Here is a 47,666-nt window from a genome sequence, read left to right on the forward strand (position 1 = left end):
AATAAACCTATGCCTTAGCCAGAAGTCAGGACATTTGTGTCTTGCAACAAAAAGGCCTTTTCTGCTTTGCGTTGACAAAGGGACTCATGACGTACGCCGGGCAATATCCGCACCAAAATGACCCATGCCGCCCCGATTCGGTGCATAAATGGCGGGCAAATCCCGCGAGCGATCACAATTCCAGCATTATATTTTACGGTTGCATAATATTTCTTGTTTTCCTCCGGTCAACCCGCCCCGCAGGTAAAACTATGCACTTATTATTCACTTTTAATGCATAAGTCAATTTTGTAACTCCTTGATTTTCCTTTCTGACCTCCTCGCTATGCACTTTTATCGCTGGCTGGCACGAAGCGTGCAATCTACATTCACAGTGCAAACACTCAATTATTTAACATTTAGGTTACTTATTATTTACCGGAAGAGGTCGCTATGCCGCAATCAATAACACGCCAGAACTTCGACGATTGGATGATGCCCGTTTACGCCCCTGCGGCTTTTATTCCGGTGCGCGGTGAAGGGTCCACCCTGTGGGATCAGCAGGGTAAGGATTACATCGATTTTGCGGGCGGGATTGCGGTTAACGCGCTGGGGCACGCCAACCCGGACCTGCGCGCGGCCCTCGTTGCCCAGGCCGAAAAGTTCTGGCATACCGGCAACGGCTATACCAACGAGCCGATTTTGCGTCTGGCAAAGCAGCTTATCGACGCGACTTTCGCCGACAAAGTATTCTTCTGTAACTCCGGGGCGGAGGCCAACGAAGCGGCCCTGAAGCTGGCCCGTAAATACGCTCATGATAATTTTGGTCCGCAAAAAAGCGGCATCGTCGCCTTCAAAAATGCCTTCCACGGGCGCACGCTGTTTACCGTCTCCGCAGGCGGGCAGCCCGCCTATTCAAAAGATTTTGCGCCGCTACCGGCGGATATCAGCCACGCCGTTTATAACGACCTGCAGTCCGCCAGCGAGCTTATCGACGAAAACACCTGCGCGGTGATCGTTGAGCCAATGCAGGGCGAGGGCGGCGTGGTGCCTGCGGACCCGACGTTCCTGCAGGGCCTGCGCGAACTTTGCGACCGCCATAACGCGGTGCTGATTTTCGATGAGGTGCAGACCGGCGTCGGGCGTACCGGCTCCCTGTACGCCTATATGCACTACGGCATTACGCCGGACGTGCTCTCTACCGCAAAAGCGCTGGGCGGCGGCTTCCCGATTGGCGCGATGCTGACTACCGATAAGTTCTCGCAGGTGATGGTTGTCGGCACCCATGGGACAACCTATGGCGGCAACCCGCTGGCTGGCGCGGTCGCCGGGCGCGTCATGGAACTGATTAATACGCCGGAGGTGCTGGACGGCGTGAAGCAGCGTCACGAGTGGTTTGTCGAGCGCCTTAACAAGATCAATCAGAAGCATCAGCTGTTCAGCGAAGTCCGCGGGCTGGGGCTGCTTATTGGCTGCGTGCTGCAACAGGAACACGCGGGCAAGGCTAAACTTATTCTGCAGGCCGCCGTTCAGGAAGGGCTGATGATCCTGATAGCGGGTGCTAACGTGGTGCGCTTCGCCCCGTCGCTGATTATCAGCGAGGCGGACGTGCGCAAAGGACTCGACCGCTTTGAGCGCGCCTGCGAACGCTTCACTGCGGGAGAAACATCATGATGATCATCCGTCCTGTTGAGCGCGGCGATCTGTCCGGGCTGATGGCGCTGGCGGGGAAAACGGGGGGCGGGCTGACCTCGCTGCCCGTCGATGAAAAAACGCTGTCGGAGCGCATTGAACGCTCCATTAATACCTGGCAGGGCGGCCTGTCGAAGGGCGACCAGGGCTACGTTTTTGTCCTTGAGGAGACGGCCAGCCGCAAAGTGGTAGGCATCTGCGCCATCGAAGTGGCGGTGGGATTGAACGACCCCTGGTACAACTATCGCTTCGGCACGCTGGTCCACGCCTCGAAAGAGCTGAATATCTATAACGCGCTGCCGACGCTGTTCCTGAGCAACGACCACACCGGCAGCAGCGAGCTGTGCACGCTGTTCCTCGATGCCGACTGGCGCAAAGAGGGCAACGGCTACCTGCTGTCAAAATCCCGCTTTTTGTTTATGGCGGCCTTCCGCGAACGCTTCAACGACAAGGTCGTGGCGGAGATGCGCGGCGTCATTGACGAACACGGCCATTCGCCGTTCTGGGAAAGCCTGGGCAACCGCTTTTTCTCGATGGAGTTCAGCCGCGCGGACTATCTGTGCGGCACCGGGCAAAAAGCATTTATTGCCGAGCTGATGCCAAAGCACCCTATCTATACGGATTTCCTCTCGCCGGAAGCGCAGGCGGTGATTGGCGAGGTGCATCCGCAGACCGCTCCCGCCCGCGCGGTGCTGGAGGCTGAAGGCTTCCGCTACCGTAATTACGTCGATATCTTCGACGGCGGCCCGACGCTTGAGTGCGACATCGACCGCGTGCGGGCCATCCGCAAGAGCCGCATGACGGAGGTGGTCATCGGCCAGCCCGCCACGGACGATCTGCCCGTCTGCCTGGTGGCCAACGAAAACTATCACAACTTCCGCGCGATGCTGATTAAAGCCAATCCGAAAGGCGACCGGCTGATCATCGACGCCACCACGGCGGAAGCCCTGAACTGCTCTACCGGCGACAAGGTTCGCCTGGTTCGCCTGTGCCCCGAGGAGAAAAAAGTATGACCCAGTGGATCAATGGACAGTGGACGGCCGGCCTCGGCGAGGCGATGCAGAAGCATAATCCGGTTAACGGCGAGCTGCTCTGGGAAGGCGTCTCCGCCAGCGGCGAACAGGTTGCGAAGGCCTGCGCAGCGGCGCGTGCGGCATTCCCGGCATGGGCTAAAAAACCTTTCGCCGAGCGACAGGCGATAGTTGAGCAATTCGCCCGCCTGCTGGAAGAAAGCAAAAACGAACTGACCACGACCATCGCCCAGGAAACGGGGAAACCGCGCTGGGAAGCGGCAACGGAAGCGACGGCGATGATCAATAAAATCGCCATCTCCATTAAGGCATACCACACGCGGACCGGCGAAACGCACACGCCAATGGCCGATGGGGCGGCAACGCTGCGTCATCGTCCGCACGGCGTGCTGGCGGTATTCGGGCCGTATAACCTGCCGGGGCATCTGCCTAACGGGCATATCGTGCCGGGGCTGCTGGCGGGCAACACGCTAATCTTCAAGCCCAGCGAACTGACGCCGCGCACTGGCGAGCTGGTCATGAAGCTGTGGGAACAGGCTGGCTTGCCGGAGGGCGTGCTGAACATGGTACAGGGCGGACGTGAAACCGGGCAGGCGCTGGCGCAGCAGCGCGACCTCGACGGGCTGCTGTTTACCGGCAGCGCTAATACCGGCTACCAGCTGCATCGTCAGTTTGCGGGGCAGCCCGAAAAAATTCTCGCCCTTGAGATGGGAGGCAACAACCCGCTGATCGTTGAAAACCCGGAAGATCTCGACGGTGCGGTGCACGTGGCAATTCAGTCTGCATTTATTACAGCCGGGCAGCGCTGCACCTGCGCCCGCCGCCTGCTGGTGAAGAAGGGCGAGCAGGGTGACAAATTTATAGCGCGGCTGGTTGAGGTGGCTTCCCGTATCCAGCCGGGCGAGTGGGATGCGACGCCGCAGCCGTTTATCGGCGGACTGATTTCGGCGCAGGCGGCCGAACGCGTGCTGAGCGCCTGGCAGGAACATCTGGCGCGCGGCGGCAAACCGCTGCTGGAGCCGAAGCTGGTGAAGGCGGGGAGCTCACTGCTGACGCCGGGCATCGTTGAATTATCCGACGTGCGGGACGTGCCGGACGAAGAGGTCTTCGGGCCGCTGCTGGCGGTTTACCGCTATGACAGCTTCGACGACGCTATCCGCATGGCGAATAACACCCGCTTCGGGCTGGCAAGCGGGCTGATTTCCCCAGACCGTGAGCAGTTCGATCGGCTGCTGCTGGAAGCGCGAGCCGGTATCGTGAACTGGAACAAACCGCTGACCGGGGCCGCAAGTACCGCACCGTTCGGCGGCGTGGGGGCTTCCGGTAACCATCGCGCCAGCGCCTGGTACGCGGCGGATTACTGCGCGTGGCCGATGGCGACGCTGGAAAGCCCGGCGTTCCCGCTGCCGGAAACATTAAGCCCCGGGCTGGATTTCAGCCGTAAGGAGCTGCCATGAAGGCCCGCGAAGCCAACTTTGACGGCCTGGTGGGGCTGACCCACCACTACGCCGGGCTGTCGTTCGGGAACGAGGCCTCGACGAAACACCAGTTCCGCGTATCCAACCCGAAGCTGGCGGCGAAGCAGGGTCTGCTGAAGATGAAGGCGCTGGCGGATGCCGGATTCCCGCAGGGCGTTATCCCACCGCAGGAACGGCCGAACGTTCCCGTATTGCGCCAGCTGGGCTTTACCGGAACCGACGCGCAGATTGTTGAGAAGGTGGCGAAACAGGCCCCGCAGCTGCTGTCTGCCGCCAGCTCGGCCTCGTCGATGTGGGTGGCAAACGCCGCCACCGTCTCGCCGTCCGCCGACAGCCTGGACGGTAAGGTGCATCTGACCGTCGCGAACCTTAACAACAAATTTCACCGGGCGAGCGAAGCGTCAACCACTGAAAGCCTGCTGCACGCCATTTTCCGCGATGAGCACCATTTTGCCGTCCACGGCGCGCTGCCGCAGGTAGGTATGTTCGGCGACGAGGGGGCGGCAAACCATAACCGCCTCGGCGGAGATTACGGCGATCCGTCCGTCCAGCTGTTTGTCTACGGGCGGGAAGAGGCGAAGGCCGGGCTGATACCGGCGCGCTATCCGGCAAGGCAAACGCTGGAGGCAAGCCAGGCCGTAGCCCGCCTGAACCAGGTGGATGCGAAGCTGGTGGTTTATGCCCAGCAAAACCCGGCGGTGATCGACCAGGGCGTATTTCATAATGACGTGATTGCGGTCTCGAACCGCCAGGTGCTGTTCTGCCACGAGCAGGCGTTCCTGCACCAGCAGGAGCTTTACGCCACGCTGCGTCAGAAAATACCCGGCTTTACGGCGCTGGAGGTCCCGGCCAGCCGGGTATCGGTGGCGGATGCCGTGTCGACCTATCTGTTTAACAGCCAGCTGCTGAGCCGGGACGACGGCAGCATGCTGCTGGTGCTGCCGGAAGAGGCGCGCCAGCATGAGGGCGTGTGGGGCTACCTGAATGAGCTGCTGGCCGGCGATAACCCCATCGGCGAGCTGAAGGTTTTCGACCTGCGTGAAAGCATGGCGAACGGCGGCGGCCCTGCCTGCCTGCGCCTGCGCGTCGTGCTTACCGCTGAAGAGCTGCGGGCGGTTAACCCGGCGGTGATGATGAACGACAGGCTGTTCGTCACGCTGAACGGCTGGGTGGACCGCTGGTATCGCGACCGTCTGACCCAGGCTGATTTGGCCGACCCGCTGCTGCTGCGCGAGGGCAGGGAAGCGCTGGACGAGCTGACGCGAATTCTGGATTTGGGATCGGTTTATCCTTTCCAGATCTGACAGTTAATATTGCCGGATAAGCGTTGGTCTTATCCGGCAGCGTTTTATTTCAGCAGCAGCTTCTCCACGTCGCTTCCGGCGCGGATAAACACCGGAATAGACTCCAGCGGCGCCTCAACGGCTATCAGCTGGCCACCCTGATAGTTCTCCCCACTCAGTGAAATCCAGCTTTCTCCTTCCGGGAGCCAGACATCGCGCTGGCGCTGGCCCGCCTGCATGACCGGCGCAACCAGCAGATCTTCGCCCAGCAGGTACTGATCCTCAATCTCCCAGCTGTTGCTCTGCTGCGGATAGTGGTAGAAGAGCGGCCGCATCACCGGATCGCCGTGTTCGCTTGCCTGCGCCATCACGCCGTCGATATACGGGCGAATGCTTTCGCGAACCTGAAGCCAGTGGGACATAATCTGACAGTTCTCTTCCCCGTAGCTCCAGACTTCGTTTGGCGAACCGCTGTTGCACTGCGGGATGCCGTTGCGGAAGGCTTCCGGCGGCTGAACCTGCGGATCACGGTAGCCGTGCAGGCGGAAGACAGGGCAGAATGCGCCCCACTGGAACCAGCGGATCAGCAGCTCGTGGAAGGCGGGATCGTGGATGTTGCCGCCCTGGAAGCCGCCGATATCCGTGGTCCACCACGGGATACCCGCCATCCCCATATTCAGCCCGGCGGCCAGCTGGTTGCGCAGCGCATGGAATGACGAATGGACGTCGCCGGACCAGGCCAGCACGCCGTAGCGCTGGCTGCCCGCCCAGGCGCAGCGCACCAGGTTAACGATCTCTTTTTCGCCCTGCGCCTGCAAACCTTCATAAAAGCCCTGGGCGAAATCGCGCGGGTAGCTGTTGCCGACCTCCAGCACCGGCCCGGTGTGATAGCGATAGTTATCGAAATCATAGGCGCGGTATTCCGGCTCCGCTTCGTCCAGCCAGAAAAGACGGATGCCCGCATCGTAGTAGTTCTCTTTAACCTTAGTCCAGACGTACTGGCGCGCGGCAGGGTTGGTGGCATCGAAAAACGTGCAGTTACCCATAAAGTCCAGATTGACCGATACGCCGCGCTCGGTGGTCACCAGATAGCCTTTGGACTTCATCTCTTTGTAGCTTTCGGTGCGGCTGTCTACCGTTGGCCACACGGAGACCATCGTTTCGATCCCCATTTCGCGCAGCTCGCTGACCATCGCCTGCGGATCGGGCCAGTCGATAGGGTCAAAGCACCAGGTGCCCTGATTTGGCCAGTGGAAAAAGTCGATAACGATAACCGACAGCGGCAGGCTGCGGCGCTGGTACTCGCGGGCGACGTCCAGCACCTCCTGCTGGGTGCGATAGCGCAGCTTGCACTGCCAGAAACCCGTCGCAAACTTCGGCATCGGCGGCGCTTTGCCCGTGGCCTCGGCGTACTGGCGGGTTATCTCGACCGGGCTATCCCCGGCGGTGATCCAGTAGTCCATCTCTTCGCAGACCAGCGCCTTCCACTGGGTGCCGTTCTTCGCAAAACTCGCTTCGCCAATCGCCGGGTTATTCCACAGCATGCCGTAGCCCAGGCTGGACTGCATGAAGGGCACGCTGGCCTGGGAGTTGCGCTGCGCCAGCTCCAGCGTGCAGCCTTTCAGATCCAGCCACGGCTGCTGGTACTGCCCCATGCCGTAGATTTTTTCATCTTTGGCCGCCTCGAAGCGGACGGTGAGCTGATATTTACCGCCCGGATTGGGCTTAAATTCGCGGCCGTCGAGCTTCAGCGCGCTGATGTATTTATCCTGGCTCTTTTCCGTCGCGCCGATGCCGACGGTGGAGCGCTGGCGCCACATCTCTTCGAGCAGCAGGTCGCCGCGCTGGTTGTGGAAAGCCAGCTGGCCCTTGCTGTTAACGGTGGCGGAGAGATTGCCGTTGCGGATGGTCAGCGACTCTTTTCCTTCGCTGATGCTCGCCTGCTGCGACGTTACAGGTAACAGCGCCCAGAGATTTTCAGAAAATGCGCCGCGCTGGGTTGCCCGCACGCGCAGGCTGTTTTTACCCCAGGGTTCGATTCGCAGCGTCTGCCGGTCAAAATGCCACTCGATAGCGTTGTCGCGTTTAAATAATTCACTCATGATCTACTCCTTAATTTCTTCAGGCATTTTGTTTGGCAAGATTAATTTCGTGCATCACGCTGTCGTCAAGTTTGTACCAGCGCAGCATGACAAACGCGGCGAGAGAAAGTATTCCCGGCACGACGGTAAATAATGAAATAATGCTCAGCAGGGCAGCGCCGTTTTGAATTTCGGCATGGGCGACGTAGCCGCTAAATCCTAATGTCCAGCCAACAATAGCCCCGCTTAACGCCATGCCTAATTTCAGCACGGCCAGTAAAGTAGAAAAGACAATGCCGTCCATTCTTTTACCCTGCTTCCATTCGCCGTAATCCGCCACGTCCGCCATCATTACCCACATTAATGTTGTGGTGCACTGGTAGAAGGTGGAAATAATAAAGGTCATGACCACCAGCACGATAACCAGTTTCGGCGCGAAGAACAGCGCGATGCTTAATACGCCCGCCAGCACCGAACAGGTGCCAAACATCTGCACTTTGTTATATCTGCGGGTAAGCTGTTTTGCCATTGCGCTGCCTGCGGCTTTACCGGCGATATGCGCGCCAAGCAGCCACATAAACCAGCTGGCGCTGCCCAGATAGTAGGTGACGTAGTACATCATGGCGCCCAGGCGAATGACGCCAAAACCGATGTTGGTCAGCACCAGCATGGCTACGACGCGCCACTGATCGTTAGCGAATAAGTCCTTTAAATCGCTGAGGTAATTGGAGTGAGAGGCGGGGGCTTTGATGCGCTCGCGGGTGTTGGCAAAGCAGATCCAGAACATCACCACCGCAAGGGCCGCCATAATCCCCATCGCCAGGCGGTAGCCGGAAAGCTTATCGTCGCCGCCAAGCCAGGTCGCCAGCGGCATCATCAGGAAGGTCGACATCGCCCCGCCCAGGGTCGCCAGGAAGAAGCGCCAGGACTGCAAAGAAATACGCTGTTCGTTGCTCGAGGTGATCACCGCCCCCATAGAGCAGTAGGGAATATTAATCGCCGTATACATCAGCATCATGAAAGAATAACTGACGCTGGCGAAGATCATTTTGCCGGTGAGCGATAAAGATTCCGGCACCGCGTAGGTCAGCAGGCAGCTGATGCCAAAGGGCAGGGCCAGCCATAATAAATAGGGCCGGAATTTACCCCACTTTGTCCGGGTATTATCCGCAAGATAACCCATTGCCGGATCGATTATGGCGTCTATCGACCTTGCCAGTAAAAACATGGTGCCGACGAATGCCGCCGGTAATCCTACAACGTCGGTATAATAGAAGGTCAGAAAAATAATGACGTTATCCAGGCCAATATGGCTGGCCATATCCCCGAGTCCGTAGCTTATTTTTTCCTTCAGGGTAATCTTTTCTTTCATTTTCTGCGCCTGTGGTGGTGGGGTGAAAATAAATGATGCTTTACCGGTATTCATCATTGACCAGGGCGCTCAGCAGTGGCAATTGCGAGATCTTGTACCGGCGTTGTGAGAATTACTTTTTGTGATACCGGTAACAGTGAGCGGGTATCCGCTGCCGGAAAGTTGCAGTTTTCCGGCAGCGTTTGCTTTCACTCGCAAATAACACTACTAAAATCAGGCATATCAGCTTACTGTTTTGAACCTATAATTTACTGAGTGGACAATTTACCCACCCACTCGGCCATTCAGGAGGCAAAATGCTGGATTTTCTGGCGCAGACCCTGGCGGGGAAAGCGCCAACGCAAACGGAAGGAAAGAATGACCACCTTAGCTGGCAGTGGTGCGATGAGGGCATTTTAACGCTCACGCCGCTGATGCCGGTGGAGAAAGCGCTGGTGCTCTCGGCTGGCGTGCACGGCAACGAAACCGCACCGGTCGAAATCCTTGCGGAGCTGGTGGACGATTTACTGGCGGGCAGGCTGGCCCTGCAGTGGCGCCTGCTGGTGATCCTCGGCAACCCGGCGGCGCTGCGCAGCAATAAGCGCTATATGCACAGCGACATGAACCGCATGTTCGGCGGGCGCTGGCAGCAGTTTCCGGAAAGCATTGAGACCCAGCGGGCGGGACGCCTGGAGCATGCCCTTGAGCTGTTCTGGTCGCAGGGGGATGAAACCATTCTCTGGCATCTGGATATGCATACTGCTATCCGCAGCTCCTACCATCCTCGTTTCGGCGTGCTGCCCGTGCGTCCGCTTCCTTATGATGAAGCCTTTCTTGCGTGGCTCGGCTGCGCCGGGCTACAGGCGCTGGTGTTCCATAAGGCGCCGGGAGGCACCTTTACCCATTTCAGCAGCGAGCACTTTACGGCGCTCAGCTGCACGCTGGAGCTAGGCAAGGCGCAGCCGTTCGGCGAAAACGATCTCAGCCAGTTTGCGGTCACCAAAGAGGCGCTGAGCGCGCTGCTGACCGGAGGAGAGGTGCCGGTAGCCGAAGCCGAGCCGCTGCGCTATGAGGTAGCCCAGCAAATTACCCGGCTTTCTGACTCCTTCGTACTGCATATGGGCGCGCAGACGCAAAACTTCACCGCCTTCCCGAAGGACACGCTGCTGGCAGAAGATGGCAATACGCGTTACGTGGTGAAAGAAGATAAGGAATTTGTTTTATTCCCTAACCCAGACGTTGCGCCGGGTCTGCGGGCAGGATTAATGCTTCGGGAAATATAAAAACAGGGCTCTCAGGGACGGGGGCCAGTAATTTTCCCCCGCTCGCTTAGAAATATACAGACAATTCCTAACTTGCTGCTTTCTTCAGCAGGGAAATTACTATACACTTTCTCCATTATTCGTTGAATATCAGTGCCTTGATATGTTTTGTAGCAATTATCCCCGCCTTAATCCTTATTTTCTCCATAATTGATGCATTATTGTTTTTTATCCTTGCAATGCTTTACTCCGGCAATCTACTCCTTGACGATTGACCCCGTAAACTCAATCTCGTCAACACGGCAAACCAGTCGTGAAAAGAACCAAATTAAATGAGAAGGATAAAAACATGCGTAAATTAACAGCTCTCTTTGTTGCTTCAACTCTGGCTCTGGGCGCAGCGAACCTGGCTCATGCGGCAGACACAACGACCACCACCGCGGCGAAAACCGACGCGCCGATGATGCATCATAAAGGCATGCGCGGCGGCCACCACGACATGATGTTTAAAGATCTGAACCTGACCGACGCGCAGAAACAGCAGGTGCGCGACATCATGAAAGCGCAGCGTGGCAAAATGGAGCGCCCTTCATTAGATGAGCGTCGTGCGGCACACAGCATTATCGCCAGCGACAGCTTCGACAAGGCGAAGGCTGAGGCGCAGATCGACAAAATGGCCGAGCAGAACAAGGCTCGCATGCTGGCCCACATGGAAACTCAGAATAAGATCTACAACATTCTGACCCCGGAGCAGAAAAAGCAGTTTAATGCCAATTTTGAGAAGCGTCTGACAGAACGTCACGCCCATGAAGGTAAAATGCCAACCGATCGGGAATAATCGATCGACTGACTTAAGACCGCCGGTCCTGTTCACAAAAGCGTTATCGCTGTGGACAGGACCGGCGGTTTTCTTTTTTATGCAATCTGCTGCGCGCTGCTCATCATGGCGCTGATAAGCTGTTCAAGCAGCGGCCGCAGCGCGTTTGCCCGCTCTTCGCGATAGCCAAAGGGCGGCTGCTCATCCATATAATTACGCTGCGCCAGCTCCAGCTGAACGGCGTGCACCCCCTGCGTCGGGTTGCCGTAGGCGCGGGTAATGTATCCCCCTTTGAACCGCCCGTTGACCACCCAGCTGTATTGCTGCTGGCTGGCCATACGGGCGGCCAGGTGCTCCTCAATCAGCGCATCGCAGCTGCGTCCGCCGTTGGTGCCGAGGTTTAAATCAGGCAGCGTTCCCTCGAACAGGCGCGGAATGCGGCTGGCGATAGAGTGCGCGTCAAACAGCAGCGCATAGCCGTGCTCCGCTTTTAGCCGTTCAAGCTCTTGCTGAAGCTGCTGATGATACGGCAGCCAGACGGCCTCCAGCGCGGCCTGACGCTGCCGCGCATCCGGAGCCCTGCCGGGCAGAAAAGTGGCTGAGCCATCAAACAGCGTATCGGGGAAAAGCCCCGTAGTGGCGGTGGTATAGAGCGGTTTGTCATCTGACGGACGGTTCAGATCGATGACCATGCGGGAGTAGTTGCCCACCAGCACGCTTGCGCCAAGGGAGCGAACAAAATTATACAGTGTGGGAATGTGCCAGTCGGTATCCGGCAGCGGGCGGGCTGCGTCGCTCAGGCCTGCCTCGACCTCCGGCGTTAATGCCGTACCCGCGTGGGGAATACTGACCAGAAGCGGCAGTTTCCCTTTGGTAAATTCAAAGGCTGCTTTCACGTCTCTCTCCCTGATAAATCACGGTGCAGGGCAATTGCCCCCCTAACCAATAGACCAGTTCGGCAGGACGCGCCACGGGCCAGTGCACAAAGTTGGCAATTTTGCCGGTCTCGAGGCTGCCGTGGCTGGCCTGAATGCCCAGCGCCCGCGCCGCGTGGATAGTCACGCCAGCCAGCGCTTCCTCCGGCGTCAGTCCAAACAGCGTACAGGCCATGTTGAGCATCAAACGCAACGACAGCGCGGTTGAGGTGCCCGGATTAGCATCGCTGGCGACTGCCATGGGGACGCCATGCTGGCGAAAAGCCGCCACCGGAGGATGCTGCTTTTCGCGCAGCAGATAAAAAGCGCCGGGCAGCAGGACGGCAACGGTGCCGCTTTCCGCCATCGCTCTGGCGTCCGCTTCGGTGGCGTATTCCAGGTGATCGGCTGAAAGGGCATCAAAACCTGCGGCCAGGCTGCTGCCCGCCAGCGGCGACAGCTGTTCGGCATGAAGTTTAACCGGCAGCCCAAGCTCGCGGGCAGCGGTAAACACGCGCTCGGTTTGAGCGGGGCTAAAGGCCAGATGCTCGCAAAAGGCGTCAACGGCATCGGCGAGCTTTTCCTGAGCGACGCGCGGCAGCAGCTGGTTGCAGACAACCTCAATCCACCCGTCGCCGTCGCCGCTAAACTCCGGCGGGATCGCATGGGCCGCCAGGCAGGTGGCATACACCTCGACCGGCTCCTGCTCGCCCAGCCTGCGGATGACGCGCAGCATCTTGATCTCATTGTCGATATCCAGCCCGTAGCCGGACTTTATCTCTAGGCTTGTCACCCCCTCCGCCAGCAGATGGTTCAGCCGCCGTCGGGCAGAGGCCAGCAGTTCATCTTCGCTCGCGGCCCTGGTCGCCTTCACCGTGGAGATAATACCGCCGCCTTCGGCTGCGATCTGCGCATAGCTGACGCCGTTAAGACGTTTTTCAAACTCCGCGCTGCGGTCGCCGCCAAAGACGAGGTGGGTGTGGCAGTCAATAAACCCCGGCAGCACAATGCCGCCCGCAAAGCGGTGATGTTCGGCGGCGTGGATCTCCGGCATTTCGGCTTTCGGGCCGATCCAGAGGATTTTACCGCGCAGCACGGCGAGCGCTCCGTCTTCAATGGCATGGTACTGACCTGCCCGCAGGGTGACAAAGGTGGCACCGCTCCACAGGCTGTCGCAGGTAAGGGGAGAGGACATGGCATGCTCCGGTCAGGTTGTATAGACAATTGCATTCAACCTGGCACAGCATGCTAAATTCATCAACAGTCGCCGGGCGTTTTGGTGACGCCGTTGCAGGATTTTGTCGGGTGCGATGCAAAAATTTCGAGCTGCCTTCCAGCAGACGATATATCTTTTGCGTCGGCGAAGATTTAGCGCTAAATCATTGTCATCGTTATCAGAAGGAACCAAATTTATGCCGGCATTTTTTGCTCCTATCGTGATGCTCCCGCAGGGCTGGGGACACAGCGTGCGTATTTCCGTCAACGACCAGGGCGTAATAACCCATATCGAAGCCGGTGCCAGCGCGGAAAACGCCACGCTGCTGCCCGGCGTCGTTATCCCCGGCATGGCCAATCTTCACTCCCATGCTTTTCAGCGGGCGATGGCGGGGCTGACCGAAGTGGCGGGTAACCCGCAGGACAGTTTCTGGACGTGGCGCGAGCTGATGTACCGCATGGTGGAAAAGCTATCGCCGGAACAGATGGGGGCAATTGCCACCCGGCTGTACATTGACCTGCTGAAAGGCGGATACACTCAGGTTGCGGAATTTCACTATCTGCATCATGACGTTAATGGCAAACACTATCCGGCAGGCGATTTGATGCTACAGCAACTGGTGGTTGCTGCCGATAAGAGTGGTATCGGCCAGACGCTGCTGCCGGTGCTCTACAGCTATGCGGGATTTGGGGCGCAGCCGGCCCAGAGCGGGCAAAAACGCTTTATTCAGGATGTGGACAGGTATCTGCGTCAGCAGCAGGCGCTGGCGAAAGCGCTGCAAAACTATCCACTCATCAACCAGGGGCTGTGCTTCCACTCGCTGCGCGCGGTGAAGCAGGAGCAAATGGAGGACGTGCTGGAGGCCAGCGACTTCCGCCTGCCGGTGCATATCCACATTGCCGAGCAGGAAAAAGAGGTGGAAGACTGTCTGGCATGGAGCGGGGAGCGCCCGGTCAACTGGCTGTATAACCGTTTTGCGGTTGATGACCGCTGGTGCCTGATTCACGCCACCCATCTGGCGGCGGACGAGGTGACGCAAATTGTTGAAAGCCGGGCGGTCGCGGGGCTTTGCCCGACAACCGAAGCTAATCTCGGCGACGGGATATTCCCGGCCAGTGATTTTATTGCCCAGGGCGGACACTGGGGGATTGGCTCGGACAGCCACGTGTCGGTCAGCGCCAGGGAAGAGCTGCGCTGGCTGGAGTACGGACAGCGGCTCAGAGACCGCCGCCGTAACCGCATTGTGCTGCCAGAGCTGCCGCAGGTTGGCGAAGTGCTGTGGCGGCAGGCGGCAGCGGGCGGGGCGCAGGCGTGCGGCGTTGCGCTTGGGGCTATCGCGCCGGGCTACCGCGCCGACTGGCTGGTGCTGGAACAGGATGCCTGGCTTACGCACGTAGAAGATTACGCCCTGATAAACCGCTGGCTGTTTGGCGGAGCACAAGAACACATTAAAGACGTGTGGGTCGCTGGAAGGCAGGTGATAACTGACAGGCAGCACCCACTCGATGAACAGAGCAATAGTCAATTTGCGCAGGCGATGCGCAGCCTCCAGGAGTAGTAATGGAATTTTTCGATATACGGAAAGTGCCGGTCAGCCTCTGGCGCAACGGCGCCGGGGAAACCCGCGAGATCTGCTGCTTTCCCCCTGCCACTCGCGATTTTAACTGGCGAGCGAGCATTGCCTCGATTGCCAGCAGCGGTGAGTTTTCTGCATTTCCTCAGGTGGACCGGGTGATTACCCTGCTTGAGGGAGGGGAAGTCGTGCTGGACGGCGGCAGGGCGTTTCGCCACACCCTCAGGAAACATCAGCCGTTTGCCTTTGCGGGCGAACAGGCTGTGAAGGCGGAGCTGACGCACGGTATGTCGATGGATTTCAACGTGATGACCCGCCGCGACCGCTGCCGGGCAAAGGTGCGCGTTGCCGATCGCACTTTCACCACCTTTGCGCCCCGGGGCGGCATTGTGTACGTGCTGAGCGGTGAGTGGCAGCTGGGGGATAAGCTGCTCAAAGCGGATCAGGGCGCATGGTGGCAGGAGGGCCGCCATACGCTGCGGCTGCTGAAACCGGAAGGGCAGCTGCTGTTCAGCGAAATTACCTATCTGTGATCACTGGCCGGTAAAGCTGCCCGTCAGCTGATAGCGTGAGCCAGGGTACAGCAGCCGGGCTACCGTCACCACCTGCGAATGATGCCAGGTGCGGCGGTTAACCAGCAGGCAGGGCTGGCGGTCGTTCACTTCCAGCAGGGTCTGCTGAGTTTTGTCGGCCAGCACCGCCTCCACCACGTGCTCTCCGGCGGTGAGAGGCGCAATCTGGCTGAGGTAGTGGTGCGGCGTAAACAGGCGGAAGTCCTGCCTGAGATAATCTGCCGCCAGGGAGGGATTTACATAGCGCGACTCCAGCTGGACGGGCTGGTCGTTGTCGTAGTGCACCATTTGCGAATAAAACAGCGCGTCACCCGGCCGGACGGAAAACGCCAGCGCCAGCTCTTCCGATGCCGCCATCTCTTCGAGCGCCACAACGTAGTTGCGATAGCGATGCCCGCGCGCGGCGATCTCCTCGGCGATGCTGCGGACTTCCAGCATCGCGGTATGGCCCTTCAGCTCCGCCACAAATGTTCCGACCCCCTGCATCCGCACCAGCCAGCCTTCAGCCGTTAATTCCCGCAGCGCGCGGTTAATCGTCATGCGGCTGACGTTCAGGGCGTTGACCAGCTCGGTTTCCGACGGCACGCGCTGGCGCGGCTGCCAGACTCCGCTGCGGATCTGACTGACGATGGCCTGCTTCACGCGCAGATAAATAGGCGCGGGCAGGTCGCTGATGGCGGAGCGTAACTGCTCCAGAGGCTGCAGCTCAGACATGATTTGTCCTTGTAATTAGCAGGGGCTAAGCGCGATCCCGCTCACTGTTCGATAAAAATTCCCTGTGACCGACTGGCGGGACTTTTGGTTTATTAGTTAACTTGTCTATACAACTCTATACGTTCAGATGAATTGATGCCACAGGATGTCATTATGTCGATGCAAAAGAAGCGCTGTACCCTTACGCCCGGCCACGTCTCGCTGGCCACGCTGCGCGATATTTACCACGGCAACGTTACGCTGGAGCTGAATAAACAGGCCGTCGGCGCGGTGGAGCGAGCGCAGCAAACGGTAGAAGCGATTGTTAACCATGGCGACGTGGTTTACGGCATTAATACCGGGTTTGGCAAACTGGCGCAAACCACTATCGCCGCCGACCATCTGGCCGAGCTGCAAAGAAACCTCGTGCTGTCCCATAGCGTCGGCCTTGGCGAGCCGCTGCCGGATGACGTGGTGCGTATTGTTATGGCCAGCAAGGTTATCAGCCTCGCCCGCGGGCACTCCGGCGTGCGGCTACAGGTTATCGACAATCTGCTGGCTTTGTTTAACGCCGGGGTGATGCCGGTCATACCGGAAAAAGGGTCGGTGGGTGCATCCGGGGATCTCGCGCCGCTGGCGCATCTTTCGCTGATGCTGCTGGGTGAGGGTAACGTACGCGTAAATGGCGAAGAGATCCCTGCGCCTCAGGGGCTGGAGCTTGCGGGCGTCGATCCGCTGATTCTTGGGCCGAAAGAAGGGCTGGCGCTGCTTAACGGCACGCAGGTTTCCACCGCCCTTGCTCTGCGCGGCCTGTTTGAAGGCGAGAAGGTCTTTGCCGCAGGCCTGGTCGCCGGGGCGTTATCCCTTGAGGCGATTAAAGGCTCGGTGAAACCTTTTGATGCGCGCATCCATGAAGCGCGGGGGCAGACGGGGCAGATCGACGTGGCGGCTGCGGTTCGCACGCTGCTCGAGGGCAGTGAAATTGTTGATTCACACCGCCACTGCGGGCGCGTGCAGGATCCATACTCCATCCGCTGTGTGCCTCAGGTTATGGGTGCTTGCCTTGATAACCTGCGCCACGCGGCGCGGGTATTGCAGATTGAGGCTAACGCCGCCTCGGACAACCCGCTGGTGTTCAGCGAAACGGGGGAAGTCATCTCCGGCGGTAATTTCCACGCCGAGCCGGTTGCGTTTGCGGCGGATATTCTGGCGCTGGCAATTGCCGAAATCGGTGCCATTTCAGAGCGCCGCCTGGCCCTGATGCTCGATACCGGGCTGTCCGGCCTGCCGCCTTTCCTCGTGAAAGAGGGCGGGATCAACTCGGGATTCATGATTGCCCAGGTCACGGCGGCGGCCCTCGCCTCGGAAAATAAATCCCTGGCCCATCCCGGCAGCGTGGACAGCCTGCCGACGTCGGCGAACCAGGAGGACCACGTGTCGATGGCAACGTATGCCGCACGCCGCCTCGGCGCAATGTGCTTTAACACCGCGGCGGTTGTCGGCATCGAAGCAATGGCCGCCGCACAGGGCATTGAATTCTCCCGTCCGCTGCGTAGCTCACCGCTCGTGGAAGAGATATTTAGCGGCATCCGTGAACGCGTTGCCTTCCTTGAAAAAGATCGCCTGCTGGCCCCGGACATCGAGCAGATGCGCCTGTGGGGCTGCAGCGACAGCTGGCCTGCGGCCATCGTTAATCTTCTTCCTTCCACTTCGGCCTGACGCCGGGAGCCAACATGACTGAATCTGTAAAACAGGCGGTAGCCCGCACGGTACGAGCCCCCCACGGCAGCGAACTGCACTGTGAAAACTGGCTGATTGAAGCGGCGTACCGCATGATCCAGAACAACCTGGATCCTGACGTCGCCGAGCGTCCGGAGGATCTGGTGGTTTACGGCGGCATTGGCAAAGCGGCCCGCAACTGGGAATGCTTCGAACAAATTCTCGCCTCGCTGCGAACGTTGAAAGCCGAAGAAACGCTGCTGGTGCAGTCCGGAAAACCCGTCGGCGTATTCCGCACCCATGCCGATGCGCCGCGAGTATTAATCGCTAACTCTAACCTGGTGCCGCACTGGGCGAACTGGGATCATTTCCACAAGCTCGACCAGGCCGGGCTGATGATGTACGGCCAGATGACGGCGGGGTCGTGGATCTATATTGGCGCGCAGGGCATTGTGCAGGGTACGTTTGAAACGTTCGCGGAGGCGGGGCGTCAGCACTATAGCGGCGACCTGAGAGGGAAATGGATTTTGACCGCCGGGCTTGGCGGTATGGGCGGCGCGCAGCCGCTGGCGGGCGTGCTTGCCGGGGCGTCGGTGCTGGCCATCGAATGCCAGGAGTCACGCATCGATTTTCGCCTGCGCACCCGCTATCTCGATTTCAAAGCCACCACGCTTGATGAAGCGCTGAGGATGATAGAAGAGGCGAACGGCCAGAAGAAGGCTATCTCAGTTGGCCTGCTCGGCAACGCCGCTGAAATTCTGCCGGAGCTGGTGAGGCGTGCAAAAGCCGGGGGCGTTCGCCCGGATATCGTCACTGACCAGACCTCGGCCCACGATCCGCTGAACGGCTATCTGCCCGCCGGCTGGTCCGTTGAGCGCTGGCAGCAGGAGCGCGTCTCGCGGCCTAAAGCGGTGGAGAAAGCCGCGCGCGCTTCCATGGCGGTTCATGTTCAGGCGATGCTGGATTTCTGGCAGATGGGCGTGCCGACGGTGGATTACGGCAACAATATCCGCCAGGTTGCCTTTGACGAGGGCGTGGAAAACGCGTTCGACTTCCCGGGCTTCGTCCCCGCGTACATTCGCCCACTCTTCTGCGAGGGCAAGGGCCCGTTCCGCTGGGTGGCGCTGTCCGGCGACCCGGAGGATATCGCGAAAACCGACGCGAAACTCAAGGAGCTGTTCCCGGATAACCAGAACCTGCACCGCTGGCTGGATATGGCCCAGGAGCGCATTGCTTTTCAGGGGTTACCGGCAAGGATTTGCTGGCTGGGGCTGGGCGAGCGCCATCGCGCCGGGCTGGCCTTCAATGAGATGGTGCGCAGCGGCGAATTAAAAGCACCGGTTGTGATTGGGCGTGACCACCTGGACTGCGGCTCGGTTGCTTCCCCCAACCGTGAAACGGAAGCGATGAAAGATGGCTCCGATGCGGTATCCGACTGGCCGCTGCTCAACGCGCTGTTGAATACCGCCGGAGGGGCAACCTGGGTGAGCCTGCACCACGGCGGCGGCGTGGGTATGGGTTTTTCACAGCACGCTGGCGTGGTCATTGTTGCGGACGGCACGCCGGAAGCGGACGTGCGGCTGGGCCGGGTGCTGTGGAACGATCCGGCCACCGGCGTTATGCGCCATGCGGATGCCGGCTACGAAAGCGCAGCGGACTGCGCCCGTGAACACGAACTGAACCTGCCGATGATTAAATAAGCTTTCAGGCCGTGGTGGGGCAGCCCAGCTCCACCACTTCGTAGTCTCCGCTCATCACCAGCTTGCAGAGGATCTTGTAGCCGTCGTTGTCAAAACCCTTTGGCGGCGCGGCAAGGGTTTTCGCCTCGCTTAGCTTTTCCACCGATCCCAGATAAAACCAGCTGTCGATGATGTGATATTGCGTCATGCCGTCGCCGGTTTCCTTCAGCCCCACCGGGCCGCGCCATGGCCAGCAGATTACCCGGATACGCTCGAGCGCCGCCAGAAAACGGCCGTGATGCATTTCGACGGTTTCTTTGCCGCAGCAGGCCCCGGCACAGCGTTTTAACCCGGCGCGGAAACAGGCGCGCCCGGCGCTCAGCGCTTCAAGCCCCAGCAGGCCGTAACAGAGCTGATGTTCATCGGCCAGCGTTTGCAGGGTCTGCAGGGCGGCGCGGCGGTTAGCGTACAGGCCGTAGAGATCGGTCTGCCGCGAAAAATCCACATCCTTTGCATAGACCACCTGCGGCCTGCCGCCGGTAAACTGAAGCGAACAGAGCTGGCGGTTGCGGCGCAGGCGCTTGTTAAACAGCGGCTGCTGCTCTTTGATCATCTGGGCTTCAAGCAGCAGGGCCCCGAGTTCACCGGCGGTGCGGGTAAAGGTAATGCGCCGCGCCTGGCGCAGCAGGGCGGCTTCGTCCGGCGTCCGAAAATGGGACATTACCCGGGTGCGGATATTAATGCTTTTGCCGATATAGAGCGGCATAACGTCGCTCTCACCGTGAAAAACATACACCCCAGGCTGCTTCGGCAGGAAATCGAGCCAGGGACGCAGGTGTTCGGGATATTCATAGACCGCCGCCGCTTCAAACTGCAGGCGCGGCGCGCTGATACGTCTGACCACTTTTCACTCCTGATACTGTTTACCCGTACAGTGTAGCAGGGAGGCGAAGCGCAAAAAAGCGGCAATTTATCCGTAGCGTCTTGTGGCAAGCCAGCAGAGCAGCGAGCCGCCCACTACCATCGCCACGCCCTGCCAGAAAGGCCAGCCGGGGTGCAGACCCAGCCAGAGGGTGGCAATAAAAGCGGAGAGTACGGGGGTGAAGTAGGAGGCAGTCGCCAGCAACGTCATGTTTCCTCGCTGGATTCCGTAGTTCCAGGCCGAGTAAGCAACGGCGGTAGAAATGCCCATAAACAGCAGCTGAAGCGTAGCCGGAAGGGTGATATCAAGCGCTGCTTCGCTGACGAAGGCGTACTTTATCCATAGCACCAGCGCCGTCGCGCAGAAGAACAGCGTGACGCCGCTTTTCCCTTCGCTCCAGCGGCGGGTCAGGTTGCAGTACAGCGCCCAGATCAGCGCGGCGGCGAAGGCCAGCCCATAGGCAACGGGGTTGTCGAGAATGTTGTGCCACATCTCAACGGGCGACCAGCTGCCGTCACCCTTCATTACCTGAATAATACCGGCCAGAGAGAGCGCAAGGCCGGGCCACAGCCACGGGCTTGCCCGCTGCTGGTTGATGAAGAGCGCGAATACGATGGTCAGGCTGGGCCACAGGTAGTTGATCATCCCCAGCTCCAGCGACTGGCTGCGGCTGTGCGCAAGGCCGATGGCGAGGGCCAGGAAAATCTCATAGGTGACAAACAGCGTGCCGCCAGCCCACAGGTAGCGGGGCGGCATCTCGCGCAACTTTGGCAGGCCGCGGGCTACGCACAGGCAAAGCGCGCTAACGGTGTAAATCAGCGCCGCGCCGCCGACGGGGCCAAAATGTTCAGAGATGCTGCGCAGCAGCCCAACGGAGGTGCTCCACAGAAGAATTGCTGTAAGGCCAAAGGCGGTGGCGCGTTGTGCGGAACTGTCCATGCGATCTCAACGGGGGAAAGCTTGTCGGATGACGCTGCGCTTATCCGACCTACAAAGGGCTTCAAAAGAGCTGCCGGATGACGCTGCGCTTATCCGACCTACAAAAGGCTTCAAGACAGCTGTCGGATGACGCTACGCTTATCCGAGCTACAAAAATACTGTCGGATAAGCGTTAGCGTCATCCACCGTTTTATTTCTTCCAGAAGTCATCAAAAACGGTGATTGGCGGACGGCGTTTATGCTCGGTGCGTGTGTACCAGCCTTCAATGATGGTGCTGATGGCGCTATCAAGCGTTTTGCCTTCCAGATAGTCGTCAATGTTTTCGTAGGTCACGCCGAGGGCGACTTCATCCGGCAGAGAAGGGCGGTCGTCCTCCAGGTCTGCGGTAGGCGCTTTCAGATAAAGATGTTCCGGACAGCCGAGGGTTTTCAGCAGCTGTTTGCCCTGACGTTTATTCAGGCGGAAAATGGGGTTGATGTCCGTGCCGCCGTCGCCGTACTTCGTAAAGAATCCTGTCACGGCTTCTGCCGCATGGTCTGTTCCGGCCACCACGCCTTTGGTCATACCGGCGATGCTGTACTGGGCTTTCATGCGCTCACGGGCTTTTTCGTTGCCGCGAATAAAATCGCTTAGCTCAATGCCCGCCTCGCGCAGGGCTTCTTCACTTGCCAGCACTGCTGCTTTGATATTTACCGTCAGCACCCGATCGGGCTGGATAAAGGTGAGGGCATCCTGGCAATCCTGTTCGTCAAACTGCACGCCAAACGGCAGGCGTACGGCAATAAACTGATAGCTCTCATCACCGGTTTCCGCGCGCAGTTCGCTGATAGCCATCTGGCAGAGCTTACCGGTCAGCGTGGAGTCCTGGCCGCCGCTGATCCCCAGCACCAGAGATTTAATAAACGGGTAAGTTTTCAGATACGCTTTCAGAAAATCGACGCTGACGCGGATCTCCTGCTGCGGGTCTATCTGTGGTTTGACGCCTAACGCCTGGATAATCTCTTGTTGCAGAGCCATTTAACCCCTCCGGTTACGGTATGCCTGCAGCGTGCAGGCAGCAAAAAACGCATCCGTTAAAACTAACCCGTTGCGGCAGAAACGACAAGGCTCAGGGGGGCAGAAGGGGGATTAACTGACGTGTTTTAGAGCGAACGGGCTTATCTGCCCTGCGGAGATAGCCAATTGTCCTAATTTTGAATCATTTTCGCTAACAAGTTGAAAAATGTTCTTTTATATTCCAGGCTTATCTTACACGCGCAAGCAATACGCTGATAATAGAGGATATAAAATGAACAAGAACTTAGCAGGAATTTTAGGTGCAGCGGCTGTGATGACAATGCTGGCAGGTTGTACCGCTTACGATCGTACAAAAGATCAGGTTTCCACCCCGGTCGTGAAGGATGTGAAAAAGGGCATGAGCCGTGAGCAGGTTCAGCAGGTAGCCGGTAAGCCTTCTTCAGAAGTCACCATGATCCACGCTCGTGGTACCTGCCAGACCTACATTCTGGGTCAACGTGACGGCAAAACTGAAACCTACTTCGTCGCGCTGGATGATACAGGCCACGTGATTAACTCTGGTTATCAGACCTGTGCGGAATACGATACTGATCCACAGGCCGCTAAGAAATAATTGTCTTTGAGAAAACCGCCTGTTTCAGGCGGTTTTTTTGTGTCTGCGGTTTCGTTATTTTCCCGTCGTTAAGTAAAGAAGTGTCTTTAATCGGATTATATGCAAATGGGGCTTGCTTAATATTTCTCGTCATGCGTTAATAGCGTCCTCGGTTTGTTCATCAGGCCTTATGTAAAGCATTTTAGTAAAGCAGTTCTCAGTTCAAGCGTTATCCTCAGATACCTCTTCTCCGTGAGTCTCTCCTAAAGTCCCATAAGTAATTCTGAATCGCAGACCACGTGGCTACAGCGTAGCGAAATAATTTTTTTGAGGAAGTATCTATGTCTACCCAACTGACTGGTTTAGTAAAATGGTTTAACGCTGATAAAGGCTTCGGCTTTATCACTCCTGACAACGGCGGCAAGGACGTGTTCGTGCACTTCTCTGCAATCCAGAGCGACAGCTTCAAGACGCTTGAAGAAGGTCAGCAGGTGAAATTCAGCGTGGAAAACGGTGCCAAAGGCCCGTCAGCAGCGAACGTTATCGCTCTGTAATTTCCGCCATTATTCGCCGCCAGGCGAATAAAAAAGCGTTGCCGTGTTGCGTTACGATAGCGAAGATGGGATAGCCCGGAGCAGTTAACGTGCACGAAAAGAAAAGCCTGAATACGATTATTATCGTGCTCGGGCTTTTTTTATTTTTATCGCCAGTTTAAACGCTGGGAAATACGCCATAGCCATTACGACTATGGCGTAGATTATTATGCAGGAATATGCGCGACTTTATTACTGCGCGTCCAGATACGATGTCCGGCAAGTAATTTCAGGAACTCATCGATGAAATTACCGCTCGCGTCATCCGCTTCAACAATCCCTTCTTCACCCTGATCGTCAATATTAAGTTTTGCCTTGAATTTACGGGCGTTCCCGGCCAGACCGATAACTTTCAGGTGCTTATACGCCTCCAGCAGGTAGTAGGCCGCCTCACCGTCGTTGAGGATACTGCTCAGATCCCCCCCCGGTACGATAACTGCATCAACGCTGACGGATGGCGAACCCGCGAAGGTGGCGGAAATCGGCACGACTGAACCGTCATCGGCGGTAATTTGCCCCATGCGGGAGAACAGCAGTTTCGCATGAACTCCCTGAGCCTTAAGCCCTTTCACCACGGCCAGCACGTCTGCCGCACTGGCGTTTTCACTCAGCAAGACCGCGACCACACGCCCTTTAATATTGCCAGACGGTACGGCATACAGGCTCAGGCTTGGGTCCTTCTTCAGCCCGTTTACATCTTTTGGCGGGGCGACGTGCATCTGCTCATCAGACAGTTCGATCCCCAGGTTTTCTGCTACCCCCTGGGCGAGCGAAATATCGATATGCGTCAGGTGATCCAGCACGCGCTCGCGGATATACGGACGTGCCACCTTCGACAGCTCAAAGCTGAACGCGCCGATAATGTGCTGCTGCTCCACCGGCGTCTGGCTCTGCCAGAAAAGACGAGGGTGGGAGTAGTATTCACCAAACGACGGGCTGCGCTCGCGGATTTTATGGCCTTCCACACGGGCCTGATAGCTTTCAAAGCCGCCGCGTTTCGGCCCCGGCGGCGTCTCGCGCGGCCAGTTATCGTTGATTGAGTTTGGCTCGTAGTTCGCCGGGTTGCTGTCGATATCCATGCGGTGCATGCCGTCACGCTGGAAGTTGTGATACGGGCAGACCGGGCGGTTAATCGGAATTTCGTGGAAGTTTGGCCCGCCCAGACGGCTGATTTGCGTGTCCGTATAGGAGAAGAGTCGCCCCTGCAGAAGAGGGTCGTTACTGAAGTCCAGCCCGGGGACGATATGGCCCGGGTGGAAGGCGGCCTGTTCATTCTCGGCGAAGAAGTTGTCCGGGTTACGGTTGAGCGTCATCTTACCGACCAGCTGTACCGGCACCAGCTCTTCCGGGATCAGCTTGGTAGGGTCCAGAAGATCGAAATCATATTTAAATTCGTCCTCTTCCGGGATCAGCTGCAGCCCCAGCTCATATTCCGGGAAGTCTCCCGCTTCGATGGACTCCCACAAATCGCGGCGGTGGAAGTCCGGATCGCGCCCGGTGAGCTTCTGCGACTCATCCCACAGCAGCGAGGCTTTACCGGCAACTGGCTTCCAGTGGAAGCGCACGAAGGTCGATTTGCCCTCGGCGTTGATCAGGCGGAAGGTGTGAATACCGAAGCCTTCCATGGTGCGATAGCTGCGCGGCAGGCCGCGGTCGGACATTGCCCAGATCACGTTATGCAGCGTTTCAGGCTGCAGGGAAACATAGTCCCAGAAAGTATCGTGCGCGCTGCCGCCCTGCGGAATTGCCCAGTGCGGCTCGGGTTTCACCGCGTGGACGAAGTCCGGGAATTTGTGGGCATCCTGAATAAAGAACACCGGGGTGTTGTTGCCCACTAAATCGAAGATCCCTTCTTCGGTATAGAATTTTGTCGCGAAACCGCGAATATCCCTCACCGTGTCCGCTGAGCCTGCGCCACCTTGCACCGTTGAAAAGCGCACGAACACCGGCGTGATTTTGTCCGGGTCCGAAAGGAAATCGGCTTTCGTCACGTCGCTCAGATTTTTGTAGGGCTGGAAGAAGCCGTGGGCGGCGGAGCCACGGGCATGCACGATACGCTCGGGGATACGCTCATGGTCGAAGTGGGTGATTTTTTCCCGCAGGATGAAATCTTCCAGGAGCGTAGGCCCACGCGTACCTGCCCGCAGGGAGTTCTGATCGTCGGCAATACGCACGCCCTGATTGGTGGTCAGGGGGACGTTCTCACCATTTTTGCGAAGAGGATCCAGGGATTTCAGTTTTTCGTTAGAGGTATCCGGGCTTTTGAAACTGCCGGGCGCCGTAGGCTGTGCGCCTGGTGGGGTAGGCTCCTGGTCCGGCTGGTGGCTGCCGTCTGCCGGGGCCAGGGAATCCATGCCGGGCTTAGATTCATCGGCATCGTGAATCGGTGCGCTGTGGCTTAAAGGCTTTTTATCATGCGTCGACATTGAACTCGTCTCCTGTTTCCATTGCTGAAGAACCGGTTGTTATAAGAGGAAAACCCCTCTAACTATAGAACAATGCGCTGACTCTGCTTCCCGGAGGGCCGGGTAACAGTCCTAAAAGGGGCGATGATTTTCTCCAGGCGACGAACGGGGGGATGATCCGCTATCATAGTGAAGTTATTCATTAATCCTGCTTCGAATGCCATTGCCTATGAAACCACTGCGCCAACAGAACAACCGACCCGTTATCACCTACAAGCCGCGTGTCGAACCCGCGCCGCCTTCCCACGCCTGGCGGGTGGAGGGGTTTAAGGATGTCTGGCTGCTGCGCAACCGATACGTGGCTTTTGTGCTGGTGGGGGATGCCTTCCGTCAGTCCCCGGCGTTTACGCTACCGGAAGCCGCGCAGCGCTGGGCGACGCAGGTACGTCAGGAAAACGAGATATAAAAAAAGGCCGCAGAATCTGCGGCCTTGTCATATCGGTCAGCGCTTAGCGATGAGCCAGCTCAATCTCTTCTTCGCTGTTGAGGATCTCTTTATCGGTCTGCTTCATCATCTGGCTGGTGATGGTCCCGGCAGTCATGGAGCCGCTGACGTTCAGCGCGGTACGCCCCATATCAATCAGTGGTTCAACGGAAATCAGCAGGGCAACCAGGGTTACCGGCAGGCCCATGGCTGGCAGCACAATCAGAGCTGCGAACGTTGCGCCGCCGCCCACACCGGCTACGCCAGCGGAGCTTACGGTAACGATACCCACCAGCGTTGCGATCCACATTGGGTCAAGCGGGTTAATACCCACCGTAGGGGCAACCATTACCGCCAGCATCGCCGGGTAAAGCCCCGCGCAGCCGTTCTGGCCGATAGTCGCGCCAAAGGAGGCAGAGAAGCTGGCGATTGACTCAGGCACGCCCAGACGACGGGTCTGCGCTTCAACGTTCAGCGGAATGCTTGCGGCGCTGGAGCGGCTGGTGAAGGCGAAAGTCAGCACCGGCCAGACCTTGCGGAAGTATTTCAGCGGGCTGACGCCATTCACGGCCAGCAGCACGGCATGCACGCCAAACATAATTGCCAGGCCCAGGTAAGACGCCACCACGAAGCTGCCGAGCTTAATGATGTCCTGCAGGTTAGAGCTGGCAACCACCTTGGTCATCAGCGCCAGCACGCCGTACGGCGTGAGCTGCATAACCAGACGAACCAGTTTCATCACCCAGCTTTGCAGCACGTCGATTGCTGCCAGCACGCGTTCGCCCTTCGGCGCATCGTCTTTCAACAGCTTCAGCGCGGCCACGCCCAGGAATGCAGCGAAGATAACGACGCTGATGATGGACGTTGGATTTGCGCCCGTCAGGTCAGCAAACGGGTTTTTCGGGATGAAAGAGAGGATCAGCTGAGGCACAGACAGGTCCGCAACTTTACCGACATAGGTGGACTGAATTGCGCTCAGACGAGCGGATTCTGCCGTACCCTGAACCAGACCTTCAGCCGTAAGGCCGAAGAGGTTGGTTACCAGCACGCCTACCAGCGCTGCAATCAGCGTGGTGAAGAGCAGGGTGCCGATTGTCAGGAAGCTGATTTTGCCTAACGAAGAGGCGTTGTGCAGTTTCGCCACGGCGCTCAGAATAGAGACAAATACCAGCGGCATAACAATCATTTGCAGCAGCTGAACATAGCCGTTACCGACCACGTTAAACCACTGAATGGAATCCTTCAGCACCGGGCTGTCTGCGCCATAGATGGTATGCAGGGCAATACCAAACACCACGCCGACCACCAGGCCAACCAGTACTTTTTTCGCCAGACTCCACTGTTTGTGACGCGTTTGCGCCAGCAGCAGCAGCAGCATAACGAACACGATTACGTTCGCTATAAGTGGAAAATTCATCCCCGTATCTCCTGATATTTATTGTAGGCAGATGGGGCTGGCCCATCTTTATGCTGTAAATCGTATCAGATGTGCGCGAGGTCACTTATATTCAAAAGGAATTGATTATTACTAAATGGATAGTTTCGTCCATTTATTGTTCAGCATGATGATTTACCAGGCTATTGAAGGTCATCTGCAGGGAATTAATCATCTGTGACGACCAGCGCACTGCACTGTTATCGGGCAGGCTTTGCGGCATCCATACGGCAAACCCGAACAGCGCCATACACAGAAAACGTTCCAGCTGATTGCCTTTCTGCGGACGGATAACCGGGAAGCGAAAGCGCCAGCGGCACGGCCACAGCAGGGGAACGCCAGCCGGGGTGAGCATATCGGCCACTATATGGCTGAGATAGCCCAGCACCATACCCTGCAGCGCATCGGCCGGGATCACCCAGCTTTCGGGCACTTTCAGGTAGAAAAGGGCCAGTGCGGCAAACACGGCGAACAGGCTGTGGGTGAAGCCCCGATGGCCGCAGGCACGGGCGATGGGCTTTGAGATCCACGGCAGGCGCTGGCCAAGGAAAGACTTAGGGTGGTCAATATCAGGCAGCAGGCAGGTCAGGATGGCAGACGGCACGATGTGCCACCAGTCGCCCTGGGCCAGCACAGGGGTGAGTTCGGCGTTTTTTGCAAATACTGCGCTGGCTATAGAAAAAAGCAGGTGGCCTTCCGCCGTCATGATACTACCTGGATGCTAACTGTCGATTCATCCAGTATAGGGTTTTTGTACAGTAGACGGAAGAGGTGACGCTGTAACATTTTATCACTGCGGTGAATATATAGCAGCGAAGGCCTTCAGCGGGCGAGCCAGCCTCCGTCGACGGCGATTGTGTAGCCGTTGACATAATCAGACGCCCCGGAGGCGAGAAACACGACGGCACCCTGTAAGTCCTCCGGCATTCCCCAGCGGCCAGCGGGGATCCTGTCGAGTATCTCTTTGTTCCGGACTTCGTCCTCGCGAAGCTGCTGCGTGTTATTCGTTGCCATATAGCCGGGCGCAATCGCGTTGACGTTAATACGGTACTGCGCCCACTCGTTGGCCAGCAGGCGCGTCACGCCCAGTACGGCGCTTTTCGAAGCGGTATAAGAGGGCACGCGGATCCCGCCCTGGAATGACAGCATCGAGGCGATATTAATGATCTTGCCACCGTCGTTCTGCCTGATGAACTGCTTTGCCACGGCCTGGGAGAGGAAAAACAGCGACTTAATATTGAGGTTCATCACGTCGTCCCAGTCCTGTTCGCTGAACGTCAGCGCATCCTGCCGGCGGATGGTACCCGCGTTGTTCACCAGAATGTCGATTCTGCCCTGCTGCTCAATGGCCTGCTCAACAACGCCCGGGATGACGGAAGGCTGGCTCAGGTCGGCCTGGATCGCGCTAAAGCGGCGGCCCAGCGCAACGACTTTCTCCGCCGTGTCATGGGGAGTTTTACGGCCCACGCCAATAATGTCGCAGCCCGCCTCGGCCAGCCCTAGCGCCATTCCCTGACCCAGCCCCGTGTCACACCCGGTGACGAGAGCGACTTTGCCCTGCAAGTTAAAAGCGTCAAGAATCATAATATCCCCAGTAAAAGTCAGGCGCGCAGCGGCGCATGTTTTATGAGGATAGGTAGGGGAACTGAGAAATACAAATTAATATGAAATGGCGTTTCAAAATTATGATGGGAGTGGCATTGTTAAGGGCGGGCTTCGCCGCCCCGGGGATTTCAGCCCAGCAGATTTTCTGCTGAGAGGCCAAGCAACGATTCTAATTTTACGTCCGCCAGGCACCAGCGCGGGTTCGCGCGGTTTTCTTCTGCTGGCACAACAATAGAGCGCATACGCGCGGCTTTAGTGGCAATCATACCGTTTACGGAATCTTCAAGCGTGACGCAGCAGAGCGGGTCGACCCCAAGCTTTGCTGCGGCATCCAGGTATACCTGTGGATGAGGCTTGCTGTAAGGTAAATGTTCTGCGGAGGCGATGGCATCAAAGTGCTCGCGTAGAGCAAACATTTCCAGCACGCGCTCAAGCATGTGCAGCGGAGAGGCGGAGGCAAGGCCGACTTTCAGCCCCTGCGCCTTGCAGAGGGTAATGGCCTCACGGACGCCGGGCAACAGCGGCTGACGCTCTTCAACCAGGCTGATGGCGCGGGCAATCACCCGCTGGGTAACTTCCTCGCGTGAAGGACCGTTCCAGGGCTGCTGGGCAAACCACAAATCCACGACCACATCGATGCGCAGTCCCAGCGTATCCGGCAGTTCATTACGGCGGGTGATATCCACGCCAAGAGCTGCCATCACCTCTAATTCTGCTTCATCCCACAGCGGTTCTGAATCAATCAGCAAACCATCCATATCAAAAATTGCGGCTAATACCTGGCGCGTGTCGGCCATCTCAGGACTCCTGTCAGCGTTTATTTTAAAATGATGCCCTTATGAATAGCGGGAAAAGTCGGCGGATGCCACCGCTTTTGTGAAAATCGCCCGCAAAGCTCAGGCGAAATGCGGCAAATCCTTGTAGACTTTGTGCCAGTAAGCTACGTCTTAACAAAGGGGAAAGAATGACGTATCAACAAGCTGGACGCATTGCTGTTCTTAAGCGCGTTGCCGGTTGGGTGATTTTCATACCCACCGTGCTCTCCACGCTGATTTCAGTTCTGAAATTTATGTATCAGCACAGCGAAAAGCAGCCGGGCATCGACGCCGTAATGATGGACTTCGCCCACGTGATGATTGAGATGATGCGTTTCAATACGCCGTTCCTCAATTTCTTCTGGTACAACTCGCCGCAGCCAGATTTTCATCAGCATACAAATATTCTGTTCTGGGTGATTTTTGCGCTGATTTTTGTGGGGCTGGCGCTGCAGGCCTCAGGCGCGCGAATGAGCCGCCAGGCGAAATTCCTGCGTGAAGGCGTCCAGGATCAGCTGATTCTCGAGCAGGCGAAAGGGACCGAGGGATTAAGTAAGGCGCAGCTGGATGCGAAAATCGTCGTGCCACGCCACACTATTTTTCTTCAGTTCTTTCCGCTGTATATTCTGCCGGTGATTGTGATTGTTGCGGGGTACTTCTTCTTCTCGCTGCTTGGCTTTATTTAGCAGACAACCACTCCCGTTCGGGAGTGGCCTTTCCTTATTATTCCGTTTATGCCGCCAGAACGCGATCGAGGGCTTTTTGCGCGTTGACTAAGTGCTGCCCGCCAAACAGGATGGCGCGGTTGAGCAGGGTGTAAAGCTGGTAGAGGGGCTGGCGATCCAGGAAGCCTGGAGGAAGCGGGGAGACGGACTGATAGCCATCATAGATTTGCGGCGGCTGATCGGGATGCAGCGGCAGCATGGCCAGATCGCACTCCCTGTCGCCCCAGTAGCAGGCAGGATCGTAAATAAACGGCCCGTCAGGACCCAGAGCGCAGTTGCCGGACCACAAATCCCCGTGCAGCAAAGAGGGCTGCGGCTGGTGGGAGGAGAGCGCCTGGTGAACAAAATCGACTATCAGATCGATATCCCCCAGATGAATGCCTTTTTCAGCCGCCATTTCGAGCTGCCAGCCAATGCGCTGCTCCGCAAAAAACGTCGACCAGCGGCGCTGCCAGGCGTTGGGCTGCGGGGTAGTGGACAGATCGTTATCAAAATCGAGCCCGAACTGCGGCTGATCGCTCCACTCATGCAGCCGCGCAAGCTGCTGCCCAAGCAGGAAAGCATTGTGGGCATCCAGCGGTTTTGCGGGCAGATACTCCAGCAGCAGGAAGGAATAATCTCTGTCGCTGCCTAATCCCCATACCTTCGGTACGCGCACCGTATTACTCCGTGCGAGCAGCTCCAGCTGATCGGCTTCCGCCGTGAAGATCGGCAGCATTTCCCGCTCATCGCTTTTGACAAAAATCTCGTGACCGGCGTAACGGATCCGCCAGGCGGCGTGGATTTCACCGCCGGGCAGTTCGGTGCGTTGTTCAACTTCAGCCTCTCCCAGCTGCTCACTTAACAGACGACTGATGGCTTGCCACATGATATTTCCTCCCAGTTGCTCTGGTAGATCATTAGCTTGCACTGTTAACCGGGTAAAAACCTGGAACCAACGCACAACCCCGGTCAGGATTTAAATTAAATTACTGTTCGCGGTTCTTTTCCCATGCATCCCAGGTCGTCACAGTGACTTCCGGCTCGACGCCAAGGGCAACGTGTCCTAAACCCTTCGCCAGCTCTTCCACTTCCTGCGGGCTAAGGGCGCTGACCAGCCCGTAAGTGTTGGTACCAAGCTCATGGATTTTCCCTTCGTCATCGCTCAGGGTTAGCAGAAAACCTCCACGTGTCAGGTGGTTATTGAGCTCGTTGATATCCGTAAGGCTCTCTTCTTTGTACTTTACGGTGACGACATAGCGCACGATGTCTCCACTACTCATGGTTCACCTCGTTGTTATCCCAAAGGTTTTAGCATAGTTGATCTGCATGAAATGGCGACTTTTGGCGTAGCGGCCCCCGAAACGGAGGCCGCCCGGTCTTAGCTGCGGAGGTAATCGTAGATTTTCTGCGTATTTTCAAGGGAGCAAAGGCGAGTCCCCTGATTAATTGTTGCGGCGCTACCGGCCGCAACGCCGAAGCGCACCATATCCAGCAGCGGGGCGTCTTCCGCCAGCTTCAGCGTCATGGCACCGACCATGCTGTCGCCCGCGCCAACGGTACTCTGACTTTTGATTGGCGGCGGGACAACCTGCACGTAGCCCGTGGCATCCACGCCCAGGGCACCCTGCGGGCCGAGGGAGACAACAACGCGTAGGGCCTTACCGCTGCTGACGATTTCCTGAGCGGCCTGGCGCACATCGTCCGGCTGGGACAAATCGCGATTCACCAGCGCGCTCAGCTCTTTCTGGTTAGGTTTCACCAGCTCAATGTTGCCGATATCCAGCGTCGCCTTCAGCGCCTCGCCGGAGCTGTCCACGATGCAGCGGATGCCCGCCCCTTGTGCTGCCTTTACCAGCGAACAGAGTTTCGCAACTTCTATTCCCGGCGGCAGGCTGCCGCTGATAACCAGGATGGCGCCGGATTCAATGGCCAGCACTTTTTCTTCCAGACGACGAAACTCATCATCCGTCAGTGCGGCCCCCGGCATCACAAAACGATACTGCTCGCCGGTAGATTCAGCGTGCACGTGAAGATTCTGGCGCGTCCAGTCATGCGCATTTACGGTATCAATGGCGATCTGTTCATCAAGCAACAGAGTAGAGAGGTGTTCGCCGGTTGCGCCTCCTGCCGGGAAGATAGCGGTGGCTTTACCGCCAAGATGTGAAATAGCGCGCGCGACGTTAATCCCGCCGCCGCCAGGCTCAAAAACCGGAGCGGTGCAGCGTAATTTACCTTCCGGATAAATTTGCGGCGTGAGGGTCGCGCTATCGAGAGAGGGAGCAAGAGTCAATGTATAGATGCGTGCCATGGGTCCTCCTTTTTTCATGAATCTTGAGCTTAGCACCAAAAGGAGGGGATAAATTTTAATTAACGTCATGATTTTTCAATTAATTGTCAAAAAGCAAGTGCTGGCTATCTATATGAAAATAAAGATGTTTTGAGAGCCTTCTTATTCAAAAAATGAAAGAGGAATTCATTGCTATGTTATTCGGGCTTTTTTATAATTTGTAACCTTTCTCTGGGGTGCAAACGTTTGATCCCGAGAGAAGATTCCGGAACCTTGGTGGTTTCTTTTTTTGTCGTACGGATTAATAAATGAAGCTTGTTAAGACAGTACCGGCTGCAATCTTGCTGACCGGAAGTGCGCTATTGAGTCACTTTGCAGTTGCAGATACTACGGTTTTCACTGTCATGGATGACCCAAGCACCGCAAAAAAACCTTTTGAAGGTAACCTCAACGCCGGTTATCTCGCCCAGTCGGGCAACACCAAAAGCTCCACGCTGACCGCCAATACCAATATGACCTGGTATAACGATGCAATGGCCTGGTCTCTTTGGGGTAACGCCAACAACACCTCTGCTAACGACGAGCGCTCCTCAGAGACATACGCTGCGGGTGGCCGTAGCCGTTACAACGTGACGGACAGCGACTATCTGTTCGGCCAGGCAAGCTGGTTAACCGACAGATTCAACGGCTACCAGGCGCGTGACGTGCTGACCGCGGGTTACGGTCGTCAGTTCCTGAGCGGCCCGGTACACTTCTTCCGTCTGGAATTTGGTCCTGGTGTACGCTACGACGAATACACCGATGGCGGCCATGAAACCCAGGCGCTGGGCTATGCCTCAGGGATTTACAACTGGCAGCTGACGGACAACGCGAAGTTCATTCAGGGCGTTTCCGTGCTGGGGAGTGAAGATACAACGGTCAACTCAGAGACCGCGCTGGAAGTGGCGATCAACGAACACTTTGGTCTGAAAGTCTCCTACAACGTGACCTGGAACTCTAATCCACCTGATTCCGCGCCGGAGCACACCGATCGTAAGACCGCCATTACCCTCGGTTATAAAATGTAATTACCAAAGCCGGGTTGCCAGACCCGGTTTTTCGGTCCTGCCCGTTCAGTCCTTTCTCAGGTTTAAAAAATTCCTAAATCCCTGTCTCTGTGCGCCCGTCTTGTCCAAAAGCGCGACTTTGCCAACCGGCAATGTTAATATTCTCAACTGCTGAGGAGGGATATATGTTCCTCACGCACAGAGATTGTGTACCAATCTGGCAATTGTTGGTCAGATGGCTACACAGCTAAATGAATTTACATAACAATTTCTGTTGCATGTGATCTTACGTGTAGACCGCACCCGTCGTTTCCCTTGGTTCATTTCCGTTTCATATTCTCCCACGAAAGCCCCGGCAGCATTGACTTCAAGCCCTTTGGGTGTTTCACTCCGTTTTCATTGATTCCACTTTGTGCCTTAAAAATCGTGTACACAGCGATGTACACAGCAAATATGGTGTACACATGCTCACGGACGCTAAACTCAGGAAGATTCACGGCAAGCCGATCCCCAAACGAATTGAACTATCAGATGCTAATGGTTTGTCGGTTCGTGTAACTCCGACCGGTGTTATTGCCTTCCAGTATCGTTACAAGATTGGTGGTAAGCCGAAGCGAATGACACTTGGGCAATATGATGAACTGTCACTTAAAGAAGCGCGAGAACAGGTCATTGAGTACCGTAAGATGGTGGCGGTCGGGCGAGATCCGATTACTGCGCGGAATATGCATATTGAAGCCAACATTAAAGCCGCCTCCGTTGAGGATTGCATTAACGCTTGGTTGGCTAGCGCATCAACCAGCCGACTGGTAAAGCGTGACCACTGGGAGAGGGCGCTTAACCGCCATGTCGTAGCGTACGTAGGCAAAATGTTGGTGGATGAAATGGCTATATCTCACTGGCAGCCTGTTTTTAAACGTATGAGGGAGAACGGTGCAGAGACCTTTGCGGGGGAAATCCTGTCCCGGATGAAGACGGTATTTTCTTACTGTATCCGCACTGAAATGATAAAACGTAACCCGGTGGCAGAACTAAGGATCATAGATGTCGGTACGCCAGCAAAAAACGGTAAGCGACATTTTAGCGATAAAGAAATCGGCGCGTTCTGGCACGCGGTAGATGCATCAACAATCACATATCAGAACCAACTAATGCTAAAGCTATTGCTTTTGACTGGTTGTCGCGGGGTTGAAATGCGCCTGGCGAAGAAATCTGAATTTGATCTGGAAGGGAGAGTGTGGCGTGTTCCGGATGAGAACTCGAAGACAAGAGAACCGTTCGAGAGAGGATTATCAGTTAAGGCTGTCGAGCTCCTGAAGGATGCATTTTCTCTGTATAAAGACTTTGCTCAGGTATTCCCACCCGCGACTAAGAAGGAAGATCGCCCAATGGCGGCGGGCGTTTTGTTGAATCTGGCGAAGCAACTACGTGAGGACATGGACATTGAGCATTGGGCCATCCATGACCTGCGCCGAACGGCAAAAACAAAGATGAGTGAGTTGGGTGTGGCGCCTCATGTATCTGAAAAAGTGCTGGGCCATAAACTTGGCGGCGTCCTTGCGGTCTATGACCAGCACAGCTACCTAAAGGAGCAGCAAGAGGCGCTTGACCTTCTTGCTGCTCACATTCAGTCATGTGTTGACTCAACCAGCCCCTGACTCGCCAGAAAGCGCATGACATCGCAATAACGGTATTGCTCGCCACCGCGCCCGGGGTTTGTACCGGGTGCTTTGCCTGGGAAAGGGGTCCCTGCCTTTTGCCACTCCTGGCGCTTACGCCAGAAAGTAGTTCTGGAAATACCGCCCAGCATTTGCTGAACAGTTTCCCGGTTGATTACAACTGGCGGAATGGCTATTGCGTGTGATTGACCTTTAAACATGCTTGCCTCACTACGGCCCCGCCTGGGGCCGTTAGAATTGATAATTGAAAATCAGTCAGTGCGCCTGCGCTGGCAGGTTACGTAGCTTGCGAAATCCGGTCATGGCCGTGGCCACGTAGCTCGCGGTCCGGTTCACCACCTCGACGGTGACCTTCATGCCGTCCACGTCGACGGTGTAGTTTGTTCTCACCTTCTGCCGACCATATTCCCCATAAGCTTTCTGATGCGCTGCCAGGGCCGCGTCGCATGCCCGGCGCCCGATGGGTGATTTTTTGCTACGATTTATCAGTCTCATAACGTCACCTTTAAGCGGGAGGGGTTACCCTCCCGGCGGAAGTTAATCAGCAATATATTCAGGACGCATGTCAGTCAGGGTGATGCTGAAATGATCGTGCAGTTCCTCACTGAGGTGCCGTTTTGCGGCGGCCAGCATGCGCTCAACATCTGCGAAGCGTACTGCGGCTTCCGGCTCGCCCGGGTTCGGCAGGGAGTTGATTGCAGCCTCTACACGGTTCTGGTGATCTACGCGGTGATATCGCGCCACTGCCTTGTTCTTGAGTTCGGTGTAAATGGCGTTACCCAGCGCAGCCTTCGCTGACTCAACATCAGCACGAATAGCCTTTGCTGCATCGACATCCTGTACCGCTTCAATCCGGGTGCGGAACGCATCCGCCAGGCCGTCAGTGTTTACTGTCGGCTCCTGCGTGCTGGTGGCTGACTGTTCGGAGGCAATCTCTTTCAGGCTAACGCGCTGAATTGATGCTGGGTTTATCTCGCGCTCTGGTTTAGCCTCTGTTTCATCAGCGGTATAAACGCCGAGAATGACCTCCGGGCAGTAAAGGCGAGCCCAATATTTCACGGCGAGATATGCAATTTGCTGTTTTGGGTTTGATACCCATAGCGGGGAGTTACGCGTCACCACCCCAGACAGATAAACCGGCTCCCCCCACGTAATTTCACTCTCGCCGCGAAGGATCGCACCCACCTGGACGAACAGTCCGGCTTCGTCTTCATCCTTCCATCCCCGAACCCGCTCAGTAACGGTGTACTTACCATTTTTACCGGTTTTCTCTCGTGTCACTTCGCTTGTGGTTGTGCAGCGTTCCCACTCACCACCGTAGCGGTAATGGAAGCGCCCCTTAATGGCGCTGGAGCTGGCGATCACTGCGTTTACAAGCTGCGCTTCGTAACCCAGGACCCCATTAACAAGATGCGTTTTCTGGGCCACCGCGTAAGGGTTCATTCCCCATTGCATGGCCTGCATTACGATTGCCATACAGTCTGCTGGCTTGCCGGCAAGATGCGCGGGAACGGTAACTGCTGATTGCGCCATGAGACCTGCAAACGCTTGCAACTGTCCGAGCGCCTGAACATTAAAAATGGAGTTGCTGGCAGAGATGGTGTTAGGTGCCTGCTGCTCTGTCGTTACGATGTTAGTGTTTTCCATGTTCATTCCCCTTATGCCAGGCGCAGCGCTTCGAGGCGGCGCAGGTCAAAATCATTCAGTTCGTCTGTGTAATCCGTAGTGATCGGAGCTGGCCACTCACCTGTATCGAAGCCGTTAGCTATGGCGCGCATAGCTTTGCGATATTCCAGCATGCCCAATTCAAGCAGCTCTTCTGATGCCTCGATAATGGCTATCCAGTGGTAGTTCTCGTCTTTGTTAACGAAAATCCAGAAGAACTGATCCAGCGCTGCGGTTTCGCAGTACATGGCTGCGCTGAGGTGATAATCGCGATCGATTATTTCCCGGTGTAGTCTGGCGCGAAGGCCTTCCTGCTTAACGTTCCACATGCTGATGGTTTTGAGATCAGCGCCGAGGCGCACGCCATCCAGGTCGATTTCAAGGTCAGGGCGCACGCGCACTTCCAGCCCGGTTTCGTCGTCGAAGCCGAAGTAGCTCACCTCAACGGCGCGGCTCGGGTGTGTCAGCAGCATGCCAGCGGTTGGGTGCGACAGTAACGCAGACTGAATGGCCAGTGCGGTGCTCAGCTGCTGGCGGGTGACCAGAACTTTGCCTTCCGGGTTATCTCGCCATGCGTCCAGCAATTCGTCAGCGAATACCGCATCCGGCTTCACAGCCTTCACCGCCTGGATCATTTCCGCTTTGGTGCCGGACACTTTCAGCGGTGCCGGTTTCTGCGCTTCCTGCGCCACCAGGTCAGGATTGATGCTCGCTAGTTGCTCCAGCAGCGCGTCACGGCTGCCGCTGGTTTTCACCGGCGCGGGCAGGGTGGCGTTGTATTCTTTGATGCAGGCCTTCATCGCGACAGCGGTCTGCTTCTGATCTGCTTCGATACGCTGGAACTCAGTTGGCAGCGTCATATAGCTCTGCGCTGTTTCTTCCAGGCTGCCGCCCATCGGCACCTGCGCGGGCAAGGTGGCGTTGTGCTCTTCCAGCAGCGCTTTGATTTCATCAGCGCTAAGCAACGCCGGCAGACTGGCGTTATGTGCATCGATAAAGGCGCGTAGGGTCGACGCGGTGGTGAACGCACCTTCAGGTATTACTGGTTCAACGCTAAACTCTTTGTCCAGTTCGTCAGGCTGCAATGCCAGCGCATGAACGAGATTTCCAATGTCCAGGACGGGTGATCTTTCTTTAATGATGGTTTTCGAAACATGACGCGCATCGAAGTACATCAGGCTTACACGGGCGTCTTTCACCTGCGTGCTGCTGATACCGTTCGCAGCGTGGTAAACCTCGTTTGGCAGCCCTTCGTAACGACCTGGCTCGAAGTAAGCCGGGTACTCGACGGCAGGCATTGGTTCAGCGTCGGTTTTTACTGCGGCAGCTGCTTCCGCACTATCTGCATTAGCGCCTTCGCTTGTTGAAACCTCAGGACTACCCGCGATTTCGTTACTGTCAGCCGCTTCCATCTGCTCATTGCTGGTGGTCTCCATGGCGAGAGTGTTTTTAGCCGGTATGTTTTTTCTGGCTTCATGCAGTTCTGCATGCAACTCGTCGTAAGTTTTCTTTTTAGGTTTTTCTGCAGCAGGTACATCGTTGACTGAGGCCGTTGCTGCCTGCCCACCGACTAACCCTTCAACAGTGAACACCCCGTCGCCCATGCTGGTTATTTCTGGCTGTTCTTTGGTGCTGACCGTTTCGGTATGTTTTTGCTCAGAGGCAGCAGCATCACTGGTTTCGTCGGTGGTGATCGGTGCATCAGAATTTTTTGCCATCGCGACCGTTTCAGCATCTGGCGCTGCGTGGTTCGACTCAGTGAGTTTGGTATTCACCCAAACCTGGTGACTACCAGGCATCATGTGGATGTTCGGCGCGGCACTACGGATCACAGCAAAAATAGCTGCGCGGGAATAATCCAGAATGCCCGGGCAGTGGCGAAGTTTTTGAGACCATTCTTTCCAAGGAGATTCTTTGCCCGCGACCATTTCTTTGGCGCGGCGATAAACGCCCCCTGGAATGTTATAAATATCGAAATCCATTGGGAGCAGGGCGCATGCGATTTCTATATCAAGGGTGTCAAGCGTATGAGTAAGGGTCGGGTCGCGGTCTGTTTTGTTCATGCCCCCGGCTGTTGCGCCTGATTCGATACGCTCTTTGCGATAACGCGTGAGCCATTTATCAACTACGTCAGCCCGGTGTTTGCCATCTTTATCTGACGTGTCGTTGATTGCCGCCATCCATTCCTTCGCGAAAGACAGGATAAGATTGAGAGCTGGGGCCTTACCGTCGAGCGGCCAGATTTTTTTGATATTGTTCAGCAGTGATAAACGGATGTGATTGAAGCAGTGTTTGCAGGCTTCCACTGAGTTCAACGCAAGCAGCACGTTTTGCAAATAGCTGTCGTCAGTATCCATCGCCGCGGCATTAGCTGCAGCGCGTTCGTTTGGCGTCGCCGTGTACATGCCGCCAATCCAAAAGTGGGCAAGCTCGGTATTAAATGGCAGCGTGTGGCTGTCGACGATATCTTCATCGCTAAGGTTGCGGATCTCGTCGAGGCGTTCTGAAACTTGCTCAAAGGATGGTGCTTCGAATTCAGCGCTCGCATCAAATGGCGCCGGGCTGGCTGACGCGGATACGTCAGGAGTAACGGTTGTTTCAGGCTTCTTGCCAGCTTCAGCAGAAACTATTTTTTGCCACGTTCTGCCGTCATCGTCGAGCTCGTAACGTTCGCACCAGGTCGCGTCCAGTAGTCTCTCAACTGGAAGATCATCATAAACAGGCACGTCTGTGCGCACCGGGAGCTGGTAATCAGCGCCGCGGCCTGTCTCGATTTCGTTATCTTCCAGGATATTCATGATTTCACGATCGGCGCGAGAGTCTGACTTGCAATCGAACCAGGTGAATAAATTAGGCTTACCAGCTTTAGGCCGCGCCTTGATCAGATATGCGTACATCATTGCTTTTACGCTCCTTTGGGTTATAGAATCCCCGAGCCATTGATAGCGCCCATTGGGTGGTATTTTTGGTCTTACAGATTTCCAGCGTGCTTTGGTCGGTTCCGCTGGACGTAGAACCCGCTTCGGCGGGTTTTTGCGTTACCCCTCGTGGGCCATTTGGTCGTGACTGGCACACTGCTTACAGCAGTACTCTTTTTCCTTGCGAGCCAGCTGGTTACCGTTGCGATAGAGCAGGGTGCTCTTCACTACATCGCCCGGTTTAACCGACTTGCTGCAATACCCGCATTTGATTTCCACTCTTCCTCCTCAATGAATCAGCGGCTGAGCATGCTCACTACTGGATGGTGACCGCACTGTACTCCGGCATGAGGGCGAACACCTGGAGTGACGGCGAACTGCGCCGCAAGGCCGCTGGGGAGCTGGCGTTGATGGCGGCAAAAATATTCAGAGGTGAGCACATCCCCGAACCGAAGATGATGCTTCCAGTGCTCGGTGGCAAGCCTGTCACCCGGCAGCATGGCCTGGCGATTATCGCAGAGCTTCGCGCTAAGCATGGTTTAAAGGGGAAATGCTGATGAGAAGCAAAGACCAACTGGCGGTGATCGCCTACCTGGACGAGAACCGTACGGCAACGCACAAAATACCTGGGCTGGGAGAACAAACACAATAAGTGATGCGTTATGTGAGGGTATAAACTTTTACGATAGTTCTTCTAACCACAAGATTATGATCGAAGCTTTAGCGTTATAACGCAGAAAAACTACGTCTCATAATTAATGAGGCGTGAATAATTCCGCGCTGCGTAGCACTCATGTGGAAAAGTATAATACATAGGGCGGAAGGACGTTGATAAAAGGAATTGAACTATGAATCAACAAAAAAATAGTAATCTATTTTCGCCAGGTTTATAATGTTTGCCGTTCGACTCGTTGTTACTGAGGGGCGTTATATCGATGGCGGAGTGTTTTGTTTATTATCAATAGGTTACTTACAGGTTAATTATTTAATGTGGATTGTCTTTGGGAGAAAAATTACTAAATTACTAAATTACTAAATTACTAAATTACTAAATTACTAAATTACTAAATTACTAAATTACTAAATTCAATTTCAAAGAGAATATCGTGAAAACATCAAAAACAATCCTCGCTATCTTAATCTCGAGTGGCTTCGCTCTTTCTGCACAAGCAGCCGATACAACCGCACAAATTTTTGACCAGGCGAATGTTAATTCGTTTACATTAGCAGGGGACAACGGCGCAACGTATCATCTTGATGCTATGTCGTCCGATATCGCTACGAATTTTAATTATATCAATAATATGTTAGGTGATATTTCTACACTTAATAGCCATGTCGGCGCGTTAAACGCCAATGAAAAGACAATGGAAACGCAGATTAATACTCTGACTACTACAACTATCGGACAAGAAAACCGTATAGCTGCAACCGAAGGTGACTTAATTTCTTTGCATTCGGATGTAAGCGCTAACACTCAAGCCGCTGCGGCTGCTCAAGCCGCCGCGACTACTGCGCAAACTACAGCAACAACGGCGCAGACTACGGCAAATTCAGCGCAGACTGATGCGACGGCTGCGAAGAATGACGCTGCAAGCGCTAACACTAACGCTATAGCGGCCCAAGCTGATGCAACAAACGCCGTTGGTCTTGCGACCACCGCGCAGACCACCGCCACGACAGCGCAAACCGATGCGGCAAACGCTGTTACCGTTGCCAACACCGCGCAGACCACTGCAAACAGCGTTAAAGCTATTGCCGACGGTGCGAATGCTACAGCAGTTTCCGCGCAGAGCACGGCCATAACAGCGCAAACTGATGCGGCAAATGCTGTTAGCGCAGCAAACACTGCCCAGACCACGGCAAACGGTGTTAAAGCCGTTGCCGATAGCGCCAGCGTTAAAGCAGCTGCCGCGCAGACTACTGCAACAACCGCCGATTCCCGCGCGGCCGTAGCGTTTAATAACGCGGCGGCAAACCGCCAGGCACTCGACGCCACAAACAAAGCGGTAGCAGATCACTCCGCCGAGCTGGCCAACCATGAAACGCGTATCGAAACCCTCGAGGCTAAAAACTCTGCGAACTTCGGCAAGCTGAAAAGCCAGGTCGAAGAAAACCGCAAAGTCGCAAGCGCGGGCGTTTCCGGCGCTATGGCGCAAGCAAACATTCCTCAAGTAATTCAGGGCCAGACCTTCGCCGTTGGCGCGGCGGTGGGTGGCTATGATGACCAGAACGCGCTGGCGGTAGGCTTCTCTGCTCGCGCGGCCGAAAATGTCGTGGTTAAAGTCGCAGTTTCCGACGATACCGCGCACAAATTCGGATACGGCGCAGGTGTGTCCGTAGGCTGGTAAGCAGTAAAGGGCCGCTGGCACGGCTCTGATTTCGATGGTCGTTAAGCAAAGGCTCATGGCTGGCACTATGGGCCTTTTTTACAGCGTGTTCACACGTAGAGATGAAAGCATGAAATATTTTATGGAAGGTTTTCTTGTAGCTGCCGTACTAATTGCATTGTGCGCCTTTATTATAAATTGTGTTTACGTCGCTTTACAGGCTGCTTCCGTATGATTCGTGAACCGTTTGTATATGTTCTTTTCTTCTTAGCATTGGCTGATATTTTCGTCTCCTATCTGTTTTTTGAGGAAGGGCAAGCTTATTTTGCGGCGTTCGTTCTTACCGTATCCCTCTATGGGATATGGACTATTCGCAAGGCATTTAGCGAGTTGATTACACGGTTAAGTTATTGGTTGCTGCGTCGGGAAATTCCAAAAATTATGGCGAGCTTCAAAAAACATGACATGAAAATAAAAATCCAGACGAGTTGTGAAGGCTAGGGCGGCCAAATGGTTGCTACAAATTCGAACAAGTGTTCAAGTAAACAATTATGCAGGGGTATGAAAATGGGAAAGATAATATTAATGATAGTAGGACTTTCTTTATTAACTGGGTGTACGCCTGCGATAGACATGGCTGAAGCTCAGGCGCAGACAGATTCACAACACGCACAAGTGGCGCATAAAGCGCCAACAATCATTAAGCATTATAACGGCATGACTATTAAGCGCGATAAGCTCGGTATGGTAACAATTGATGGCAAACCGACAACGAATGACGAAAACACGGCTACAGCAAGCGTATATTCTTCCGGTCTTGATGCTGTCATTATATACAAAAATGGCAGCATAGCGGTTATGCGTGAAGGCCGATTTCAGGATTGGGCTAATTAATACTTGTAAATAAGTATGAAGCCAGCCATTTATGCAAAGGTTATCTAATGAAGAAAGTAATATTGGCAGTTGCCTTTTGGGCACTCACGGGCTGTTCCACGCATAAATCCATACCAATGGATTCACCGGAAATGGTTGAGTTCCAATCACAATATATGGGGGCTATTACTAAAGTGTTTCCGTCGATATACAAGGAAAACCATAATTTGGGGGCCTGTGCTTTTGAAATTAAAATTGACCGCGTAGGAGCAACGACCGATGTGACCCCATTAGGGGCCACAGCAATTTGTATAGATATCGCGATAGCTGTTCAGGTTGCTAAGCTGGCCAATATATTACCAGTTGCGCCTAAACGACTTTCGCCTGGACGAGCTACGTTCTCAGTTGCATTTAGTAATACACACGTGTGATAGAAAACTTTGAGGTGGCTACTATATTGCCGTTCTTATGAAGTATCTAAAAATAAAACATTTGATAATTGCGGCAGTGTTCCTTCTGGCCGGTTGTACTGTCATGCAGCCGAACGGCTGTAACAAAACGCGTGCGCTCGATAACTGCAGCATTACCGAGACTTCGACAGGCTTACCGGCAAATGCGGTGATTTCTGGCTACGCTGGCGAGATCAGAAACGCAATCATAGAGAAATTTTATAATGATGAATCTTACCACGGTAAGAGCTGCATGCTACGCCTCGATTTAGCGCGCGACGGAACTGTAAACGGAGTAAAATCAGAAGGTGGCGATCCGGCGGTGTGCCAAGGCGCCATTGCTGCGGTGAGGATTGCAAAGATTCCGCCAGCGCCGGACGAAGAAACATATCAATTATTCAAAAATGCACCCATAGACTTTAAACCTTGATAGAAGGGCGGCCATTAGGTCGCCTTTTTTATGGCCGCCATTAGCGGCTTAAAAGATCTATCGCATCCCATTGATCGCAGAAATTGAAAGATTAGCGAGCACCTAATTGAAACAAATTTACAACACTTAGTTCAGTACTGTTGACTGTAGAGTTTTGTTCGTCAGTGTCTAGTGTTAATGCATTACATGAAGTGTCGAAATGCAGTCGATCAAGCTGCTCGAATCGACAGATTTACCGTTAGGAATAAGATAACGATAATGTTCAAATTTTGAACCGATGCAGCGCAAAAGATTACCCAAATCATAGAGATAAATAACCTTGCGTAGACACATGGTTTTTGTGCATACTTGGGAAAAGAAAATAATACTGTGTTTATGTACAGTCAATGCGTGCTAGATGTTTGCATAGTGGCAGCAGAAACTGTTGAAAGTATTTTTAGAGATTTTGATTCCCGTGCAGGTTATTAGGAAAAAAGGCGACTTTGCTACAGTGATTACGCATAGCCGAGATGGCTTTGCAAAGTGGGATTCTGGGTCCCGAAGATTAGGCAATCCGTAAGGGGGTTGATGTGTCTCAAGTTAGTTCTGAGGGGAATGATTATTACTATCTGGTAAGGCATTCTGATGGCGCAGTAGCATGCTCTTTTAAACTCAGGGTGGGTGAGCGTCTGCTATTGAACAACGATGGCCTGGAGATAGGCCATAAGCATCTTCAGAAGGATGAGCGCGTCATCTCGCGTGCAACGCTGGTAGAAATGGTCAGAGAGATATCTGCCAGCAATTGACCTTTGTTAAGCGAACCTTGCATAATATCTAAATCGGCTTGAACAACCGATAACCTGAGAACGATGCGCCACGGAGAACACCATGGCGCAGTTACAACTCATCAAGCACTCATCTGGAATCCTGATACCGGCGACGCCCGATACCAGCGATTATCTGCATTCTAAAATCAAACTCGGCGCCGTGCTGGTTGCTGACTTCAAGCGGGTCCGCAACCCGGCCTTTCATCGTCGCTTCTTCGCTCTGCTGAATCTCGGTTTCGAATACTGGGAGCCAACCGGCGGTGCTATCTCGTCCAACGAACGTAAGCTGGTGACCGGCTATGCGCGTTATCTTGCTGCTTTTGGCGGTAGTGAATCTTCGCTGCTTGACGCTGCGGAGCAATACCTTGACCGCGTGGCCAGCAAGCGAATCACGAGCGGCAGTATCAGCGCCTGCAAATCCTTCGACGCGTACCGCGCGTGGGTGACTGTAGAAGCCGGGCATTACGACGCTAACCAGCATGCTAAACAGCAGATTGCAATGCAGTCACAGAGAGCCGCGACTGATATCAAAGATGCTATTGCGGCAGATGACTGCGCTCGTCGGCCTGTGCCTATTGCCGCTGCTAACCGGCTGCGGGAATACGCGTACGGTTTACGTGCAGGTTCCAGCGGTACCGCTACCGGCAAACCTGACAGCTGAGACGCCACAGCCCTATATCTCAGACCCACTGTCTTACGGAGATAGCTTAGATCTGAACGTAAGCCTGTTATCGGCGTTGGGCCAGTGCAATGTCGATAAGGTGGATATCAGGAAAATCGAGGATGCTCGTTCACGTGTCAGTGAGTGAAAATGCCTGCATGAGAAAAAAGCCCTTACGAATTTAATCCAGTAATTCGTAAGGGTGGCTAAATAGCCTTCATTACAAGTAACGTGCCGACAATACGCTTGTTTGTTGAAAAAGCACGATTAATTAAACTTCAATTAATCAATTATTAACCAATGATTAACAATGGGTTTTCTGTTATGTCCTTCTGATACAATGAATTGTGTTATTCGGGCTGAGAGAAATTACACAATGCATTAATATAATTAACATTATGTTCGGTAGTCTTGGATTATTAATTCACATCAACATGGGTAGATCCAGCGTAATGGCATTATAGCCGGATTAACCATATGCCTGGCGACGACGTTGATCGCGAGCTGCGGGACAGCTGGACCCGTAAAGGTTGAGGTAGTGGACACGGTTTGCGACTGAGTTAAGCCCATTTACGCTAACCAGCAGGCATGTGAGTCGGTTAACCATAACTTGGCCTGCAGATGGATTAACTAAATCAAGGTTAATGTCTTTCGTTGCAGCACTTCCCAAACCGACGTTTAAAAGATTGTCCTCACGCCAACCAGCAGATAACTTCCCGCATATTTTGTACCTTTTAGGGAGTTCAAAAAACATGCAAATTGGCTACATTCGCGTATCAACAAATGAGCAAAACACCGATCTACAGCGAGAAGCGCTGGAACGGGCAGGATGTGAACAGTTTTTTGAAGAAAAAATGAGCGGAACGGTTGAGAACAGGCCAGCGCTAAAAAGGGCTCTTAAAGCCCTTTCACCTGGTGACACGCTTGTCGTCTGGAAACTGGATCGCCTGGGTCGCAGTATGCGTAATCTGGTGCTGCTGGTGGATGAATTAAGGCGACGCGAGGTGCATTTCCGTAGCGTTACGGATTCCATCGATACCTCCTCTTCGATGGGGCGATTTATTTTTCACATTATGAGCGCGCTTGCAGAGATGGAGCGTGAACTTATTGTTGAACGAACGAGGGCCGGTTTAGCTTCCGCACGAGCAAAGGGGCGCATCGGCGGCCGACGGCCAAAGCTGTCGGCAGAACAGTGGGAGCAGGCAGGGCGATAAATAGCGAATGGAACCCCCAGGAAGCAAGTTGCGCTAATTTATGACGTAGCGATGTGTACGCTCTATAAGAAATTCCCGGTCTCATCTGCGACATGATTACTCTTATGACGATGAGCAATAAATCGACAGTCGTAAAAGAGCTGAAAAATTTACATAGCCGGTAATGGCATAATTGATGATGAAGTTTTAACTAATCAAGGCAAGGAACTTAACTTAGGTGCGGGATGGGCGATGTACATACCATTTGGGAGGAATTCATAGGCGCTGATATGGCTGGATAAATAAATACATAAGGATGGCTTCATTATCTTGAAAAAAATCATCTAAAAATCTACGGTTACACTGTAAGAGGAAAAAACACAACAACGAATGCAGGGGTAATCCTCCCGAAAAACCGGTGTGTTCATAAGTAGAATTTTCTCGTAATCTGAACCGGGGAGATCTCTATGAAAA

Annotated in this window: 40 protein-coding genes and 5 pseudogenes; 25 read left to right on the top strand and 20 right to left on the bottom strand. The window is 55.3% G+C overall.

Annotated features, from left to right (window positions below; translation table 11 throughout):
* Positions 1-432 precede the first annotated feature (432 nt).
* From AAE045_RS21640 to astB, 4 genes are read left to right on the top strand one after another with little or no spacing between them, the layout of a single operon-like run.
* Positions 433-1,653, top strand: coding sequence for a bifunctional succinylornithine transaminase/acetylornithine transaminase (locus AAE045_RS21640; protein ID WP_455549453.1), 1,221 nt, complete (start codon positions 433-435; stop codon positions 1,651-1,653).
* Entirely contained in the window at positions 1,650-2,684 is a 1,035-nt protein-coding gene (gene astA / locus AAE045_RS21645; protein WP_455549454.1) for an arginine N-succinyltransferase, read from the top strand. The genes AAE045_RS21640 and astA overlap by 4 nt, the downstream gene beginning before the upstream one ends.
* Positions 2,681-4,159 carry a succinylglutamate-semialdehyde dehydrogenase gene (astD, locus tag AAE045_RS21650; protein WP_455549455.1) on the top strand — a complete coding sequence of 493 codons (1,479 nt, stop codon included), beginning with the start codon at positions 2,681-2,683 and terminating at the stop codon, positions 4,157-4,159. The genes astA and astD overlap by 4 nt, the downstream gene beginning before the upstream one ends.
* Positions 4,156-5,484 carry an N-succinylarginine dihydrolase gene (gene astB, locus AAE045_RS21655; RefSeq protein WP_455549456.1) on the top strand — a complete coding sequence of 443 codons (1,329 nt, stop codon included), beginning with the start codon at positions 4,156-4,158 and terminating at the stop codon, positions 5,482-5,484. The genes astD and astB overlap by 4 nt, the downstream gene beginning before the upstream one ends.
* Before the next feature lie 44 nt (positions 5,485-5,528).
* Here astB and AAE045_RS21660 read toward each other — a convergent pair whose 3' ends face one another.
* Entirely contained in the window at positions 5,529-7,565 is a 2,037-nt protein-coding gene (locus AAE045_RS21660; protein WP_455549457.1) for a TIM-barrel domain-containing protein, read from the bottom strand.
* 19 nt (positions 7,566-7,584) lie between these two features.
* Positions 7,585-8,916, bottom strand: coding sequence for a glycoside-pentoside-hexuronide (GPH):cation symporter (locus tag AAE045_RS21665; RefSeq protein ID WP_455549458.1), 1,332 nt, complete (start codon positions 8,914-8,916; stop codon positions 7,585-7,587).
* 296 nt (positions 8,917-9,212) lie between these two features.
* Between AAE045_RS21665 and astE the strand changes: the two genes are divergently transcribed.
* Positions 9,213-10,178, top strand: a complete 966-nt coding sequence (gene astE, locus AAE045_RS21670) for a succinylglutamate desuccinylase (RefSeq protein ID WP_455549459.1) — start codon at positions 9,213-9,215, stop codon at positions 10,176-10,178.
* Positions 10,179-10,506: 328 nt separating this feature from the next.
* Positions 10,507-10,995, top strand: coding sequence for an ATP-independent periplasmic protein-refolding chaperone Spy (gene spy / locus AAE045_RS21675; RefSeq protein WP_455549460.1), 489 nt, complete (start codon positions 10,507-10,509; stop codon positions 10,993-10,995).
* A gap of 77 nt (positions 10,996-11,072) precedes the next feature.
* Here spy and hutG read toward each other — a convergent pair whose 3' ends face one another.
* Positions 11,073-11,870, bottom strand: coding sequence for an N-formylglutamate deformylase (gene hutG / locus AAE045_RS21680; RefSeq protein WP_455549461.1), 798 nt, complete (start codon positions 11,868-11,870; stop codon positions 11,073-11,075).
* Complete coding sequence (hutI, locus tag AAE045_RS21685) at positions 11,854-13,083, bottom strand: imidazolonepropionase (protein WP_455549462.1); 1,230 nt, start codon at positions 13,081-13,083, stop codon at positions 11,854-11,856. Before hutI ends, hutG begins: the two co-directional genes overlap by 17 nt.
* Positions 13,084-13,300: 217 nt before the next feature.
* Between hutI and AAE045_RS21690 the strand changes: the two genes are divergently transcribed.
* Both AAE045_RS21690 and ves read left to right on the top strand, forming a co-directional pair.
* A complete protein-coding gene (locus tag AAE045_RS21690; RefSeq protein WP_455549463.1) occupies positions 13,301-14,662 on the top strand; it encodes a formimidoylglutamate deiminase in 1,362 nt (453 codons plus the stop codon).
* Positions 14,663-14,664: 2 nt separating this feature from the next.
* Positions 14,665-15,210 carry an environmental stress-induced protein Ves gene (gene ves / locus AAE045_RS21695; protein WP_455549464.1) on the top strand — a complete coding sequence of 182 codons (546 nt, stop codon included), beginning with the start codon at positions 14,665-14,667 and terminating at the stop codon, positions 15,208-15,210.
* Here ves and hutC read toward each other — a convergent pair whose 3' ends face one another.
* A complete protein-coding gene (hutC, locus tag AAE045_RS21700) occupies positions 15,211-15,963 on the bottom strand; it encodes a histidine utilization repressor (protein WP_455549465.1) in 753 nt (250 codons plus the stop codon).
* Between the two features lie 153 nt (positions 15,964-16,116).
* Here hutC and hutH point away from each other — a divergent pair, with 153 nt between their 5' ends.
* Positions 16,117-17,661, top strand: a complete 1,545-nt coding sequence (hutH, locus tag AAE045_RS21705; protein ID WP_455549466.1) for a histidine ammonia-lyase — start codon at positions 16,117-16,119, stop codon at positions 17,659-17,661.
* 14 nt (positions 17,662-17,675) lie between these two features.
* The gene (gene hutU, locus AAE045_RS21710; protein ID WP_455549467.1) at positions 17,676-19,361 is read left to right on the top strand and encodes a urocanate hydratase; all 1,686 of its coding nucleotides are present in this window, start codon (positions 17,676-17,678) and stop codon (positions 19,359-19,361) included.
* Between the two features lie 4 nt (positions 19,362-19,365).
* Here the strand turns inward: hutU and cho are convergent, their stop codons facing one another.
* From cho to nadE, 3 genes are all read right to left on the bottom strand, one after another.
* The gene (cho, locus tag AAE045_RS21715) at positions 19,366-20,244 is read right to left on the bottom strand and encodes an excinuclease Cho (RefSeq protein WP_455549468.1); all 879 of its coding nucleotides are present in this window, start codon (positions 20,242-20,244) and stop codon (positions 19,366-19,368) included.
* 66 nt (positions 20,245-20,310) lie between these two features.
* Positions 20,311-21,201: an aromatic amino acid DMT transporter YddG gene (yddG, locus tag AAE045_RS21720; RefSeq protein WP_455549469.1), complete on the bottom strand. Its 891-nt coding sequence runs from the start codon at positions 21,199-21,201 to the stop codon at positions 20,311-20,313.
* A 190-nt stretch (positions 21,202-21,391) separates the two neighbouring features.
* Positions 21,392-22,219 (bottom strand): ammonia-dependent NAD(+) synthetase, encoded by an 828-nt coding sequence (gene nadE / locus AAE045_RS21725; protein WP_455549470.1) that lies wholly within the window; start codon positions 22,217-22,219, stop codon positions 21,392-21,394.
* A 271-nt stretch (positions 22,220-22,490) separates the two neighbouring features.
* On the opposite strand from nadE, the gene osmE reads away from it, so the two are divergent.
* Positions 22,491-22,832 carry an osmotically-inducible lipoprotein OsmE gene (osmE, locus tag AAE045_RS21730; protein ID WP_455549471.1) on the top strand — a complete coding sequence of 114 codons (342 nt, stop codon included), beginning with the start codon at positions 22,491-22,493 and terminating at the stop codon, positions 22,830-22,832.
* Positions 22,833-23,152: 320 nt separating this feature from the next.
* Positions 23,153-23,365 (top strand): S1 domain-containing protein, encoded by a 213-nt coding sequence (gene cspE / locus AAE045_RS21735; protein WP_455427943.1) that lies wholly within the window; start codon positions 23,153-23,155, stop codon positions 23,363-23,365.
* A gap of 206 nt (positions 23,366-23,571) precedes the next feature.
* Here the strand turns inward: cspE and katE are convergent, their stop codons facing one another.
* On the bottom strand, positions 23,572-25,830 hold the full coding sequence (gene katE, locus AAE045_RS21740) for a catalase HPII (protein ID WP_455549472.1): 2,259 nt from the start codon (positions 25,828-25,830) through the stop codon (positions 23,572-23,574).
* Between the two features lie 196 nt (positions 25,831-26,026).
* On the opposite strand from katE, the gene cedA reads away from it, so the two are divergent.
* A complete protein-coding gene (cedA, locus tag AAE045_RS21745) occupies positions 26,027-26,275 on the top strand; it encodes a cell division activator CedA (protein ID WP_455549473.1) in 249 nt (82 codons plus the stop codon).
* A 43-nt stretch (positions 26,276-26,318) separates the two neighbouring features.
* Here cedA and AAE045_RS21750 read toward each other — a convergent pair whose 3' ends face one another.
* The 4 genes from AAE045_RS21750 to hxpB all read right to left on the bottom strand — a co-directional run bounded on the left by AAE045_RS21750 (position 26,319) and on the right by hxpB (position 30,130).
* Positions 26,319-27,710: an L-cystine transporter gene (locus tag AAE045_RS21750; RefSeq protein WP_455549474.1), complete on the bottom strand. Its 1,392-nt coding sequence runs from the start codon at positions 27,708-27,710 to the stop codon at positions 26,319-26,321.
* 133 nt (positions 27,711-27,843) lie between these two features.
* Positions 27,844-28,434, bottom strand: coding sequence for a metal-dependent hydrolase (locus AAE045_RS21755; protein WP_455549475.1), 591 nt, complete (start codon positions 28,432-28,434; stop codon positions 27,844-27,846).
* A gap of 116 nt (positions 28,435-28,550) precedes the next feature.
* Complete coding sequence (gene kduD, locus AAE045_RS21760; protein ID WP_455549476.1) at positions 28,551-29,312, bottom strand: 2-dehydro-3-deoxy-D-gluconate 5-dehydrogenase KduD; 762 nt, start codon at positions 29,310-29,312, stop codon at positions 28,551-28,553.
* 149 nt (positions 29,313-29,461) lie between these two features.
* Positions 29,462-30,130 carry a hexitol phosphatase HxpB gene (hxpB, locus tag AAE045_RS21765; protein ID WP_455549477.1) on the bottom strand — a complete coding sequence of 223 codons (669 nt, stop codon included), beginning with the start codon at positions 30,128-30,130 and terminating at the stop codon, positions 29,462-29,464.
* Between the two features lie 167 nt (positions 30,131-30,297).
* Here hxpB and AAE045_RS21770 point away from each other — a divergent pair, with 167 nt between their 5' ends.
* A complete protein-coding gene (locus AAE045_RS21770; protein WP_455549478.1) occupies positions 30,298-30,834 on the top strand; it encodes a YniB family protein in 537 nt (178 codons plus the stop codon).
* Between the two features lie 46 nt (positions 30,835-30,880).
* On the opposite strand, the gene AAE045_RS21775 is transcribed toward AAE045_RS21770, so the two are convergent.
* The 3 genes from AAE045_RS21775 to pfkB all read right to left on the bottom strand — a co-directional run bounded on the left by AAE045_RS21775 (position 30,881) and on the right by pfkB (position 33,163).
* Entirely contained in the window at positions 30,881-31,741 is an 861-nt protein-coding gene (locus tag AAE045_RS21775; protein WP_455549479.1) for a fructosamine kinase family protein, read from the bottom strand.
* 100 nt (positions 31,742-31,841) lie between these two features.
* Positions 31,842-32,135: a type V toxin-antitoxin system endoribonuclease antitoxin GhoS gene (gene ghoS, locus AAE045_RS21780; protein WP_455549480.1), complete on the bottom strand. Its 294-nt coding sequence runs from the start codon at positions 32,133-32,135 to the stop codon at positions 31,842-31,844.
* A 98-nt stretch (positions 32,136-32,233) separates the two neighbouring features.
* A complete protein-coding gene (gene pfkB, locus AAE045_RS21785; RefSeq protein WP_455549481.1) occupies positions 32,234-33,163 on the bottom strand; it encodes a 6-phosphofructokinase II in 930 nt (309 codons plus the stop codon).
* Between the two features lie 287 nt (positions 33,164-33,450).
* Between pfkB and AAE045_RS21790 the strand changes: the two genes are divergently transcribed.
* On the top strand, positions 33,451-34,209 hold the full coding sequence (locus AAE045_RS21790; protein WP_455549482.1) for a DUF481 domain-containing protein: 759 nt from the start codon (positions 33,451-33,453) through the stop codon (positions 34,207-34,209).
* Positions 34,210-34,652: 443 nt separating this feature from the next.
* Complete coding sequence (locus AAE045_RS21795) at positions 34,653-35,846, top strand: tyrosine-type recombinase/integrase (protein WP_455549483.1); 1,194 nt, start codon at positions 34,653-34,655, stop codon at positions 35,844-35,846.
* Positions 35,847-36,122: 276 nt separating this feature from the next.
* Here the strand turns inward: AAE045_RS21795 and AAE045_RS21800 are convergent, their stop codons facing one another.
* The 4 genes and pseudogenes from AAE045_RS21800 to AAE045_RS21815 all read right to left on the bottom strand — a co-directional run bounded on the left by AAE045_RS21800 (position 36,123) and on the right by AAE045_RS21815 (position 40,729).
* Positions 36,123-36,362: a DUF4060 family protein gene (locus tag AAE045_RS21800; protein ID WP_455549484.1), complete on the bottom strand. Its 240-nt coding sequence runs from the start codon at positions 36,360-36,362 to the stop codon at positions 36,123-36,125.
* Between the two features lie 42 nt (positions 36,363-36,404).
* Positions 36,405-37,569: pseudogene (locus AAE045_RS21805) on the bottom strand (RecT family recombinase).
* Positions 37,535-40,432, bottom strand: a pseudogene (locus AAE045_RS21810) (RecE family exodeoxyribonuclease); the annotation flags it as partial. The pseudogenes AAE045_RS21810 and AAE045_RS21805, both read right to left, overlap by 35 nt.
* 138 nt (positions 40,433-40,570) lie before the next feature.
* The gene (locus AAE045_RS21815) at positions 40,571-40,729 is read right to left on the bottom strand and encodes a YdaE family protein (protein WP_455549485.1); all 159 of its coding nucleotides are present in this window, start codon (positions 40,727-40,729) and stop codon (positions 40,571-40,573) included.
* A gap of 38 nt (positions 40,730-40,767) precedes the next feature.
* Between AAE045_RS21815 and AAE045_RS21820 the strand changes: the two are divergent.
* From AAE045_RS21820 to AAE045_RS21860, 9 genes and pseudogenes are all read left to right on the top strand, one after another.
* A pseudogene (locus AAE045_RS21820) lies at positions 40,768-41,007 on the top strand (replication protein P); the annotation flags it as partial.
* Between the two features lie 549 nt (positions 41,008-41,556).
* Positions 41,557-42,801, top strand: a complete 1,245-nt coding sequence (locus AAE045_RS21825) for a YadA C-terminal domain-containing protein (protein ID WP_455549486.1) — start codon at positions 41,557-41,559, stop codon at positions 42,799-42,801.
* 210 nt (positions 42,802-43,011) lie between these two features.
* Positions 43,012-43,281, top strand: coding sequence for a hypothetical protein (locus AAE045_RS21830; protein WP_455549487.1), 270 nt, complete (start codon positions 43,012-43,014; stop codon positions 43,279-43,281).
* Between the two features lie 66 nt (positions 43,282-43,347).
* Positions 43,348-43,674 carry a hypothetical protein gene (locus AAE045_RS21835; protein WP_455549488.1) on the top strand — a complete coding sequence of 109 codons (327 nt, stop codon included), beginning with the start codon at positions 43,348-43,350 and terminating at the stop codon, positions 43,672-43,674.
* 47 nt (positions 43,675-43,721) lie between these two features.
* On the top strand, positions 43,722-44,084 hold the full coding sequence (locus AAE045_RS21840) for a hypothetical protein (RefSeq protein ID WP_455549489.1): 363 nt from the start codon (positions 43,722-43,724) through the stop codon (positions 44,082-44,084).
* 37 nt (positions 44,085-44,121) lie between these two features.
* Positions 44,122-44,532 (top strand): cell envelope integrity protein TolA, encoded by a 411-nt coding sequence (tolA, locus tag AAE045_RS21845; RefSeq protein WP_455549490.1) that lies wholly within the window; start codon positions 44,122-44,124, stop codon positions 44,530-44,532.
* Positions 44,533-45,399: 867 nt separating this feature from the next.
* Positions 45,400-45,816, top strand: a pseudogene (locus AAE045_RS21850) (DUF1367 family protein); the annotation flags it as partial.
* A gap of 1 nt (position 45,817) precedes the next feature.
* Positions 45,818-46,147, top strand: coding sequence for an Rz1-like lysis system protein LysC (gene lysC, locus AAE045_RS21855; protein ID WP_455549491.1), 330 nt, complete (start codon positions 45,818-45,820; stop codon positions 46,145-46,147).
* Positions 46,148-46,751: 604 nt separating this feature from the next.
* Positions 46,752-47,309, top strand: a pseudogene (locus AAE045_RS21860) (recombinase family protein).
* Positions 47,310-47,666 lie beyond the last annotated feature (357 nt).

This window comes from Dryocola clanedunensis, from assembly GCF_038405435.1.
Taxonomy (GTDB): domain Bacteria; phylum Pseudomonadota; class Gammaproteobacteria; order Enterobacterales; family Enterobacteriaceae; genus Dryocola; species Dryocola clanedunensis_A.

What these genes read in the sequence shown, in the direction of transcription:
- AAE045_RS21640 (WP_455549453.1), top strand. Translation starts at nt 433, where the DNA reads ATGCCGCAATCAATAACACGCCAGAACTTCGACGATTGGATGATGCCC.
- astA (WP_455549454.1), top strand. Translation starts at nt 1,650, where the DNA reads ATGATGATCATCCGTCCTGTTGAGCGCGGCGATCTGTCCGGGCTGATG.
- astD (WP_455549455.1), top strand. Translation starts at nt 2,681, where the DNA reads ATGACCCAGTGGATCAATGGACAGTGGACGGCCGGCCTCGGCGAGGCG.
- astB (WP_455549456.1), top strand. Translation starts at nt 4,156, where the DNA reads ATGAAGGCCCGCGAAGCCAACTTTGACGGCCTGGTGGGGCTGACCCAC.
- AAE045_RS21660 (WP_455549457.1), bottom strand. Translation starts at nt 7,565, where the DNA reads ATGAGTGAATTATTTAAACGCGACAACGCTATCGAGTGGCATTTTGAC.
- AAE045_RS21665 (WP_455549458.1), bottom strand. Translation starts at nt 8,916, where the DNA reads ATGAAAGAAAAGATTACCCTGAAGGAAAAAATAAGCTACGGACTCGGG.
- astE (WP_455549459.1), top strand. Translation starts at nt 9,213, where the DNA reads ATGCTGGATTTTCTGGCGCAGACCCTGGCGGGGAAAGCGCCAACGCAA.
- spy (WP_455549460.1), top strand. Translation starts at nt 10,507, where the DNA reads ATGCGTAAATTAACAGCTCTCTTTGTTGCTTCAACTCTGGCTCTGGGC.
- hutI (WP_455549462.1), bottom strand. Translation starts at nt 13,083, where the DNA reads ATGTCCTCTCCCCTTACCTGCGACAGCCTGTGGAGCGGTGCCACCTTT.
- AAE045_RS21690 (WP_455549463.1), top strand. Translation starts at nt 13,301, where the DNA reads ATGCCGGCATTTTTTGCTCCTATCGTGATGCTCCCGCAGGGCTGGGGA.
- ves (WP_455549464.1), top strand. Translation starts at nt 14,665, where the DNA reads ATGGAATTTTTCGATATACGGAAAGTGCCGGTCAGCCTCTGGCGCAAC.
- hutC (WP_455549465.1), bottom strand. Translation starts at nt 15,963, where the DNA reads ATGTCTGAGCTGCAGCCTCTGGAGCAGTTACGCTCCGCCATCAGCGAC.
- hutH (WP_455549466.1), top strand. Translation starts at nt 16,117, where the DNA reads ATGTCGATGCAAAAGAAGCGCTGTACCCTTACGCCCGGCCACGTCTCG.
- hutU (WP_455549467.1), top strand. Translation starts at nt 17,676, where the DNA reads ATGACTGAATCTGTAAAACAGGCGGTAGCCCGCACGGTACGAGCCCCC.
- yddG (WP_455549469.1), bottom strand. Translation starts at nt 21,201, where the DNA reads ATGGACAGTTCCGCACAACGCGCCACCGCCTTTGGCCTTACAGCAATT.
- nadE (WP_455549470.1), bottom strand. Translation starts at nt 22,219, where the DNA reads ATGGCTCTGCAACAAGAGATTATCCAGGCGTTAGGCGTCAAACCACAG.
- osmE (WP_455549471.1), top strand. Translation starts at nt 22,491, where the DNA reads ATGAACAAGAACTTAGCAGGAATTTTAGGTGCAGCGGCTGTGATGACA.
- cspE (WP_455427943.1), top strand. Translation starts at nt 23,153, where the DNA reads ATGTCTACCCAACTGACTGGTTTAGTAAAATGGTTTAACGCTGATAAA.
- katE (WP_455549472.1), bottom strand. Translation starts at nt 25,830, where the DNA reads ATGTCGACGCATGATAAAAAGCCTTTAAGCCACAGCGCACCGATTCAC.
- cedA (WP_455549473.1), top strand. Translation starts at nt 26,027, where the DNA reads ATGCCATTGCCTATGAAACCACTGCGCCAACAGAACAACCGACCCGTT.
- AAE045_RS21750 (WP_455549474.1), bottom strand. Translation starts at nt 27,710, where the DNA reads ATGAATTTTCCACTTATAGCGAACGTAATCGTGTTCGTTATGCTGCTG.
- AAE045_RS21755 (WP_455549475.1), bottom strand. Translation starts at nt 28,434, where the DNA reads ATGACGGCGGAAGGCCACCTGCTTTTTTCTATAGCCAGCGCAGTATTT.
- kduD (WP_455549476.1), bottom strand. Translation starts at nt 29,312, where the DNA reads ATGATTCTTGACGCTTTTAACTTGCAGGGCAAAGTCGCTCTCGTCACC.
- hxpB (WP_455549477.1), bottom strand. Translation starts at nt 30,130, where the DNA reads ATGGCCGACACGCGCCAGGTATTAGCCGCAATTTTTGATATGGATGGT.
- AAE045_RS21770 (WP_455549478.1), top strand. Translation starts at nt 30,298, where the DNA reads ATGACGTATCAACAAGCTGGACGCATTGCTGTTCTTAAGCGCGTTGCC.
- AAE045_RS21775 (WP_455549479.1), bottom strand. Translation starts at nt 31,741, where the DNA reads ATGTGGCAAGCCATCAGTCGTCTGTTAAGTGAGCAGCTGGGAGAGGCT.
- ghoS (WP_455549480.1), bottom strand. Translation starts at nt 32,135, where the DNA reads ATGAGTAGTGGAGACATCGTGCGCTATGTCGTCACCGTAAAGTACAAA.
- pfkB (WP_455549481.1), bottom strand. Translation starts at nt 33,163, where the DNA reads ATGGCACGCATCTATACATTGACTCTTGCTCCCTCTCTCGATAGCGCG.
- AAE045_RS21790 (WP_455549482.1), top strand. Translation starts at nt 33,451, where the DNA reads ATGAAGCTTGTTAAGACAGTACCGGCTGCAATCTTGCTGACCGGAAGT.
- AAE045_RS21795 (WP_455549483.1), top strand. Translation starts at nt 34,653, where the DNA reads ATGCTCACGGACGCTAAACTCAGGAAGATTCACGGCAAGCCGATCCCC.
- AAE045_RS21800 (WP_455549484.1), bottom strand. Translation starts at nt 36,362, where the DNA reads ATGAGACTGATAAATCGTAGCAAAAAATCACCCATCGGGCGCCGGGCA.
- AAE045_RS21830 (WP_455549487.1), top strand. Translation starts at nt 43,012, where the DNA reads ATGATTCGTGAACCGTTTGTATATGTTCTTTTCTTCTTAGCATTGGCT.
- AAE045_RS21835 (WP_455549488.1), top strand. Translation starts at nt 43,348, where the DNA reads ATGGGAAAGATAATATTAATGATAGTAGGACTTTCTTTATTAACTGGG.
- AAE045_RS21840 (WP_455549489.1), top strand. Translation starts at nt 43,722, where the DNA reads ATGAAGAAAGTAATATTGGCAGTTGCCTTTTGGGCACTCACGGGCTGT.
- tolA (WP_455549490.1), top strand. Translation starts at nt 44,122, where the DNA reads ATGAAGTATCTAAAAATAAAACATTTGATAATTGCGGCAGTGTTCCTT.
- lysC (WP_455549491.1), top strand. Translation starts at nt 45,818, where the DNA reads ATGCTAAACAGCAGATTGCAATGCAGTCACAGAGAGCCGCGACTGATA.